46 protein-coding genes, 1 tRNA gene, 1 riboswitch and 1 other annotated feature (2 of these 49 running past the window's edge) are annotated in these 57,671 nt (G+C 37.3%); of the genes, 5 read left to right on the forward strand and 42 right to left on the reverse strand.

The features are described from left to right. The 26 genes from yihA to KHA94_RS15120 form a co-directional block, all read right to left on the reverse strand. Positions 1 to 162, reverse strand: the 5' end (the start) of a protein-coding gene (gene yihA / locus KHA94_RS14995; RefSeq protein ID WP_213102926.1) for a ribosome biogenesis GTP-binding protein YihA/YsxC. The gene continues 420 nt to the left of window position 1, outside the view; 162 of the gene's 582 nt are visible here — the first part of the coding sequence; it begins with the start codon at positions 160 to 162; the stop codon falls past the left edge of the window. Next, entirely contained in the window at positions 159 to 2,486 is a 2,328-nt protein-coding gene (gene lon, locus KHA94_RS15000) for an endopeptidase La (protein ID WP_213102927.1), read from the reverse strand. Before lon ends, yihA begins: the two co-directional genes overlap by 4 nt. A gap of 610 nt (positions 2,487 to 3,096) precedes the next feature. Next, the gene (gene lonB / locus KHA94_RS15005; protein ID WP_213102928.1) at positions 3,097 to 4,764 is read right to left on the reverse strand and encodes an ATP-dependent protease LonB; all 1,668 of its coding nucleotides are present in this window, start codon (positions 4,762 to 4,764) and stop codon (positions 3,097 to 3,099) included. A gap of 538 nt (positions 4,765 to 5,302) precedes the next feature. Next, positions 5,303 to 6,568: an ATP-dependent protease ATP-binding subunit ClpX gene (gene clpX, locus KHA94_RS15010; protein WP_213102929.1), complete on the reverse strand. Its 1,266-nt coding sequence runs from the start codon at positions 6,566 to 6,568 to the stop codon at positions 5,303 to 5,305. Between the two features lie 767 nt (positions 6,569 to 7,335). Next, on the reverse strand, positions 7,336 to 8,619 hold the full coding sequence (gene tig / locus KHA94_RS15015) for a trigger factor (protein WP_213102930.1): 1,284 nt from the start codon (positions 8,617 to 8,619) through the stop codon (positions 7,336 to 7,338). A 161-nt stretch (positions 8,620 to 8,780) separates the two neighbouring features. Next, on the reverse strand, positions 8,781 to 9,815 hold the full coding sequence (locus KHA94_RS15020; protein ID WP_213102931.1) for a tetratricopeptide repeat protein: 1,035 nt from the start codon (positions 9,813 to 9,815) through the stop codon (positions 8,781 to 8,783). A gap of 273 nt (positions 9,816 to 10,088) precedes the next feature. Further along, on the reverse strand, positions 10,089 to 10,682 hold the full coding sequence (gene leuD, locus KHA94_RS15025; protein ID WP_213102932.1) for a 3-isopropylmalate dehydratase small subunit: 594 nt from the start codon (positions 10,680 to 10,682) through the stop codon (positions 10,089 to 10,091). A gap of 48 nt (positions 10,683 to 10,730) precedes the next feature. Continuing rightward, positions 10,731 to 12,143 (reverse strand): 3-isopropylmalate dehydratase large subunit, encoded by a 1,413-nt coding sequence (leuC, locus tag KHA94_RS15030; RefSeq protein WP_213102933.1) that lies wholly within the window; start codon positions 12,141 to 12,143, stop codon positions 10,731 to 10,733. A gap of 654 nt (positions 12,144 to 12,797) precedes the next feature. Continuing rightward, a complete protein-coding gene (leuB, locus tag KHA94_RS15035; RefSeq protein WP_213102934.1) occupies positions 12,798 to 13,910 on the reverse strand; it encodes a 3-isopropylmalate dehydrogenase in 1,113 nt (370 codons plus the stop codon). Between the two features lie 75 nt (positions 13,911 to 13,985). After that, on the reverse strand, positions 13,986 to 15,527 hold the full coding sequence (locus KHA94_RS15040; protein WP_213102935.1) for a 2-isopropylmalate synthase: 1,542 nt from the start codon (positions 15,525 to 15,527) through the stop codon (positions 13,986 to 13,988). Then, positions 15,514 to 16,536: a ketol-acid reductoisomerase gene (ilvC, locus tag KHA94_RS15045; RefSeq protein WP_213102936.1), complete on the reverse strand. Its 1,023-nt coding sequence runs from the start codon at positions 16,534 to 16,536 to the stop codon at positions 15,514 to 15,516. The genes KHA94_RS15040 and ilvC overlap by 14 nt, the downstream gene beginning before the upstream one ends. Before the next feature lie 160 nt (positions 16,537 to 16,696). Then, positions 16,697 to 17,215 carry an acetolactate synthase small subunit gene (gene ilvN, locus KHA94_RS15050; protein ID WP_213102937.1) on the reverse strand — a complete coding sequence of 173 codons (519 nt, stop codon included), beginning with the start codon at positions 17,213 to 17,215 and terminating at the stop codon, positions 16,697 to 16,699. After that, the gene (ilvB, locus tag KHA94_RS15055; protein ID WP_213102938.1) at positions 17,212 to 18,933 is read right to left on the reverse strand and encodes an acetolactate synthase large subunit; all 1,722 of its coding nucleotides are present in this window, start codon (positions 18,931 to 18,933) and stop codon (positions 17,212 to 17,214) included. The genes ilvN and ilvB overlap by 4 nt, the downstream gene beginning before the upstream one ends. 82 nt (positions 18,934 to 19,015) lie before the next feature. Then, positions 19,016 to 19,272, reverse strand: a binding site (T-box leader). Positions 19,273 to 19,705: 433 nt separating this feature from the next. Further along, positions 19,706 to 19,782 (reverse strand) — tRNA-Arg (locus KHA94_RS15060). A 154-nt stretch (positions 19,783 to 19,936) separates the two neighbouring features. Next, positions 19,937 to 20,458, reverse strand: a complete 522-nt coding sequence (locus tag KHA94_RS15065) for a metallophosphoesterase family protein (RefSeq protein WP_213102939.1) — start codon at positions 20,456 to 20,458, stop codon at positions 19,937 to 19,939. A 2-nt stretch (positions 20,459 to 20,460) separates the two neighbouring features. After that, positions 20,461 to 21,066, reverse strand: a complete 606-nt coding sequence (locus KHA94_RS15070) for an XTP/dITP diphosphatase (RefSeq protein ID WP_213102940.1) — start codon at positions 21,064 to 21,066, stop codon at positions 20,461 to 20,463. A gap of 19 nt (positions 21,067 to 21,085) precedes the next feature. Then, complete coding sequence (rph, locus tag KHA94_RS15075; RefSeq protein WP_213102941.1) at positions 21,086 to 21,838, reverse strand: ribonuclease PH; 753 nt, start codon at positions 21,836 to 21,838, stop codon at positions 21,086 to 21,088. 378 nt (positions 21,839 to 22,216) lie between these two features. Then, positions 22,217 to 23,293: a GerMN domain-containing protein gene (locus tag KHA94_RS15080; protein ID WP_213102942.1), complete on the reverse strand. Its 1,077-nt coding sequence runs from the start codon at positions 23,291 to 23,293 to the stop codon at positions 22,217 to 22,219. Between the two features lie 139 nt (positions 23,294 to 23,432). Next, positions 23,433 to 25,568, reverse strand: a complete 2,136-nt coding sequence (gene recQ / locus KHA94_RS15085; protein WP_213102943.1) for a DNA helicase RecQ — start codon at positions 25,566 to 25,568, stop codon at positions 23,433 to 23,435. A 229-nt stretch (positions 25,569 to 25,797) separates the two neighbouring features. Further along, a complete protein-coding gene (racE, locus tag KHA94_RS15090) occupies positions 25,798 to 26,592 on the reverse strand; it encodes a glutamate racemase (protein WP_213102944.1) in 795 nt (264 codons plus the stop codon). 10 nt (positions 26,593 to 26,602) lie between these two features. Then, positions 26,603 to 27,061, reverse strand: coding sequence for a MarR family winged helix-turn-helix transcriptional regulator (locus tag KHA94_RS15095; protein WP_213102945.1), 459 nt, complete (start codon positions 27,059 to 27,061; stop codon positions 26,603 to 26,605). 218 nt (positions 27,062 to 27,279) lie between these two features. Continuing rightward, positions 27,280 to 27,504, reverse strand: a complete 225-nt coding sequence (locus KHA94_RS15100; protein ID WP_057771856.1) for a helix-turn-helix domain-containing protein — start codon at positions 27,502 to 27,504, stop codon at positions 27,280 to 27,282. Positions 27,505 to 27,652: 148 nt separating this feature from the next. Further along, on the reverse strand, positions 27,653 to 28,120 hold the full coding sequence (locus tag KHA94_RS15105) for an acyl-CoA thioesterase (protein WP_249365507.1): 468 nt from the start codon (positions 28,118 to 28,120) through the stop codon (positions 27,653 to 27,655). Between the two features lie 177 nt (positions 28,121 to 28,297). Beyond that, on the reverse strand, positions 28,298 to 29,059 hold the full coding sequence (gene sdhB / locus KHA94_RS15110; RefSeq protein ID WP_213103266.1) for a succinate dehydrogenase iron-sulfur subunit: 762 nt from the start codon (positions 29,057 to 29,059) through the stop codon (positions 28,298 to 28,300). A 19-nt stretch (positions 29,060 to 29,078) separates the two neighbouring features. Next, entirely contained in the window at positions 29,079 to 30,830 is a 1,752-nt protein-coding gene (sdhA, locus tag KHA94_RS15115) for a succinate dehydrogenase flavoprotein subunit (protein WP_213102947.1), read from the reverse strand. Positions 30,831 to 30,902: 72 nt separating this feature from the next. Further along, positions 30,903 to 31,511 (reverse strand): succinate dehydrogenase cytochrome b558 subunit, encoded by a 609-nt coding sequence (locus KHA94_RS15120; protein ID WP_213102948.1) that lies wholly within the window; start codon positions 31,509 to 31,511, stop codon positions 30,903 to 30,905. Between the two features lie 393 nt (positions 31,512 to 31,904). Here KHA94_RS15120 and KHA94_RS15125 point away from each other — a divergent pair, with 393 nt between their 5' ends. Then, positions 31,905 to 32,363 carry a YslB family protein gene (locus tag KHA94_RS15125; RefSeq protein ID WP_249365508.1) on the forward strand — a complete coding sequence of 153 codons (459 nt, stop codon included), beginning with the start codon at positions 31,905 to 31,907 and terminating at the stop codon, positions 32,361 to 32,363. Positions 32,364 to 32,421: 58 nt separating this feature from the next. On the opposite strand, the gene KHA94_RS15130 is transcribed toward KHA94_RS15125, so the two are convergent. The 13 genes from KHA94_RS15130 to zapA form a co-directional block, all read right to left on the reverse strand. Further along, complete coding sequence (locus KHA94_RS15130) at positions 32,422 to 33,651, reverse strand: aspartate kinase (RefSeq protein ID WP_213102950.1); 1,230 nt, start codon at positions 33,649 to 33,651, stop codon at positions 32,422 to 32,424. Between the two features lie 170 nt (positions 33,652 to 33,821). Next, positions 33,822 to 34,001: riboswitch (Lysine riboswitch) on the reverse strand. Between the two features lie 113 nt (positions 34,002 to 34,114). Further along, the gene (uvrC, locus tag KHA94_RS15135; protein WP_213102951.1) at positions 34,115 to 35,887 is read right to left on the reverse strand and encodes an excinuclease ABC subunit UvrC; all 1,773 of its coding nucleotides are present in this window, start codon (positions 35,885 to 35,887) and stop codon (positions 34,115 to 34,117) included. Positions 35,888 to 35,997: 110 nt separating this feature from the next. Continuing rightward, entirely contained in the window at positions 35,998 to 36,312 is a 315-nt protein-coding gene (gene trxA / locus KHA94_RS15140) for a thioredoxin (RefSeq protein ID WP_213102952.1), read from the reverse strand. A gap of 261 nt (positions 36,313 to 36,573) precedes the next feature. Continuing rightward, positions 36,574 to 37,551: an electron transfer flavoprotein subunit alpha/FixB family protein gene (locus KHA94_RS15145; protein ID WP_213102953.1), complete on the reverse strand. Its 978-nt coding sequence runs from the start codon at positions 37,549 to 37,551 to the stop codon at positions 36,574 to 36,576. Positions 37,552 to 37,699: 148 nt separating this feature from the next. Continuing rightward, positions 37,700 to 38,473, reverse strand: a complete 774-nt coding sequence (locus KHA94_RS15150) for an electron transfer flavoprotein subunit beta/FixA family protein (protein ID WP_213102954.1) — start codon at positions 38,471 to 38,473, stop codon at positions 37,700 to 37,702. A gap of 396 nt (positions 38,474 to 38,869) precedes the next feature. Next, positions 38,870 to 39,643 (reverse strand): enoyl-CoA hydratase, encoded by a 774-nt coding sequence (locus KHA94_RS15155; RefSeq protein WP_213102955.1) that lies wholly within the window; start codon positions 39,641 to 39,643, stop codon positions 38,870 to 38,872. A gap of 35 nt (positions 39,644 to 39,678) precedes the next feature. Further along, positions 39,679 to 40,263: a TetR/AcrR family transcriptional regulator gene (locus KHA94_RS15160; protein WP_213102956.1), complete on the reverse strand. Its 585-nt coding sequence runs from the start codon at positions 40,261 to 40,263 to the stop codon at positions 39,679 to 39,681. Positions 40,264 to 40,505: 242 nt separating this feature from the next. Then, positions 40,506 to 42,206: a long-chain-fatty-acid--CoA ligase gene (locus tag KHA94_RS15165; protein WP_213102957.1), complete on the reverse strand. Its 1,701-nt coding sequence runs from the start codon at positions 42,204 to 42,206 to the stop codon at positions 40,506 to 40,508. A 263-nt stretch (positions 42,207 to 42,469) separates the two neighbouring features. Further along, the gene (locus KHA94_RS15170) at positions 42,470 to 42,877 is read right to left on the reverse strand and encodes a DUF350 domain-containing protein (protein WP_213102958.1); all 408 of its coding nucleotides are present in this window, start codon (positions 42,875 to 42,877) and stop codon (positions 42,470 to 42,472) included. An 18-nt stretch (positions 42,878 to 42,895) separates the two neighbouring features. Next, positions 42,896 to 45,250 carry an endonuclease MutS2 gene (locus KHA94_RS15175; protein ID WP_213102959.1) on the reverse strand — a complete coding sequence of 785 codons (2,355 nt, stop codon included), beginning with the start codon at positions 45,248 to 45,250 and terminating at the stop codon, positions 42,896 to 42,898. 23 nt (positions 45,251 to 45,273) lie between these two features. After that, positions 45,274 to 46,995 (reverse strand): DNA polymerase/3'-5' exonuclease PolX, encoded by a 1,722-nt coding sequence (polX, locus tag KHA94_RS15180; protein ID WP_213102960.1) that lies wholly within the window; start codon positions 46,993 to 46,995, stop codon positions 45,274 to 45,276. Between the two features lie 155 nt (positions 46,996 to 47,150). Beyond that, complete coding sequence (locus tag KHA94_RS15185; RefSeq protein WP_213102961.1) at positions 47,151 to 47,693, reverse strand: CvpA family protein; 543 nt, start codon at positions 47,691 to 47,693, stop codon at positions 47,151 to 47,153. 7 nt (positions 47,694 to 47,700) lie between these two features. Then, positions 47,701 to 47,961, reverse strand: coding sequence for a cell division protein ZapA (gene zapA, locus KHA94_RS15190; RefSeq protein ID WP_213102962.1), 261 nt, complete (start codon positions 47,959 to 47,961; stop codon positions 47,701 to 47,703). Positions 47,962 to 48,086: 125 nt separating this feature from the next. On the opposite strand from zapA, the gene rnhC reads away from it, so the two are divergent. After that, on the forward strand, positions 48,087 to 49,025 hold the full coding sequence (gene rnhC / locus KHA94_RS15195; protein ID WP_213102963.1) for a ribonuclease HIII: 939 nt from the start codon (positions 48,087 to 48,089) through the stop codon (positions 49,023 to 49,025). A 37-nt stretch (positions 49,026 to 49,062) separates the two neighbouring features. Here the strand turns inward: rnhC and KHA94_RS15200 are convergent, their stop codons facing one another. From KHA94_RS15200 to KHA94_RS15210, 3 genes are read right to left on the reverse strand one after another with little or no spacing between them, the layout of a single operon-like run. Continuing rightward, positions 49,063 to 49,602, reverse strand: coding sequence for a 4Fe-4S dicluster domain-containing protein (locus KHA94_RS15200; protein WP_213102964.1), 540 nt, complete (start codon positions 49,600 to 49,602; stop codon positions 49,063 to 49,065). A 1-nt stretch (position 49,603) separates the two neighbouring features. Then, entirely contained in the window at positions 49,604 to 51,616 is a 2,013-nt protein-coding gene (locus KHA94_RS15205) for a molybdopterin-dependent oxidoreductase (protein WP_213102965.1), read from the reverse strand. Positions 51,617 to 51,643: 27 nt separating this feature from the next. Then, positions 51,644 to 52,855 carry a PucR family transcriptional regulator gene (locus KHA94_RS15210; protein ID WP_213102966.1) on the reverse strand — a complete coding sequence of 404 codons (1,212 nt, stop codon included), beginning with the start codon at positions 52,853 to 52,855 and terminating at the stop codon, positions 51,644 to 51,646. Positions 52,856 to 53,188: 333 nt separating this feature from the next. On the opposite strand from KHA94_RS15210, the gene KHA94_RS15215 reads away from it, so the two are divergent. The 3 genes in view from KHA94_RS15215 to KHA94_RS15225 are tightly spaced (at most 18 nt apart) and all read left to right on the forward strand, a layout consistent with a single transcriptional unit that may run on beyond the window. Then, positions 53,189 to 54,511, forward strand: a complete 1,323-nt coding sequence (locus tag KHA94_RS15215; RefSeq protein WP_213102967.1) for a radical SAM protein — start codon at positions 53,189 to 53,191, stop codon at positions 54,509 to 54,511. Between the two features lie 18 nt (positions 54,512 to 54,529). Then, positions 54,530 to 55,264 (forward strand): TorD/DmsD family molecular chaperone, encoded by a 735-nt coding sequence (locus tag KHA94_RS15220; protein ID WP_213102968.1) that lies wholly within the window; start codon positions 54,530 to 54,532, stop codon positions 55,262 to 55,264. After that, a protein-coding gene (locus tag KHA94_RS15225; RefSeq protein WP_213102969.1) for a molybdopterin-dependent oxidoreductase crosses the window boundary here: on the forward strand, positions 55,252 to 57,671 show its 5' portion. It continues 163 nt past the right edge of the window; only the first 2,420 of its 2,583 coding nucleotides appear in the window; it begins with the start codon at positions 55,252 to 55,254; its stop codon lies off the right edge, out of view. The genes KHA94_RS15220 and KHA94_RS15225 overlap by 13 nt, the downstream gene beginning before the upstream one ends.

The following is a 57,671-nucleotide window of genomic DNA, read 5'->3' on the forward strand; positions in this document are numbered from 1 at the left end:
CGATGAAGTTCTTGCCAAGCTCTTTCGATTTAACATTTTATTGATAAAAGAGGATTTTCCAACATTGGATCTTCCCGCTAATGCAAACTCAGGCAAAGTCTGATCAGGGTATTGATCAGGCTTTACCGCACTAATAACGATTTCCGCTGAATTCACTTTCACTCTTGGACACCACCTGACAGTGCATGCTTTAATACTTCATCTATATGCGAGACTAGGACAAAATCAAGATCGTCTCTTACACTTTCAGGAATATCATCAATATCCTTCTCATTATCTTTCGGAAGAATAATTTTTGTTAATCCTGCTCGATGAGCACTTAATGTTTTTTCCTTCACACCACCAATTGGCAGAACTCGTCCTCGCAATGTAATTTCTCCTGTCATTCCAACCTCTTTCCGAATCGGATTTCCTGAGAGTGCTGATACTAGTGCAGTAGCAATCGTAATACCTGCTGACGGACCATCTTTAGGTACTGCTCCTTCTGGCACATGAATATGGATATCATATTTTTCATGGAAACCTTCTTCAATTCCGAGTTCAACTGCTTTTGATCGTACATAGCTAAATGCAGCTTGAGCTGATTCTTTCATGACATCTCCAAGCTTCCCTGTGAGCACAAGCTTTCCTTTTCCTGGTGAAAGGGAAACTTCAATCTGAAGTGTATCTCCACCAACTGTCGTGTAAGCAAGACCAGTTGCAACACCAATTTGATCTTCAAACTCTGCTTGCCCATAACGAAACTTTGGCTTGCCTAAAAAATCTTCAATATTCTTCTCGGAAATGATGACTTTTTTCTTCTCGCCCGCAACAATTATTTTCGCTGTTTTACGGCAAATGGTTGCTAATTGGCGTTCTAGACCACGGACTCCCGCTTCCCTTGTATAAAATCGAACAACCTTTTGAAATGCCTCATCACGAATTTGAAGCTGAGATTTCGTCAAACCATGCTCTTTAATTTGCTTTGGTAATAGGTGGTCTTTAGCAATATGAACTTTTTCTAGCTCTGTGTACCCTGCGATCGTAATAATCTCCATCCGGTCACGAAGAGGTCCTGGGATTGTTGATAAGTCATTTGCTGTTGCAATAAACATTACTTTAGAAAGATCATAGGTTTCTTCAATATAATGATCGCTAAAGTTATGATTTTGTTCAGGGTCTAAGACTTCTAGCATCGCTGAAGATGGATCACCGCGAAAATCACTCGACATCTTATCAATTTCATCAAGCAAAAACACTGGATTTATCGTTCCAGCTTTCTTCATTCCTTGAATAATCCGGCCAGGCATTGCACCTACATATGTTCTTCTATGACCGCGAATTTCCGATTCATCACGAACACCGCCAAGGGAAATACGAACGAAATTTCTGTTAAGTGATGTAGCAATAGAACGCGCTAAGCTTGTTTTCCCTACGCCTGGCGGTCCTGCTAGACAGAGAATCGGTCCTTTTAGTGAATTAGTTAGCTTTTGAACGGCTAAATATTCAAGTACACGCTCTTTTACGTTTTCAAGACCATAATGATCATTGTTTAAAATACGCTCAGCTTTATGAATGTCTATATCATCTTCAGTCGCTTTAATCCACGGTAAGGAAATGAGCCACTCTATATAATTACGAATGACCCCGCTTTCTGCTGAACTTGAAGGAATTTTTTCGTATCTTTCAAGTTCCTTCAATGCAGTCAATTGAACATGTTCAGGCATACCAGCCTTTTCAATCTTTTCGGTAAGATCAGCAATTTCACCTGTCTTTCCTTCCTTGTCCCCAAGTTCTTTCTGAATAGCTTTCATTTGTTCGCGCAAATAATATTCCTTTTGCGTACGCTCCATGGATTTCTTAACACGCTGGCCAATTTTCTTTTCTAAATTTAATACTTCTCTTTCGTTATGAATGATTTCTATAACACGATTCATACGGTCTTTTACATTAAATGTTTCTAAAATATCCTGCTTTTCCTTAAGCTTCAAAGGTAAATGAGATGAAATAATATCGGCCATTCGGCCAGGTTCTTCAATATCTGCAACAGCTGAATATGTTTCTGCTGACACTTTTTTTGATACCTTTATGTATTGTTCAAAGTACTCGAGCATCGTGCGCATTAATGCTTGATCCTCGACATCCTTTGTTAGCTTTTCATCAAACACTTCTATACTTACAGCAAAGTGGTTTGCTTCATCTTTAAAATCAATAATTTGCGCTCTTTTTAGCCCTTCTACTAATACCCGAATGGTCCCATTCGGCAGCTTGAGCATTTGTTTAACACGCGTTAATGTTCCTATATTGTATAGATCCTCTTCTGCTGGTTCGTCTATAGATATTTCTTTCTGCGTAGTTAGGAAAATTAAATGGTCATCTACCATCGCTTTTTCGAGAGCCTCTACCGACTTTTCTCGGCCCACATCTAAGTGGAGTACCATTGTCGGATAAACAAGTAAACCCCGAAGCGGCAGGAGGGGGACGATGATTTCTTTCTTTTTCGCCAAACCAAAAGCACCTCCATATTACATATCTTTATTAGCATAATGTAAAACTTCCATCAGCGAGGGATCCCTAATCCACACTGATTATCAGTTGAACTTATCACATTCAGAACGCCACTTCATGTGGCATTCGCCTAACTAGGACATCCTCAAAAAAGCTATCGCTTTTCCTTCTTGCGATGCTAATGGAATTGAAGCCTTCTTTGTCCTGACTGTCGTTGGGCCTTTACAGTCAGCTGAGTCCCCTACTTTTAATTCTTAGTTTTACTTACATCTTGAAGTGGGGGATAACTGCCTGTTACTAAGTGATAATTTTGCTAATATTTTCTTTGTACAATTCTAACTTATTTATGTGACACTGTCTAATAAGAAAAGCAGAAACGCCATTGAATGGAACACCAACTAAAGACAGCCATCTCATGTGGCGAACCTCGTGGTCAGCACAATCTTGTGTTTGTTACTACGACAAACACAAGACGAGCCCTGCAGGAAAACGCACTTTGCCTTCAGTAAGGGCTTGGCTTGGCTAGACTTTATGAAAAGTGAAAACCTTTTTGTACATAAATAAAACTCCGGCTTAGAATACATATTTATAAGCCGAAGTTTAGCCACCCTAAATGCTTTCTTTTTTTGCCAATTCTATTGAAGCAGTGATGGATTGTTCCCGATTGAAGTTCTTAATTAATGCAAGGTCAAAAACTTCTTTTAAATGGCTTACAGGGATTATGTTAATTCCTGTTATATCTTTCAATATAGATTGCATATTTTCTTTTGGAATAATTACGGTTTTTGCTCCAGCTCTTTTCGCTGCCTTCACCTTAGGATAGATTCCACCAACCGGTTTGACATACCCATGGATACTAATTTCTCCAGTCATTGCAAATGTATGGTCAATAGGGTATTTATAGATGGCTGAGTATATCCCACTCGCCATTGCTATCCCTGCTGAAGGACCATCTATCGGAATCCCTCCTGGAAAATTAACATGAATATCATAGTCATCAGCTGGAACTCCCATTGAACGAAGAACTGTAATGACATTTTCAATCGATCCTCTTGCCATACTCTTTCTACGAATCGATTTACCTTGGCCTCCAATACTTTCTTCTTCTACGATTCCGGTAATATTAATACTGCCCTTTTCTCTCGCTGGAATAACGGTTACCTCTATTTCGAGGAGAGCACCTGTATTTGGACCGTAAACAGCTAGACCATTCACTAGCCCAACCTCTGAGTTTGAATTAATTTTTCTTTCCATTCTTGGTGTAAGCTGGCTAGATTGAATAACCCATTCAATCTCTTCATCTTTAATATAACTTCTGTCCTCGGTAATAGCTAGTCCTGCAGCAATTTGAATCATATTAACAGCTTCACGGCCATTTCGTGCATAGGAAGATAATATCATTAATCCATTATCACTAATCGAAAGATTAACCTTTTCAGCCGCTTTTCTTCCAACTTCCACTATTTCTTCTTCCATCAATTCCCTGAAAAAAACTTCCATACATCTAGAGCGAATAGCAGGAGGAATTTCATTCGGCGTTCTTGTAGTTGCCCCTATCAGTCTAAAATCAGCTGGGAGGCCATTTTTAAAAATATCATGTATATGACTAGGAATTTGCGTATTTTCTTCATTGTAATAAGCACTTTCAAGAAATACTTTCCGATCTTCTAATACTTTTAATAATTTGTTCATTTGTATTGGATGCAGCTCCCCAATCTCATCAATAAACAAAACACCACCATGGGCGTTTGTTACGGCCCCTTGTTTAGGCTGAGGGATTCCCGCTTGTCCCATTGCTCCAGCACCCTGGTATATCGGATCATGGACCGAACCTATTAATGGGTCGGCAATTCCTCTTTCATCAAAACGGGCAGTTGTTGCATCCAATTCGATAAACACCGATGACAGCTTAAATGGAGATTTTGCCGTTTTTTTCGCTTCTTCTAATACAAGTCTTGCCGCAGCTGTTTTTCCAACCCCTGGTGGACCATAAATGATAACATGCTGAGGGTTTGGACTACATAAGGCAGCTTTTAATGATTTAATCCCATCTTCCTGGCCGACTATGTCTGCAAAGCTAGATGGACGAACTTTTTCTGCTAATGGCTCAGTTAAAGAGATGGATCTCATTTTTTTCAATTGGTCCATTTCTTTTTTCGATTCCCGATCAATAGACACTTTTTGTGTTCGCTGATTTTTAAGCAAATTCCAGAAATATAGGCCTATCACAATACCAAAAAACAATTGAATAAATAAGGCGATCCCCGTCCAACTCATACGTTTCCCTCCTGCATAATAGTTCTCGCTGATATATGCTAGTATCTCCCTCACTGAGTTGGAATAATCAAGTTTTTAATGTAAAAAGATGGAGGTGGTTAGAAAAGAGGAAGCGACTCGATGATGTGAAGATAAGTACAATTGAGTAAGTAACTGATTTCAAAGGGCACCTATGCTGGGTACACCGCAAAAAACAAAAGCCAAACCGAAATTGGTTTGGCTTTGTTACACGTTAAGAAAGTATAAATTATCCAGCACAGAAGATGATTCGACACAGTTGCCAATTTTAGGAATTAAGTGCGACGGACAGGACAAGGAAGACTTCATTAGCATTCACATCGCACGAAGGAAAAGCGATAGCTTTTACGAGGATGTCCTAGTCGGGCGAATGCCACAGGATTAGAAAAGCTTCGTCAGAGATACATCGCACGACCAAAGAGAAGCTTTTGGGAGGACGTGGCATGTATGAGCGCGATAAGCGCAACTACGCCTCTGTCTTCGCCTTTTCAAGGCTCGCCAATCGGCGAGTTTTCTTTATTTATGCTGATGTTTTTCGTTCTTCGTTAACTATTGTCCCATCCTCTAGAATTAGCTTAGGAGACGTATTATCAATGACTGCTTCTTTTGTAATGATACATTTTTTAATATCATCACGAGATGGGAGCTCAAACATTACGTCAAGCATGATTCCTTCAATAATTGAACGTAAGCCACGCGCTCCAGTTTTACGTTCAATTGCTCTTTTCGCAATTTCTACTAAAGCAGCTTCGTCAAATTCAAGCTCAACGTCATCAAGTTCAAGCATCTTTTGATATTGCTTAACTAACGCATTTTTAGGTTTTGTAAGAATTTCGATTAATGCTTCTTCATCAAGCGGAGTTAGGCTGGAAATAACCGGCAAACGTCCGATGAATTCAGGTATTAATCCGAATTTTAATAAATCCTCAGGAAGTACCTTTGATAATAAATCTTTTTGTTCTACTTCATTTTGTTTTGGGTCAGAGCCGAAGCCAATTACTTTTTGACCAAGACGGCGTTTAATTATTTGCTCGATGCCATCAAAAGCACCACCGCAAATAAATAAAATATTAGTTGTATCAATTTGAATAAATTCTTGGTGTGGATGTTTACGTCCTCCTTGAGGTGGGACGCTGGCTACTGTGCCCTCTAAAATTTTTAACAAAGCTTGCTGAACCCCTTCACCTGACACATCTCTTGTGATAGAAGGATTTTCTGATTTACGAGCAACTTTATCGATTTCATCGATATAGATAATGCCTTTTTCCGCTTTTTCTACATCATAGTCAGCAGACTGAATAAGCTTTAAAAGTATATTCTCAACATCCTCACCAACGTATCCAGCTTCAGTTAATGAAGTTGCATCTGCTATCGCAAATGGTACATTTAATATACGTGCAAGTGTTTGTGCAAGTAATGTTTTCCCACTTCCTGTAGGTCCAATCATGGCGATATTACTTTTGGATAGCTCGACATCATCGATTTTACTATTAGAATTAATACGCTTGTAATGATTGTAGACAGCTACAGATAAAGATTTTTTAGCCTGTTCTTGGCCGATAACGTATTCATCAAGAATATCACGAATTTCTGATGGCTTCGGTACATCTTTGAATTCTACTTCTTCCTCAGTGCCAAGCTCCTCTTCTACAATTTCAGTGCATAATTCAATACATTCATCACATATATATACGCCAGGACCAGCAACTAGTTTGCGTACTTGATCCTGTGTTTTCCCACAGAAAGAACACTTTAATTGCCCTTTTTCATCATTAAATTTAAACAAATCCTTCACCCCTTGGAAAACTTCAAATCATTAAATATACTCTGTGCATCATATGCAAACTAAATTGGTTTTTTAGCTTTATTATGGTCAAGAAAATAATACTTTTCTCGAATTAGAGAACTGTCTATCTCATGTCTTCTTTTTTGTTATGTATTGCATTGTAACACATTTACACATTGGACAGGAAATGAAAGCTCTTATAAACATGATCGTTATGTAATACCTGCTTACATAGTGGATTCACAGCTAATGCGCAGCTAAAAATATTCCCAATAAGCTAAGCTTAACCATTATTAATCAAATTAAGTCGATTTAATTTATCCAAAAACTTCATATGTATTTTATATGTTAAAGATCGGTGATATTTGGCAATTAGAGATTAAAATTAATTCCTAATCAAATGAAAATTCTAAATATGTATTCCCTGCTATTAAAAACTTGAATATATGTATGTCTATTGTATAAAACAAGGCACGATCATATCGCGCCTTGTTCATTATGATTGTCTCTGTATCTGCTTTTCTTTGTCTAGCTACGCCTTCTTGCCACTCGAGGTCATAAGCCAATCCGTCAAGAAGGTTAAAGAACAACCTTCCTGCCGGCTCGACTTATGCTTGTCGTGGCAGAACAGTCGGCTCCGCTTTTCTTTGTCTAGCTACGCCTTCTTGCTACTCGAGGTCATAAGCCAATCCGTCAAGAAGGTAAAGAACAACCTTCCTGCCGGCTCGTCTTATGCTTGTCGTGGCAGAACAGTCGGCTCCGCTTTTCTATATAGTTTTGCTGTTTTCTACAAGGAATTCAACTGCTTTTTTAATTTGAAGGTCTGCTTTAACACCTTCTAAGCTGCCAAGCGCTTGTTGAATACTTTCAACTGTCATGTTATACATTTCTGACATTTTAGTAAGCTCAGCATTTACTTCTTCATCAGTTACTTCAATCTTTTCAGCTTTAGCGATTTCTTCTAATGTTAAGTTAACACGAACGCGTTTTTCAGCTTCTTCTTTCATTTGCTCGCGTAATGCATTTTGATCTTGACCTGAGAATTGGAAGTAAAGATCAAGGTTCATTCCTTGCATTTGAAGACGCTGTTCAAATTCTTTCACCATACGGTCAACTTCTGTATCAACCATGACTGAAGGTAGATCAATTTCTGCATTATTTGTAGCTTGTTCTACTACAGTATCTTGTACAAAATGCTCAGACTCATGCTTTTTGCTGTCAACTAAGCGCGTTTTTACTTTTTCTTTAAGCGCTTCTAAAGATTCAACTTCCTCGTCTACATCTTTTGCAAACTCGTCATCTAGTTCAGGAAGTTCTTTTGTTTTGATTTCATGTAGAGTCACTTTGAATACAGCAGGCTTACCAGCTAATTCAGCAGCATGATATTCTTCTGGGAATGCTACTTCCACATCTTTAGATTCGCCAGAAGCTGTACCTACTAATTGATCTTCAAATCCTGGGATGAATTGTCCAGAACCAAGTTCAAGCGAGAAGTTTTCAGCTTTGCCGCCTTCAAAAGCTTCTCCGTCAACAAATCCTTCAAAGTCAATTACAACTGTATCGCCATTTTCAGCTTTTCCTTCTTCTCTTACAACAAGTTCAGCCTGTTTTTCTTGCATAGACTTTAATTCATTATTAACATCTTCTTCAGTTACTTCTGTATTGAATTTTTCCACTTCAATACCTTTGTAATCGCCAAGTTTTACTTCAGGCTTTAATGTAACTTTTGCTGTAAAAATTAAGCTTTTGCCCTTTTCAATTTGCTCAACATCGATTTCAGGGCGATCTACTGGCTCAATTCTAGTTTCTTCAATTGCATCTGCGTATGCGTTAGGAAGTAGGAAATCAATTGCATCTTGGTAAAGTGACTCTACGCCGAAACGTTTTTCAAACATTCCACGAGGCATTTTTCCTTTACGGAATCCTGGTACATTAATTTGTTTTACCACTTTTTTAAATGCAGCGTCTAATCCTTCAGATACTTTCTCTGCATCTACTTCAATTGTAAGAACTCCAAGGTTCCCTTCAAGCTTTTCAAATTTTGCAGACATATGATTATTTCCCTCCAACAATCTATTAGCATTTCATTCGTAACGAATTGGTATTGATACAGCTTGATTTTCAAGCATTATCATTTTTTTACATAATAAATACCATTTACATATACAACCATTATATTATAACATATGAACCCGAGCTTTCAACAAAGAACCTATAAATTGGTGGATGAAATTTCTTCTATTTTCATTAAAATTAATCCTGCTCTTATCAATTCTTCTTCTTTGACTTGATAACGCTGTGAGAGCTCTTCCAGTGATTGCGATAAACCAAGATACTCTGACGCAAGAGAGTGGTAGGCTGCCCCCCAAACTTCATCCTTAAAAGGTTCTAGCTGAAATGGGTATATAATGAGATTATGTCGAGCTATTAAACTTTTTATATGTTCATATAGGATCGGGTCTTCATGTTCAAGTTGATTTCCTACAACCTGAAGCAGGCTTTTCATCTGTTTCTGTTCATGAACTCCTAGCAGATTGGCCGGTTTAATCGCCTGTTTTCTGTCAAGCTTTTCTACAATTATTTCCTTCTCATATTCATGTTCTGTTAAAACATTTAAAAGGATGGTTTTAAAGAATGGTTGCCCTTCTTTTAACTGAAGATATGATTTAATTTCATCGATAAAGGGTCTTATATTCCGTTCTGCTAGCTGGGCTGCGATCATGATCTGCTCTTGTTGATCCTTAATTGATATAAGGTTTAGCTCCAGATGATTAGGCTCAGGTTCATAAGCAGGATCTTCAACAAATCCTATCTCTTGATTTGATTCTATCATCTTTTTGCTGAATTCAAGCAATCGTGTAAAATGTTCAAGTTTGTCATGCGGAATTTCTTTTTCTTCTATTAATATTTCAATCGTAGCAACAATTTCATCATATTGATGTAATTGTACAAGAATCATTAAGTATAGATCAATAATTTGAATATAATCTCCTAGCCCCTCTTGGAGCATGCTATTTGCTAATTGTTTTGCTTCAGAAAGACGGCCGGCTTCAAAATAAGCAAGAACAAGACCAATATGGATATCATTATTATTTTGCTCTAATGCCATTGCCCCTTCAAGAAATTCAATAGCTTCCAGATATTTTTTTTGTTGTAGACATTCTAATCCTTTTTCCATAAGCCTTTTTTCTAGATCGGGAAAAAGAATAATTTTATCATTTAGTTTTTTCCGATCTCGTTTTTTCATAATCGTCACGCCTCTAATGTATTTTTTGGCTTTTTTGCAAACCTTTTTTACAGAATAATTTAAAACACTTTTTTATGTAGTTTAGCACGGGATTTTCGAAAAAACAAAAAGATTCACTGTGCAGTCCGCGAATCTTTTTGACTAATAGAAATGATAAAATTTTCAAACGTACAAATGTGAATTTGTATTTCGATATAGTATCTGGAAAAAAGATTTCATCAGAATAACTAGGCATTCGCCAAAAAGTCTTGGCAAACGGCAAGTTTATCTAATTTACGAAAAGACACCACCCGATTTTTCAAACTCCGAAATTTTTTCTTCTAGTTGAAGAGTGATCTCAATTTCATCCCAGCCATTCAATAGCATGCTCTTCCAATAACCATTAATTGGAAATGCCGTTAAAAAACCATTATTATCTGAAATTGTTTCATTTTCTAAATCAACTTTTAATTGATAAGGTTGTTCTTTTGCTTTTAAAAATAAATAATTTACCTCTTCGGTTTGTAATTTAATTGGGAGCATACCGTTCTTTAAACAGTTTTGATGAAAAATATCTGCAAAAGAAGGTGCTATTACCACTCTAAATCCATAATCCAACAAAGCCCATGGTGCATGTTCCCTTGAAGAACCGCATCCAAAATTCTCATTGGCGATTAATATAGAGGCATTTTGATTTTCAGGCTGATTTAATTCAAAGTCAGGATTAAGCTCTCCATTTTTCAAAAAACGCCAATCATAGAATAAATATTGACCAAAGCCTGTTTTTTCTATTCTTTTTAAAAATTGCTTAGGAATAATCTGATCAGTATCAACATTTGCCCTGTCAAGAGCTACTGCTTTCCCCTCAAAAACTTTAAAGCCACTCATATACAATTCCTCCTATTTCGATTAGCAACGATACCGCATTTACTTTTCTTAAACTGTTTCAGCAGCACTCATGGCACCCACATCTACGAATCGGCCATAAACGGCTGCTGCTGCTGCCATGGCAGGACTAACCAAGTGTGTTCTTGCACCAAACCCTTGACGGCCTTCAAAATTCCGGTTAGAGGTTGATGCACAATGTTCTCCACTTGGGACAATATCATTGTTCATACTTAAGCACATACTGCAGCCTGAATCACGCCATTCAAAGCCTGCCTGCTTAAAAATGACATCAAGCCCTTCTGATTCTGAGAGCTTCTTTACAGCTTGCGAACCAGGTACGACCAGCGCCCTCACAGTTGGATGAACCTTATTCCCTCTTGCAATACTTGCAGCCTGTCGTAAATCTTCAATTCTAGAATTTGTACATGATCCAATAAAAACATGCTGAATCCTAATATCCTCGATTTTTTGCCCTTCCTGCAGTCCCATATAGGCTAAAGCTCTTTCAAGGGATTTTTTTTCTAATTCAGAACTGCAATCATTGATGGTCGGAATTTTTTCATTTATTTTTCCTGTCATTGACGGGTTCGTTCCCCAGCTTACCATTGGGGCAATATCATTGGCATCTATACAAATTTCCCTATCATAGGAGGCATCATCATCTGATGCAAGCTCTTCCCATTTTTTTACTGTCAGAGAGAAATCCTCATCTTTTGGTGCGTATCTTCTTCCTTTTATATAGGAGAAAGTTGTTTCATCAGGACTAACTAGACCTGCACGAGCCCCTCCTTCAATAGACATATTGCAGATCGTCATTCTTTCTTCCATTGACATCCTTCTAATTGTATCACCACAGTATTCGACGACATGACCTGTACCAAAATCTATCCCATATTTCGCGAGTATATATAGTATGACATCTTTTGCTGTCACGCCTTTTCTAAGACTGCCGTTAATTTCAAGCTTTAATGTTTTAGGCTTTATTCTCCAAATGGTCTGGGTTGCTAATACATGTTCAACTTCGCTTGTCCCAATACCAAAAGCGATAGATCCAAAAGCACCATGGGTGGAAGTATGGCTATCTCCACAAACGATCGTCATGCCTGGCTGTGTCAAGCCTAGCTCAGGTCCAATGACATGGACAATTCCTTGATCGGGGCTGTCAATACCAGCTAATTGAATACCAAACTCTGAGCAATTCTTTTCTAAAGTTGTCATCTGATTTAATGCGACAGAATCATTAATCTCATATCGATTATCTGTTGGAATATTATGGTCGACTGTAGCAAAAGTTTTATCTGGCCTTCTCACCTTTCTATTTTTCATTCTTAAACCTGAAAATGCTTGTGGAGAAGTAACCTCATGGACTAAATGAAGATCGATATACAATAAATCCGGTTTCCCCTCCTCCTGATGAACAACATGCTTCTCCCATATTTTATCAATAATTGATTTTCCCATACTATTCCTCCTCCTTTTAAAAGAAACACGACCAAAAAGCTGGCCGTGTCACTTTCAGTTTTCTAATTATAAGCCTTAAGGCGATTACGCTTCTCTATTGTCTAGCTCCAGCGCCTAGGGGCTCGCCGATTAAGACGCCACGTCCTGTGGCAAAATCGGCACTAGGACTTCCTGTCCGTCGGAGGTCATAAGTCAATCCATCAAGAAGGTTAAAGAACAACCTTCTCGCTGGCTCGCCTTATGCTTGTCGCCCCTGAGCAAGGCGCTAACGCTTTTCTATTTGTCTAGCTCTAGCGCCTAGGGGCTCGAGGTCATAAGTCAATCCATCAAGAAGGTTAAAGAACAACCTTCTCGCTGGCTCGCCTTATGCTTGTCGCCCCTGAGCAAGGCGCTTACGCTTTTCTATTTGTCTAGCTCCAGCGCCTAGGGGCTCGAGGTCATAAGTCAATCCATCAAGAAGGTTAAAGAACAACCTTCTCGTTGGCTCGCCTTATGCTTGTCGCCCCTGAGCAAGGCGCTTACGCTTTTCTATTTGTCTAGCTCCAGCGCCTAGGGGCTCGAGGTCATAAGTCAATCCATCAAGAAGGTTAAAGAACAACCTTCTCGCTGGCTCGCCTTATGCTTGTCGCCCCTGAGCAAGGCGCTTACGCTTTTCTAGGCATAAGCACTCATGATGTTCAAAATTGCTTCATTGTCAAGTAGTGTTGCTTTAACTTCTTCTACCATTTCAGAGGTAGAGACTTTTTTCTTTCCAAATGACATAATGTCCGCCGTTCGATATCCTGCATCTAGAACTTGATTAACAGCCTGTTCAACCGCTTCAGCTTCTTCGTTCATTCCAAAAGATAGACGAAGCATCATTGCTGCAGAAAGAATCATCGCAATCGGATTCGCAACATTTTTACCTTCGATGTCTGGAGCAGAGCCATGAATTGGCTCGTATAAATATGGCCCTTTTTGTGAAAGGCTTGCTGAAGGCAGCATTCCTAATGATCCAGTAAGTACAGAAGCCTCATCACTTAAAATATCTCCAAACATATTTTCTGTGACAACAACATCGAATTGTTTCGGTTTTTTAATCATTTGCATCGCAGCATTATCCACTAACATATGCTCAAGAACGACTTCAGGATATTCCTTCCCTACCTCTTCTGCAACTTCTCTCCACATTCGACTAGATTCCAAAACATTAGCTTTATCAACAGAAGTTACTTTGCCTTTTCTTGTTTTTGCAAGCTCAAATGCAAGTTTAATGACTCTTTCCATTTCCTTTCTTTGATAATATAAAGTATCTACAACTGCATCTTCACCATTTTTCTTTGTTCGTTCACTTGGTTTCCCAAAGTATAAGCCACCTGTCAATTCCCTAACCATTACCATATCTACACCTTCAATTACTTCATTTCTAAGAGGTGAAGATTCAGCTAAACTTGGATAGTAATTAGTTGGCCTTAAATTAGCAAAGAGATTTAAGTCTTTACGAATTTTTAATAGACCACGCTCAGGACGGAGGTGGACAGGCTGACGATCCCATTTATATCCGCCAACTGCACCTAGTAAAACCGCATCGCTTTGTTTACATAGCTCAACAGTTTCATCGGGCAGCGGGGTGCCAACCGCATCAATTGCTTCTCCACCGATTTTTCCGTATTGAAAATAAAACTGGTGACCGAAACGTTCTGCAACAGCCTGTAAAACTTCAATCGCTCCTTTTACAACCTCTTTGCCGATTCCATCTCCTGGTAATACTGCGATACGCTTTTTCATCGTTATCCCTCCGTTGTATGATAGTGACCGCTTATGATTTTTTAGATTACTATTTCTATTAATATAGGATAAGTTTTACAGAGTTACACTTAACTCTGGATTTTTATCCTTCAAATAAATAACTCTATTCACTGCATTTAAATATGCTTTCGCTGATGCCTCCAGCACATCTTGCGCCAAGCCGCGTCCACTCGTTTCAAAATCCAAATACTTAAGTTTTACATAAACCTGTGCAAGAGCGTCCCTGCCAGCACCAACTGACTGAATTCGGTAATCTAATAGATTAATTGGGCCAGCCATGCACTTTTCAAGCGTATTATATAGTGCCTCGATACTTCCTGCACCAGTTCCCGCTTCTTGGATAACTTCTTTCTGCGCACCAGATAATGTGACAGTAGCAGTTGGTACTTGGTTTGTTCCGTATTGAATTTGAATTTGGATTAATTCATAGAAACGCTCTTCTTTCGATAGCTTTTCTTCCAATACGAGCGCTACTAAATCATCATCTGTCATTTCTTTTTTACGGTCGGCTAAATCTTTAAAAGCTGTAAACAACTCCTTAATATCCTCGTCAGTTATATTCAGTCCAAGTTCATTTAAGCGGTTCTTAAAAGCATGTCTTCCCGAATGTTTACCTAATACTAAAGAATTGGATTGGAATCCTACTAATTCTGGAGAAATAATTTCATAGGTTGTTTTCTCCTTTAAAACACCGTCCTGATGGATACCAGATTCATGTGCATAAGCATTTCTGCCAACAACTGCCTTATTGGCTGGGACGATCATTCCTGTAAGCTTACTGACAAGACTGCTTGTTCGGCTAACTTCTTGCAGATTTAGTCGAGTAGAAGCCTCATAAAAATCTTTTCTAATATGCAAGGCAACAGCAATTTCCTCAAGAGCGGCATTCCCTGCTCTCTCGCCAATTCCATTTATTGTTCCCTCAACTTGAGTAGCCCCATACTCCACTGCCGCTAATGAATTTGCAATCGCCATTCCTAGATCATCATGACAATGTGTAGATAATGACACTTTATCAATAGAAGAAACATGTTCTCTTAAATACTTAAAAATCTTTCCGTATTCTTCTGGTGTTCCGTATCCCACCGTATCCGGTATATTAATGACTCTAGCTCCTGCTTGAATCACTTTCTCTACTATTTCAGCTAAATATGGAAGCTCTGTTCTTGATGCATCCTCTGCAGACCATTGAACAATCGGAAATTTACTGGCTGCGTATTTTACAGTTTGAACTGCGGTTTCAATTACTTCCTCTTTCGACATTTTCAATTTATATTGACGGTGTATCGGTGATGTAGCAATGAACGTATGAAGCCTAGGTTCTGCTCCATTTTTTAGCGCTTCCCATGCGGCATCAATATCGGAAATTACCGCGCGGGCAAGACCTGTCACTGAACAATTTTTAACCATTTGTGCAATTTTTTGAACGGATGTAAAGTCTCCTTTAGATGCTGCCGGAAATCCCGCTTCAATGATATCCACATTCAATCTTTCCAGCTGTCTTGCAATTTCTATTTTTTCTGAAAGATTAAGATTGACACCGGCTGATTGCTCTCCATCTCTCAAGGTAGTATCGAATATTTTAATGTTTGGCACTTGCAACAACTTCTTTCTTCTTATCTTTATTGACAAATGGCATCATTTTTCTTAAATCTCTTCCTACTTGCTCAATAAGATGTTCCTTTTCACGTGCATTTATAGCATTAAAGACTGGGCGATTGGCCTGATTCTCTAAGATCCATCCCTTGGCAAATTTTCCATCTTGAATATCTTTTAGAATGGCTTTCATTTCATCTTTTACTCTTTCATCAACTACACGTGGGCCACTGACAAAATCTCCCCACTGAGCAGTATCAGAAATCGAATAGCGCATGCCTTCCAATCCGCCTTCATACATTAAATCTACAATCAGTTTTAATTCATGCAATGTTTCGAAATAGGCTAATTCCGGCTGATACCCTGCCTCGACTAATGTTTCAAATCCAGCTTTGACAAGAGATGTTAAACCTCCACACAGAACTGCTTGCTCTCCGAATAAATCTGTTTCTGTTTCCTCTTTAAAAGTTGTTTCTAACGCACCTGCTCTAAGTGCACCAATTGCTTTTGCATAAGCTAAAGCAAGCTCTTTTGCCTCACCTGTTACATCCTGATAGATGGCGAATAGTGCTGGAACACCAGCATCCTGCTCATATGTTCTTCTAACAAGGTGACCTGGCCCTTTTGGAGCAACAAGAAGCACATCACTTTCCTTTGGTGGTACAATTTGATTAAAGTGAACATTAAAACCGTGAGCAAACATTAGCGCTTGATTTGTTAAATTTGGTTCAATTTCTTCTTTATAAACTTTTGTCTGCAGCTCATCTGGCAAGAGAATCATCACGACATCTGCTTGAGCTGTCGCTTCCCCAACAGAGTATACTTGGAATCCATCTTCTACTGCCTTATCCCATGATTTACCCTTCCTGAGCCCAATGACAACCTCTACACCACTATCCCTCATATTTAGTGCGTGTGCATGACCTTGTGATCCATAGCCGATTACTGCTACTTTCTTTCCGTTTAAATATGCTGCGTTTGCATCTCCGTTATAATACATTTTTGCCATTTTTCTTCTCCCTCTCTTTGTTAAATAGTTTTTTTATTGGGTATGTTAAACTCCCATGTTGATTTCCGCGCAGGCGCTCCGATCAACTACAAATTAGCAATATCAACACTAAGCTGTAACACAGCCTTTTTTTAATAACTATATCGACGATTTAAGTTAGTTAAACAATCGAATATGCTTTAGTTTGGCTTACTGAAGGCTGTGTTCCTCGAGGGAAAGCTGTCGTTCCTGTTCTGGCAAGTTCTTTTATTCCGTATGGCTTAATTAGCTCAATGAATGCCTCGATCTTTTCTGATTCTCCAGTAATTTGAATAACAAGGCTATCCCTCCCCACATCAATGACATTTGCTCGAAATGGTTCAATTAAAGCATAAATTTCATTTCTTATTTGTGGAGTTGAAAGAACTTTAATTAAAGCTAATTCTCTTGCAACAATTGCTTGGTCACTAATATCAGTTACTTTTAAAACATCAATTTGCTTATTCAGCTGTTTCGTAATTTGTTCTGTTTCTCGTTCACTATCTACATGTATAACACAAGTAATTCTAGAAACGCCTTCATGTTCAGTAAGCCCCACAGAAATACTTTCAATATTATAATTTCGCTTGGAAAATAAATTTGTAATTCTATTTAATACCCCAGGGCGATTCAATACTGTCATACTAATCGTTCTTTTCAAGGCTTAGCACCTACCATTTCATGCAATCCTTTTCCTGGTGCGATCATTGGATATACATTTTCATTTGGATCAATTCTAAAATCTAGCAGAACTGGCTCACGATTATTTAAAACATCGTTTAATATTTCCTCTGCGTGATCCACTGAACTGATTACATAACCTTTGATATCATAGGCTTCAGCTAGTTTCACAAAGGAAGGCTGCACGGAGATTTTACTATGAGAAAAACGTGATTCATAAAAAAACTCTTGCCACTGACGAACCATTCCTAAAGAGTGATTGTTGAATATGCAAATCTTAATTGGAAGATTAAACTCCCTGATAACTGCAAGCTCTTGAGTCGACATTTGGAAACCAGCATCTCCAAGAACGGCAACTACACATGCATCAGGATCAGCAAACTGAGCTCCAATACTGGCTGGGAGGCCAAATCCCATCGTTCCTAATCCTCCTGAAGTTACCCACCTATCTGCTTGATTGAAACGATAATATTGTGCAGCCCACATTTGGTGCTGACCAACATCTGTTACAACAATAGCTTTACCTTCTGTTTTCTCGAAAAGCATTTCCATTGTCTTTTGAGGTTTTATAGAACCTTCGCTTGACTTGCCATAATAATAGGGGTATTCTTCCTGCCATTTTTGAATTTGTTCATGCCATTCCTTATTGGCAGGCGGCTTACCATCTTGCTGAATTAACTGCTTTAATGCTTCTTTTGCATCTGCTACAATCGGGATGGATGTTGGTACATTTTTACCAATTTCTGCTGGATCAATATCAATATGGGCAACAGTTGCATTTGGAGCGAAATGCTGTAAATTGCCTGTCAGTCGATCATCAAATCGTGCCCCTATATTAATTAATAAATCACATTCACTTAATCCCATATTTGATGCGTAACAACCATGCATCCCTGCTAACCCAACAAATAGTTTGTGATTTGCTGGAAATCCTCCTAAGCCTAGCAATGTATGAATAACCGGAATTTGTTGCTGCTCTGCATATCTCTTTAATTCATCTGATGCTTTTGCATGTAGGATACCTGCTCCAGCTAGTATTACTGGCTTTTTAGCCCCGCTAACCGCTTCTGTTAATTTACGAATTTGTAAATAGTTAGGATGAAGTGTCGGCTGATATCCAGGTAAGTTTATTTCTTGCTCTATCGGAGGTTTTGATACAAAAGCTGCAATGTCTTTTGGTATATCGATCAGTACTGGTCCAGGTCTTCCGCTTGATGCTATATAAAATGCCTCTTTAACAATCCTTGGAATGTCTTCTATGTTTCGTACTTGATAGTTATATTTTGTTATTGGGGTTGTAATCCCAAGAATATCTGCTTCTTGAAAAGCATCTGATCCGATGACACTTGTTGCCACCTGACCAGTGAAAACAACAAGTGGTAAGGAGTCCATCATGGCATCCGTTAGTCCTGTAACAATATTAGTAGCTCCTGGGCCTGATGTAGCGATGACAACTCCAGGCTTTCCTGAAATCCTTGCGTACCCCTCAGCTGCGTGAATTCCCCCCTGTTCATGTCTGGGTAATACGTGGAGAATTTTTGAATGATATAATTTGTCATAAATCGGTAAGACTGCTCCTCCTGGATATCCAAAAATCACTTCAACCTTTTCCTTCTCCAAGGCTTCTAATAACAGATCAGCACCTGTGACCAATTCTGTCTCAGCCTTTGTTTCTGTAAAGGCAGCATCCTGCAACATTCTAATTTAACCTCCTCTTTGTTCATTACTTAAATTCAATATAAAAAGCCCTTTCATCCCTCATACACCTACTTATACTAGGTAAAGGGATGAAAAGGCTTTAAAACCTGTTCCACGGTACCACCCTAAATTCACGCTATTAACGTGCACTTATGAACAGCTGAAATGCTGTTCGTTTTGATAACGGGTGGTAACACCCGACCAACTCTACTAAAAAGAATCTTTCAAGCTGATGCTCTGAGGCGAGTTCACTTTATGCAAGAATTACCGGCTTTCAGCAGCCGCCGGCTCTCTGTAAATTCCTATGCATAAGCTACTTATCCTCTTCTTTGCTTTTTTCAATATTCTTTATTTTTTTACCGCTTTAAACCATTGAATTTTTAGGTTAAAAAAAACTACTTGTTATAAAAGTTTGATAACCCAAAGGACTGTTTGTTATATTTTTGAATTATTTGTTTTCTTATATTGAGGACTATCTTACGCCCATTTTACTAAACCGTCAACACCTTATTTGTGAATTATTTGATAATTTTAATAAATCAGTTTTGTTGTATCCGCTTTCATTGTTGATATATATAAGATCAGATGCCTTTAAATTTTTTATATATTATTTTGTGAACAAAGGAAATTTTGAATTAAACTCCACCATTAGAGTCTTATTTTTGGGGAATGGCTATGTTAAACAATAGTCATTAACAAAGCCTTGAAAACAAAAAAACTCACCATAAAGGTGAGTAGATGTCGGTAGATATGTAACAATTTGATGTATAAATGGCGTCCCAGGAGAGATTCGAACTCCCGACCGACGGCTTAGAAGGCCGTTGCTCTATCCAGCTGAGCTACTGGGACATTAATAAATTTTTTAATTTTACATACTTTAAAAAATGTAATGTCACTTTCAAGGACAAGTTTTATTATATTAGACTAATAATCAAAAGTCAACATAAAATATAAAATATTTTATGAGGGAAGCTTTTTTCTTCCCTCAATAAGTATATGCCGTTTACTCTTTTTTTGGAAGTGAAAATTTCTGAGCTAATTCACTAATTTCTCCTTTCTCTAATTCAAATACACGGAGATTGATCTCAGCACTTTCTATTTCCAAAATAACATATGTCTTTTCTGTTCTCCCTCTAGGCTGTTTAATGCTCCCAGGATTGATGAATAGTATGTTATCGATCATTTCTGCACCAAGATAATGTGAATGGCCGAAACAAACAATACTGGCATCGAGTTCCTTTGCCCGATAGCATAGGTTCATTAATGTCGATTTTACAGAATAGCGGTGACCATGAGTAACTAATACTCTATGATCCCCAATATTTTCTACAAGATCCTCTGGAAAATTATTATCAAAATCACAATTTCCACGAACAACTGCAAATCCATTTAGGCACAGATCATTAGCGGCTAGCTCTGAATCGCCACAATGGATCATGAGATCAACTTCCATAGCATGCTTATCCTTAATCGAAGTTAAATCTTCGCTTAGTCTATGACTATCGCTTACAATTAAGAATTTCATATCTATTTTCCCTCTGAAAAGAGGATCGGAAGCTGACTTTCTAACTTTCGAAGAGCATGAGCGCGGTGACTAATTTGTGCTTTTTCTTCAGGATTTAGCTCAGCCATCGCTTTATCTTTTTCGATAACATAAAAAACGGGATCATAGCCAAATCCAAATGCACCTCTTTTTTCCCGTAAAATCATCCCTTCGCATGTCCCGGTGACAGTGAAGGTTTCTTGCCCAGGAGCTGCAACCGCTAATGCACAGTAAAATCTTGCCTGGCGTTCGTGATCGTCAACATTTTGCAATTCTCCCAACGCCTTGTCCATATTGGCTTCGTCATTTTTTTCTTCTCCTGCATACCTTGCTGAAAAAATTCCTGGCCTTCCATTAAGCGCATCGATTGCTAATCCAGAATCATCGGCAATGACCATTTTATTCAAAGCCCTCGAGATCGTTTCTGCTTTTAATATGGCATTTTCCTCAAACGTATTCCCTGTCTCTTCGACATCATGTAATTCTGGGAAATCTAATAGTGTTTTTACTTTATAGCCTAATGGTTGGAACATGTTTTCAAACTCTTTTGCTTTCCCAGCATTTTTTGTGGCAATGATTACTTCCTGCATTCTAAGCCTTCCTCTCCGCTTAATCTTTTCTAGCATTTATTTTGTTTGTGATCTCTTCGCCAAGAGCTTCTTTTTGCAATTCGAATATGGACGTAAGTCCGTCTTGTGCAGATTTTAATAATTCTTGAAGCTCATTGTAGGAAAAAGTCGCTTCTTCCCCTGTTCCCTGTAATTCGACAAATTCCCCATCGCCTATCATGACAACATTCATGTCTACTAATGCTTTAGAGTCCTCGATATAATTTAAATCAACAACTACTTGCTTATTTTCTAAAATCCCTACACTTGTTGCTGCTAAAAAATCCTTGATGGGATAGCTTGATAGCTTTTTACTTTTGCTGAGATTATCTAATGCAAGTGCCATAGCAACAAATGCTCCTGTTATTGACGCTGTTCTCGTGCCCCCGTCAGCTTGGATAACATCGCAATCAAGCCAGATTGTCCTTTCACCAATTGCTTCAAGATCAACGACTGCACGTAGAGCACGGCCAATTAAACGCTGAATTTCCATTGTCCTTCCTGATATTTTTCCTCTCGCTGCTTCTCGAATATTTCTTTGCTCTGTTGCTCTAGGCAGCATGGAATATTCTGCAGTAATCCATCCCTTCCCTTCTCCACGCATAAAAGGCGGCACTCGTTCATCTATACTCGCCGTACAAATCACCTTTGTATCTCCAACGCTTATTAATACGGAGCCTTCAGGATGCTTTAAATAATTGGTTTCAATATGTATAGGTCTTAATTGTAATTGCCCTCTTCCATCTACACGCATAAAAAGATTCCTCCTTAACTTCATAGAAAAGCGGAAGCGCTATGATCACCCTAAGGCAAGCATAAGACAGGCCGGCGAGAAGGTTGTTTTTAACCTTCTTGACGGACTGACTTATGACCTCGAGGTCGACAATACCGCGACATCCTCCCCAAGCTCCCCTTTTGGTCGTGCGAGGTGTCGCTGACGAAGCTTTCCTTGTCCTGTCGCATTGTCGACACTAGTACATCCTGTACGTCGGGGGTGGCTGCTTACGCTAGACATTTCTCTAACTCAAAAAAAGCTATACTTATTCTTTAAAAAGCCAATGACAACGGAAAGAGGCGACATGAATTGCCTCCTCTTTCCATTGTCACTATATAGTATATCAAAAAACTTTTTTTAAAAACTACCTGTGTTTACTTTTTCAGGTCGTGTAACTGGTTCCGTCAGATTTTTACCCGATTCGTCTACAAGCTCTGCCTTGCCATCGACTGTTATAGCGACACTTTCAATTCCTTTTTGCTCAGTAATTGAGAGTACAAGAGCATTTATTAGATGTTTAGAAATAACCTTCTCTTCAGAGCTGCTGCTAAAAATTGCTTCATTAAAGTTTAAAGTAACTTTGCCATTTTCATCGATCTTTGGATCTTCCAAAAGCTTTACATCCGCTAAGAAATCGCTATCTAGATTTGTATCATAACTTGGCCCCTTCACAAGCTCGTTAACTGCTGCACGCAAATTATTAGATTCTTTATTAGAAACACGCTTCGTCACAGGAACATAGTAATAGGCATCTTTATTGCCACCAATATAGTAGACCGTTACTGGTTTCGTATTACGAATATCAGCCACGTCTGTTGTATCAAGGTTTATTCCATTCGCCCTGCTGTAGCCTTCGCCAATAGGAGATCCCTTAACAGGCATTGCCTTAAGATCATGACCGTTCATTTGAAATTTCACTTTATCTACCGAATCAAATTGTGTTAAAGTCCAAGTCACAGATTGTAGAATTTTCATTTCTTCTTCTGCTTGATAATCCTTAAATTCTTTTGAAAAATTAACCGTTGCAACTTTGTCTCTAATATTTACAGATAATGTCGTATCTGCTGGAAGGACAGCCTCAAAATCATTTGGCAGCATTCCTGTGACGGGACCATCCTTAACAAGATATTCTAGCGCCTGCTTGGCCACTGATTCAGTTTTCGGAAGAGCTAATGTTTGAGGAACTACTATTCCATCTTTATTAACTAAATAAAGCTCTGTTTGAACCGTACCAGTAACCTCTGCTTCCTCAGTTCCAGTTGTTTCGGTTTCTGTTGATTCCTCTTTAACAGATTTTCCATCTTCTGTATAGGATACTGTTTGAGGCGGATCCATTTTTTCCTTTCCGCCAGAGCTAAACAATCCGCATCCAGATAATAATACTGATGAAACAAGGACGGCAGACACAATGGTTGTTTTCTTATTTATAGACATATAATCCCTCCAAGACAGTTTTACTACATGTATACGAGCCTGTTTGCAATTTAGACCGTCTCGGAGAAAAAAAATTAGTTTTTTTAATAGGATAGGTTACATAAAAATTTGGCTATTATCATCGGTATTCAGCCTACTTCTAAACTAGCTCTTTTTTTGCTAGCACTGCCTTAATCGTAAAATAATCTATCTCTGGATCAATCTCATCCTTAATAAGCTTCAACTTTTCTTTTCCCACTCTGTTTACAGCTTCTAAAATGATCTTTTCTGTTTGCTCATCAAAAATTTCTTCCCATTGAATTTTATTTCCTTCCCTAACAGCACGGATAATATGATCCTGAATGGTAACGGGTGAAAAATTACGTTTCTTTGCAATTTCATTCAATGATTGACCGTCTAAATAATAATTATATGATACTAGATAGCTAGGAATATCATTTGTTTTTTCATTCTCTTCCGGTACAGATATTTCCGGCATAGATTTTATTTGGATATTATGATCGCTAATAAACTTCTTTATTACCTCTATAAAAAACTCACCGTATTTATCATATTTTACTTGACCTACTCCTTTAATTCTTAGCATTGATGATTGATCAATTGGATAGTACCTGCTCATTTCTTTCAATGCTGTATCAGCAAAGACAACATATGGTGGTACTTTATCTTCATCTGCTAATTTTTTTCTTAGTGAACGAAGAACAGTAAATAGATCGCTATTTTCTTCCCTTTCAAATGCAGGTGCATGTATGGTCATTTTCATATAAATTTGCTCTTGTTTCTTTAAGACTGGTAAAGCATTTTCAGTCAATTTAACAATTGGATATTTACTATCTGTTAATGATAAATATCCTTCCGCTAGCAAATAATTCATTATATCTATAATCTCTTTTTCTTTATATCGTTTAAGTAGACCGTACGTCGACAGCTTATCAAATTGAAATTCACGTATCCTTTTATTTTGAGATCCTTTTAATACCTGTGCAGTTAACGTGATCCCAAATCTTTCACCCATTCTTTTTATACAAGAAAAAACCATAAGTGATTCTTCTGTAATCTCGATTTGCTCACGCTTGTCCATGCAATTACCGCATTTTCCACAGTCATCCTGTACACCGTCAGCATCAAAATATTCAATAATATACGATTGTAGACATTTTTCAGTATGGCAGTAGTGAATCATTTGCTTTAATTTATTGTATTCTTGCTCCCTTTTTTGAAAATCGAGATTTGTTTCCTCAATTAAAAATTTTTGAAGCTGGATATCCTGTGGGGAAAATAATAAGTAGCATGAGCTTTCCTCCCCGTCTCTGCCTGCACGGCCTGCCTCTTGATAATAGGCTTCAATATTGCGCGGAAGATTGTAATGAATGACAAAGCGGACATTCGACTTATCAATTCCCATCCCAAATGCATTTGTTGCAATCATAATATCTGCTTCATCATAGACAAATTGGTTTTGAGCATTTTTCCTTGCTTCCTCACCCATACCAGCATGATATTTGGCAACAGATAGTTGATTCGCATTTAAATAATTGTATAGCTGGTCTGCTTCTTTCCTACTTGAGGTATAAATAATTCCTGATTCTTGTGGGTGATTTTTAATATATTGCATGATAAAGTCTCTCTTATTCACACCCTTCATCACATGAAAAGCAAGATTCTCTCTTGCAAAACCGGTAATAAAGCTATCTGAAAGTTGAATGTTTAAGAGGTTTCTTATATCCTCTGCAACATCCTTTGTAGCTGTTGCGGTTAGTGCGGCTAACACAGGACGAGAATGCAGCTTACTAAGATTTTGAATAATTGAACGATAGCTTGGTCTGAAATCATGTCCCCATTGTGATATACAATGGGCTTCATCGAACACGATCATAGCTATCGACAAAGAATTCAACATTTCTAAAAAGCCTTCCGATTCAAATCGTTCTGGAGCAGCATAAACAAGCTTATATTTACCAGAGCGGATTCCCATCATCCTTTCCTTATATTCTTGCTGATTAAGGGAACTGTTAATATAAGTTGCTGGTATTTCAGCAGTAAGTAATGCATCAACTTGATCTTTCATGAGAGAAATTAAAGGGGATATTATGATTGTTGTTCCAGGGAGCATTAGTGCGGGAATCTGAAAACAGAGGGATTTTCCGCCACCGGTTGGAAGGATACCAAGAGTGTTTTTATTTTTTAACAGATTTTGGATAATTTCCTTTTGACCAGAACGAAATGAAGGATAACCAAAATATTGCTTTAAATATTTTTCTGCTTCTAATAACAAAATACATCACCTAATTCAATAAAGTTTCCTTTATTTTAACATGTATGCAATGATTATGGTATCTAGGACAATATTACTTGTATATATGACTTTGTTAATGTCTATGGTTGAAATTATTAACGACGCAATATATTATACTACGCATTCCGAGGCGGAAACGTACCTCTTAAAAGCTACCGATATTTCTGTGATACATTTAAAAAGAAAAACCTTCGAAATTCGAAGGTTTTTAAATAGTTATTTTCTCCACATTATCAATTGGGATATTTAGCCATTTTGTAGCGATAGTTGAGAAAATATCCTTTGATCCAGTAGAAAAAAATTGATGGTTTGGTATTGAATGGCTACTATTCAATATACCCTGATGATAGAGAATAGCACTTGCCTCCCGTGCTGTTTCATCTCCAGAGCTTATGATATTTACACCATCTCCTACCACCTTTTTGACGAGTGGCTCTAAAAGAGGATAATGCGTACAGCCTAAAATAAGTGTATCCATTCCATTATTTTTTAAAGGGTTTAATGTTTTTTTTACAATTCTTGCAGCTAATGATCCCTCATACTCTCCGCTTTCAACAAGTGGGACAAATCTAGGGCAAGCAAGACTATGGACTTTGACATGGCTATTAATTTGCTTAAGGGCTTTCTCATAGGCTCCACTTTTTATAGTCCCTACTGTTCCGATAACACCGATTGTTTGATTATTTGTTTTTTTAATCGCTGCTCTAGCACCAGGAGTGATCACTCCAAGAACTGGAATAGAGAGATGGCTTCGGATTTCATCCAAAGCAACGGCTGTTGCAGTATTACAAGCAATAATGAGCATTTTTATTTCTTTGGTTAATAGAAAATTAGATATTTCCCAGGTAAATTCTTTTACCTCATCTCCGGGCCTTGGACCGTATGGACACCGTGCCGTGTCTCCTAAATAAATGATTTCTTCATTTGGCAGTTGACGCATAACTTCTTTTACTACAGTCAAACCACCGACACCAGAATCAATAATACCGATTGGTTTATCCAAACATACCGCCTCATTCTTTACGCATATCTTGATGCAATCTTGTCAAATTATTTTTGAGTAACTCTACATCCTCATCTGAAAAATGAATGAGTACTTCTTTTAAATATAATTGCCGCTTTTTAATGCACTCCTCAATTATTCGCTCTCCTTCTTCTAAAAGATGGATACGAACAACCCTACGATCATTTGGATCCTTCACCCGTTTAACAAGATTATTTTTCTCCATTCGATCAACCAAATCGGTCGTAGTACTAAAGGCAAGATACATTTTATTGGACAATTCCCCGATTGTCATATCCCCCTCTTCAAATAGCCATTGAAGGGCAATGAATTGTGGAGGGGTAATCTTATAATTGCTTAATATTTCACGACCCTTTTGCTTAATAATACCTGATATATAACGCAATTCTTTTTCTATTACTGCTACATAGTCGATATCTTCATTTATTTTCACTTCACCAAGATCCATTCAAGACAACTCCCATATTACATTTTTGCAGATATTATGTATCATCCCTATAGCATTTATTTTCACCTTTTTTCGACTAAATTTCAAGATAGAATTATGGAGGGAGGGATCTTGGCATTATTTGTGCTATTAAACATAAGATACGTTTGTATTCATTTTCTTTTCGTACTATCCTAAAATAATTTAAACCGGCATCCAATAATGGATGCCGGTCTTAATTACAGTTCTAGCTCTCCCATTCGAAGGAGCTCTACAACAGCTTGTGATCGCCCCTTAACACCAAGCTTTTGCATGGCATTCGAAATATGATTCCGAACCGTTTTTTCGCTTATAAACAATTCACCAGCGATTTCTCTTGTTGTTTTATCTTGTACTAACAGTTCGAATACTTCTCTTTCTCGTTTGGTGAGTAACGGCTTGTGAGTAAATTCGTTCTCCTTCAAGTATTGTAACCCTCCTTGCCTTTCGCCAGCTATGAACCGCGGGATGGGTATATATTTAGTCACCATATAATATGTCAACTCAACACTTGAAGTGACAGCATTTCCATCAAGGAGAACATTATTTTTATTATTCGATTCGATTCACTTATCATTTAGCACAAGCATTTTCATTATTTTGAAGGAGAGCTTTCATTTCATCAGACCAAATTACCCCTTTTCCGGTTTTTTTAGAAATTTGTACAATCGTTCCTCTGCCTGTAAAACAGATCGTTCCGTCTTCTTTTTTCCCCATGTAGTGTAAATCAACAGACGATCTCCCAATTGAATTGGCTTTCACATAAACAGCAATATTTTCATCAAAAAAAACTTGCTGCAAAAAATCGCATTGAAGATCAGCAACAACAGGTATGGTTTCGTTTTCCGGCTTAACCCAGTCCTGCATAAATCCTAAATGCTTAAAATACTCAATTCTAGCTAACTCAAAATATGTAAAAGGGACAGTATTATTTACATGTCCAAACATATCGGTTTCAGAAAAACGAACCTTTATAGGATGATAAAACTGAAATTCTTTCTCCCATGCTGCAACATCCGGAATATAACTAATTTTCGACATTTTCCCTTCCTCCATACTATTCACATAGTCAAAAATGAATGAACATTCACTCTTTATATTATATTTTATTTTGAATAATTTGAAAGTAATCCGTTTTATTATCATTTTTACCAATCCATTTTGACGGATATTTTCAAAAAAAATCCCCTTTTCTTTGAAGGAAAAGGGGGGAAATGATTATACGTTGTCACTTCCAAAGAAGTTTTTAAAGGACTGTAATGTTGCTGCACGGTTTACTGCAGCAATTGAAGTTGTAATCGGAATTCCTTTTGGACATGATTGAACACAGTTTTGTGAGTTACCACAGCCTGTCATTCCCCCATCTTCCATAAAAGCATTTAAGCGCTCAGCTTTATTCATTTCACCAGTAGGATGCGCATTAAATAATCGCACTTGGTTAAAGACAGCTGGTCCCATAAAGTTCGTTTTGCTATTAACATTTGGACATGCTTCTAAGCAAACACCACATGTCATACATTTTGATAATTCATAAGCCCATTGACGCTTCGGTTCTGGCATACGTGGACCTGGTCCAAGATCATATGTCCCATCAATTGGAATCCAGGCTTTTACCTTTTTCAAGGAATCAAACATACGACTTCTATCAACCTGTAAGTCGCGTACTACAGGGAAAGTACGCATAGCATCTAAGCGAATTGGCTGCTCTAGCTGATCAACAAGTGCCGAACAAGACTGTCTTGGCTTGCCATTAATAATCATTGAGCATGCACCACAAACTTCCTCAAGACAGTTCATATCCCACGCAACTGGAGTTGTTTTTTCACCTTTAACATTCACTGGGTTACGGCGAATTTCCATTAACGCCGAGATCACATTCATGTTCGGACGATAAGCAATCTCGAACTCTTCCTGATAAGGGTCAGAATCAGGATTGTCTTGACGAGTTATTATAAAGCGAACTGATTTTTTGTCACTCATCATTTACTCTCCCTTTCTATTAGTGTTTTTTTGTATAGTCACGTTTACGTGGTTTAATTAATGATACATCGACATCCTCATAATGGAATGCTGGCGCTGAATTGGAATCCACAAACTTAGCCATTGTTGTTTTTAAGAATTCCTCGTCATTACGATCTGGGAAGTCCGGCTTGTAGTGTGCACCACGGCTTTCATTACGGTTGTATGCACCAATGGTGATAACACGTGCTAATTGAAGCATATTTTGTAATTGACGAGTAAATGTCGCACCCTGGTTGCTCCATTTTGCCGTATCATTAATATTAATGTTTTTATAGCGTTCTAAAAGTTCAACAATTTTTTCATCTGTCTTTAATAGTCTGTCATTATGTCGAACAACTGTTACATTATCTGTCATCCATTCACCAAGCTCTTTATGGATGACATATGCATTCTCTGTTCCATCCAAGGACATGATGTTTTTCCATTTTTCTTCTTCTTGTTTCACATAGCCTTCAAATAAGGAAGAAGATACATCATCCGAACGCTTTTTAAGGCCCTCAATATATTCAAGAACCTTAGGACCTGCAACCATCCCGCCATAAATAGCAGATAATAATGAGTTAGCACCAAGGCGATTTGCACCATGCTGAGAATAATCACACTCTCCTGCTGCAAATAAACCTGGAATATTAGTCATTTGATCATAATCAACCCAAAGCCCGCCCATTGAATAGTGAACTGCAGGGAAGATTTTCATAGGAACTTTCCGTGGATCATCACCCATGAACTTCTCATATATTTCAATGATTCCACCAAGCTTAACATCTAGCTCATGTGGATCTTTATGAGAAAGATCAAGGTATACCATGTTTTCTCCGTTAATTCCTAATTTTTGATTTACACACACATCAAAAATTTCCCGAGTAGCAATATCCCTTGGAACAAGATTTCCATATGCAGGATATTTCTCCTCTAAGAAATACCAAGGCTTACCATCTTTATATGTCCAAACACGACCACCTTCACCACGTGCTGATTCACTCATAAGACGAAGCTTATCATCCCCTGGTATAGCTGTCGGGTGAATTTGGATAAATTCTCCGTTTGCATAATATGCACCTTGCTGATAAACAATGGAAGCTGCTGAACCAGTATTAATAACTGAGTTTGTTGATTTTCCAAAAATAATCCCAGGTCCGCCAGTTGCCATAATAACAGCATCAGCAGAGAAGGATTTAATTTCAGAAGAGGTTAGGTTTTGCGTTACTACTCCACGACAAATCCCCTCATCATCGATCACAGCACCCAAAAATTCCCATCCCTCATATTTTGTCACTAAGCCAGCAACCTCGAAACGACGAACCTGCTCATCCAAAGCATAAAGAAGCTGCTGACCAGTAGTTGCACCAGCAAATGCTGTTCTATGATGCTGAGTTCCTCCAAAGCGTCGGAAATCTAACAATCCTTCAGGTGTACGATTGAACATAACCCCCATACGGTCTAATAAATGAATGATCCCTGGTGCAGCCTCAGCCATCGCTTTAACAGGAGGCTGGTTTGCTAAAAAGTCTCCACCATAAATGGAATCGTCGAAATGGATATATGGAGAATCCCCTTCTCCTTTTGTATTTACAGCTCCGTTAATACCACCTTGAGCACAAACAGAGTGAGAACGTTTAACCGGAACTAAAGAGAATAACTCAACCGGAGTCCCAGATTCTGCAACTTTAATTGTTGCCATTAAGCCGGCTAAACCGCCACCGACAATAATCACCTTACCTTTAGCCATTGTGATTCACTCCCTAATACTTAGTAAACCTAAAGTTCAACTCATAAATCCGAACAAATTTTTACTATAATATTAAATAAATGCTGTAATTGCACGAATACCTACAATAGATAGAGCAATAAAGATAACGATCGTTACATATGTTGATATTACCTGTGAACGAGGTGAGAGTGTAATTCCCCAGCTGACACAGAAAGACCATAAACCATTTGAGAAGTGGAAAATGGTAGAAATAACACCAATTATATAAAACCAGAGCATAAACGGATTTGAAAGAATGCTCGCCATCATGTCGAAGTTAACTTCCTGACCGAGTGCAGCTTGTATTCGAGTTTGCCATACATGCCATGAAACAAATATAAGCGTGATAACACCAGTAAAACGTTGGAGCATAAACATCCAATTTCGGAAAAATCCAAATCTACTTACATTGTTTTTAGCTGTAAAGGCAATATAAAGTCCATAGATAGCATGAAATAATAAAGGCAAGAAAATAATAAAAGTTTCTAAGAAAATTCTGAATGGCAGATTTTCCATAAAACCTGCAGCCTTATTAAATGACTCCTCTCCCCTTGTTGCAAAATGATTAATTACAAGGTGCTGTATTAAAAACAAACCTACAGGTATTACACCAAGTAATGAATGCAATCTGCGATTAAAAAACTCTCGATTACCCGCCATGATTTACCCCCCTAAATTTTTACAAGATGCTCAAGGTCTCACTTTAAACATTTCTCAATATGTATAAAAGACGTGTTTTTCCTTAAACATCAACTCGAAAATGTCATATCATTTTCTTACAATTATGTGACATGTCCATTTTACTCTCAACATCTTAGAGCGTCAAGGAAACGATTTCATAAAATGTTCAAATGAAAAAATTTTTGAAATATATTGATATTATAAAAATGGCATGAATGAACTTGTTTTTTTCTATAATTAATTCCTAATCTCTCTATATTTCAAAATAGGATTTTTTTCTAGTCATAAAAATAGCCTTTTTTCATGTTTACATGTCTAAATTACTTCCACATTGTATATAATAGAAGAATAATAGAAAGAGAGGAATCTAGCTTGAGTGAAACAGCTGCAGAATTAAGACAAAACGAAAAAAAATCCGAAACCATTCCTGTATTTGGTTATGAACTTATTCGAGAAGTTCTACTTTACGAAATATTAGGTAATGATGCACCTGACATTTTGTATTGGGCAGGAAAAAGACTTGCCCGCCACTATCCCATGGAATCTATATCCCAAATGATCGAATTTTTTCAACAGGCCGCCTGGGGAAACCTTACCATAATAAAAGAATCAAAAGACGAAATGGAATTTATGCTATTCAGTTCCTTAATAAGTGACAGGCTGCAAAAAAATGATCAATGCACATTTCAGCTTGAAGCTGGGTTTATTGCACAACAATTAGAAATACAGAAAGAAGTAATTTGCGAAGCATATGAACAACCTCACAAAAAAAGAGGAAAAGTGCACTTCACGGTAAAATGGGATAAAAAAGACACCCTGAATCGATCATAAGAATACATGAAAAAGGCTTTCTAAGTAAAATTATTTAGAAAGCCTTTTTTGTTCAAAACTAGGATTCTACAGGAATACCAGATAAATTGAAAGACTTGTGCAGCATCTGAACAGCCTGAAGCATTTTTTCTTCCTCAATGACAGTTGAAACCTTAATTTCAGAAGTACTAACCATTTTAATTGGAATATTTCCTGTTGATAGTACTTCAAACATTTTAGCTGCCACCCCTGGGTTGGAGATCATCCCTGAACCAACAATGGAGACTTTCGCTAGCCCCTGCTCAGATTCAATTTGATGATAGTTTAGTCTTTGTTTACAATTTTCTAAGACCTTAAGCGTCTCAATAAGATCTTCATTTTTAATTGAGAATGAAAGATTTGTTGATTGATCAGCTACCGTACTTTGAATAATAATATCGACATTTATATGATTCTTGGCTAATTCAGAGAATATAACAGATAGCGCTGACAAGGAATTAGACAAACCTAAAACGGTTAATCTCGTTATTTCATTTTCAAATGCAATTCCACGTACAACTAAATTTTGCTCCATGTTGACTTCCTCCTCGATGACCGTTCCTGCTTCCCTCTCACTGCTAGAACGGACCTCTAATGGGATTTTATAATTTTTTGCAAACTCTACCGCTCTTGGATGCAAAACACTTGCACCTAAATGAGCAAGCTCCAGCATTTCATCGAATGATACGGATAATAGCTTCCTAGCATCTGTTATATAGCGTGGATCTGTTGTAAATACTCCTGTTACATCTGTATAAATATCACATTTATCTGCTCTAAGAGCTGCAGCTAGTGCAACGGCTGTTGTATCAGATCCTCCACGTCCTAATGTAGAAATTGCCCCTTCCTTTGTAAGCCCTTGAAAACCAGCGACAATGACAATCGAGCCTTTGCCAAGTTCACTTTCTAACCTTGCTGTATCAATATCTATAATTCTAGCATTTCCATGAACAGATTCAGTTTTTATTCCTGCTTGCCAACCTGTTAAGGAAACCGCTGGATAGCCCTGCTCAGATAGAGCCATGGCCAATAATGCAATCGTAATCTGTTCACCCGTAGTTAAGAGCATGTCCATTTCTCTTTTATTTGGGTTAGGGGAAATTTCCTTTGCTAAGCTAACTAGCTCATCAGTTGATTTTCCCATCGCAGAAACAACAACAATACAATCATTTCCTCTATTCTTTTCTTCAATTATTCTATCAGCTACATTTCTTATTTTCTCCACATTCCCAACAGATGTTCCACCAAACTTCAATACAATTAGTCCCACGGTTTCCCCTCTTTCTAATAATTCGAGTAGTTTGTATTGACCGTCTTGACTACAATTGCTTTATAAAATATGCCTGCATCCTTAGTTTGTTTGGATTATGGCATAAAAAAAAGCAATGAGATTCTATCCCATTGCTGTGATCATAAGCGTATAAAAAATACGATTATTCACAGTGTGATAGCTCTCCAAGACGAATTTGTCTTGACAATCTTGCATTTATTCAATACAAAACCAGCAAAGAAAGTGATGAGACTTTCTCCACTTCGGCAAACATTCCCTTTCAAAGCTTTTCATTGAAGCCCATTCTTCTCCAAGCATTTACTATTGAAGTTCGCACCTCTATCTTCACTTTAAGAGACATTTCAAAAATTAAGAGTTAACTCTCTTTTTGAGGTCGCTTTAATGTGATAAAGTAATATTCAATTTTCAGTTATTATAGCACATTCAATTTTTTTAAACAATATTATTCCTGCAATTTTTTAATTAAATCCTCTGCTACATTAGCTGGAAGACCAATTTCTCTTAATTCCTCTATTGATGCAGCTTTCATTTTCTTTATGGATCCAAAGGTTTTTAACAACTGCTTCTTCCTCTTTTCACCGATTCCATGAATATCATCAAGTACAGATTGAAAGGCATTTTTTCCTCTTAGCTGTCTATGAAATGTAATCGCAAAACGGTGAACCTCATCTTGAATTCTCTGCAGCAAATAAAACTCTTGGCTATTTCTGCCAAGGGGGACAATTTCTAATGGATTTCCATGCAAAAGCTGGGAAGTTCTATGTTTATCATCCTTTACAAGACCGGAAATAGGTATATCAAGACCTAGTTCATTTTCCAGTACATCCCTAACCGCCTCTACATGACCTTTTCCTCCATCAATAATAATTAAGTCTGGCAGAGGAAGATTTTCCTTTAAAACCCGAGAATATCTTCGGCGAACAACCTCACGCATTGAATCATAATCATCTGGGCCTTGAACAGATTTTATTTTATACTTACGGTACTCTCTCTTCTCTGGCTTGCCGTCAATAAAGACAACCATTGCAGATACCGGGTCTGTTCCTTGAATATTGGAGTTGTCGAAAGCCTCGATTCGGTGAGGGGTATAAATCCCTAACTGATTACCTAAATTTTCAACCGCTTTAATAGTTCTTTCCTCGTCTCTTTCAATGAGAGAAAATTTTTCTTGGAGGGCCATTTTTGCATTTTTGCATGCAAGTTTGACTAAGTCTTTTTTCTGTCCACGCTGTGGTTTAAAAACTTTAACCCCTAAGAGCTCTTCAGCCATTTCAGCATTCACTGTATCAGGCAGCAATATTTCATTAGGTTTAAAGTGATTTGCTTTTAAATAAAATTGCCCTAGATAAGTTAATATTTCTTCTTCAGGTTCCTGATAAAGCGGAAACATCGAAACATCTCGCTCGATTAACTTTCCTTGTCTAATAAAGAATACTTGTACACACATCCAGCCTTTGTCCACTGCGAAACCAAATACATCACGATCAGTAAAGTCTGTCGTAGTTATTTTTTGTTTTTCCATTGTGGCTTCAATATGAGCAATTTTGTCTCTGAACTCCTTTGCCCGTTCAAAATCTAGCTCGTCAGCTGCAGCTATCATTTTCTCTGTGAGATCCTTTTTTATTTCTTTATAGCCGCCATTTAAAAAACGGATAATTTCATCTGTCATTTTCTTATATTCTTGCTCGCCCACTTCCTTTACACAAGGTGCAAGACATTGTCCTAGATGATAATAAAGGCAAACCCGGTCTGGAAGCGTTGTACATTTTCTTAATGGATAAATTTTATCCAGGAGTTTCTTCGTTTCATTAGCAGCTGATACGTTCGGATATGGACCAAAATACTTTCCCTTATCTTTTTTTACCTTTCTTGTTGTAATGAGGCGGGGGTGTTTCTCAGCAGTTAATTTAATAAATGGATAGGTCTTATCATCCTTGAGCATTACATTGTATTTCGGATCATACTTTTTGATTAAGTTCATTTCAAGGATTAATGCTTCCATATTAGAGGATGTTACAATATATTCGAGGTCTTCGATCTCATTTACAAGCCTTTGGGTTTTCCCGTCATGCGAGCCAGTAAAATACGATCTAACACGATTTTTTAATATTTTTGCTTTCCCTACATAAATAATTGTTCCTTGGCGATCCTTCATTAAATAACAGCCAGGCTGATCAGGCAAAAGCATTAGTTTGTTTTTAATCATTTCATTCATAATATCACTTCCAAATTTATATGCAAAAAACAGCTATCTGTGTTCTTTCCCTTAGCAAAACCCCCGGACTTCAATGGAGAAGCCGGGGGTTTAATTTAGATTTAATCTAATTATGCATGTTTAGAAAGAAGTTCTGCAAGAGCTTCTTTCGGTTGGAAGCCAACAACTTTATCTACAACTTCACCGTCTTTGAAAACGAGTAAAGTTGGGATACTCATTACACCAAACTTACCTGCTGTTTCTTGGTTTTCATCAACATCAATCTTTACGATTTTCACTTTATCACCAATTTCAGAGTCAAGCTCTTCTAAAACTGGAGCGATCATTTTACATGGTCCGCACCATGGAGCCCAAAAGTCTGCAAGAACAACTCCTGAACCAGTTTCAGTAGCGAAGGTTTGATCTGTAACGTTTGTAATTGCCATAATATATGCCTCCTAATATTCAACTTATATACTACCGACAGTATAACATTGATTATTTACTGATGCTATTAATTTGCTTCGATACGTAATTTTCCCTTATTCCGTATTACTATTCGTATATGTAAGAAAGATATGTATGAGCATAAAAACGAGCGGCATCAATACCGCCCGTAATTTATACAAAATAATTTTTTTCTCGAGTTAGCTGTCTAGCTCCTACGCAGTGGACGTATTAATAATCAATCAGAGCCTTCTGCTTTTCTATGCATTAACTAATAATTTTCTAAACTCTTCCGTAAGTATTGGGACAACTTCAAACAAGTCTCCAACGATACCGTAATCTGCCACTTTAAAGATATTTGCTTCAGGATCCTTATTAATAGCGACAATTACTTTGGAGTTTGACATTCCTGCAAGGTGTTGAATCGCACCTGAAATACCGCAAGCAATATATAGATCAGGTGTAACTACCTTACCTGTCTGACCGATTTGTAATGAGTAATCACAATAGTCTGCATCACAAGCGCCTCGTGAAGCTCCGACTGCACCGTTAAGAACTTTTGCAAGTTCCTGTAATGGAGTAAAGCCTTCTTCACTCTTAACTCCGCGTCCTCCAGCTACAATAACCTTCGCTTCAGATAGATCCACACCCTCACTTGCCTTGCGAACTACTTCTTTAATAATCGTACGAAGATCTTTAATATCAACTGATAATGAAGAAACCTCACCAGTTCTTGATTCATCCTTTTCTAAAGGACTAATATTATTCGGGCGAATGGTTGCAAAAATTAATCCATCGGTAACAATTTTCTTTTCGAATGCTTTTCCAGAATAAATTGGACGTGTGAATACTAAGTTTCCTCCTGCTACTTCTAAAGCGGTCACGTCTGAAATTAATCCAGAGTCTAATTTAGCTGCAATTTTAGGGGCTAGGTCCTTTCCTAATGCTGTATGACCAAAGATAAGACCTTCAGGTTTTTCAGCATCAATTACAGCCATGATTGCTTGAGAGTAACCATCTGGAGTATATTGTTTTAATTTTTCATCCTCAATTGTAACTACTCGGTCAGCACCAAATTGGATCAATTCTCCGCTTAAAGCGTTTACAGAATTACCGATTAAAACTCCGACAACTTCTCCGCCTTCAGCAGTTGTTTTTGCTGCGGCAATTGCTTCGAAGGAAACATTACGCAATGATCCATCACGGACTTCACCTAACACTAACACTTTTCTAGTCATTATGATTTACCTCCTGCGTTTTTCTAGAGGTTAGACGCCAAAAGTTGAATTAGGAGTAATAGAGAAAAACAAAATTACCTATTCCAACAATAGCTCTACCTAATCTAAATTATTGTTTTAGCACTAATTTTTATTTAAAAAGTTATGATCAGACTACTTTAGCTTCGTTGTGCAGTAGATTTACAAGCTCTTTTACTTGATCAGATAATTCACCTTCAAGAACTTTACCCGCTTCTTTTTTAGGTGGCAGATATATTTCAATCGTTTTTGTTTTTGCCTCTACATCGTCTTCATCAAGATCAAGATCGTCTAACTCAAGCTCATCAAGAGGTTTTTTCTTTGCCTTCATGATTCCTGGTAAAGAAGGGTATCGTGGTTCGTTCAATCCTTGCTGAGCAGTTACTAAAAGAGGAAGGGACGTTTCAATTACTTCAGAATCTCCTTCAACGTCACGAACTACCGTTACATTGCTTCCTGCAATGTCAAGCTTAGTAATCGTTGTTACATATGGAATATTAAGCAATTCCGCAACGCGTGGTCCAACTTGACCTGAACCGCCATCAATGGCAACATTTCCTGCAATAATCAAATCAGCTTCTTTATCCTTTAAATATTCAGATAATATTTTTGCTGTTGTAAATTGGTCCCCATAGTCTAAATCATCTTCTGTATTGATCAAAACAGCTTTATCTGCTCCCATAGCTAAAGCTGTACGCAGCTGTTTTTCAGTTTCTTCATTTCCAACAGAGATAACAACAACCTCTCCGCCATTTTCATCACGAACTTGAATTGCTTCTTCGATCGCATATTCATCATAAGGATTAATGATAAACTCTGCCCCATCCTCGTTTATTTGGCCACCAGAAATAGTAATTTTTTCTTCCGTATCAAAGGTTCTTTTCATTAAAACATAGATGTTCATGATTTCCCTCCTAATAATAAAAGCCTATGTGCCTTACTCAGGGGCGACAAGCATAAGACGAGCCGGCGAAAAGGTTGCTCTTTAACCTTCTTGACGGATTGGCTTATGACCTCTGACGTACACGACGTACAAGTGCCGACGTTGCCACAGGACAAGGAAAGCTTCGTCAGCGCCACATCGCACGACCAAAAGGGAAGCTTTTGGGAGGACGTGGTGTCTTTAGTCGGCGAGCCCCTAGGCACTGTAGCTAGATAATAAAAGCGTAATTACAAACAAAACATTTCATCACTTCGAAAGATTAAGATAATTTTTGCTATACAAGGCTAAAGAGCAGCCTCGTATAATTCTATTATAATTGATTGCTAGTTTAATTGTTATCTAAAAATAATGACATTTCTACTTTCCTGTAAAATTTGGCTCTCTCTTCTCTATAAATGCTGTAATTCCTTCTTTACCATCTTCAGAAACAAAAACATCACCGAATAGCGTAGCTTCCCTTTTAACCCCATCATAATACTTGTCGGTTTTTGCATATTTCAATAGCTCGATAGCAGCTTTAATAGAAACTGGGCTCTTCTTTGCTATTTTTTTCGCCATATGATAAGCATTTTCCAATAGCTCATTCTCAGGGTATGCCTTGTTTGCAAGCCCAAATTGAACGGCTTCTAATCCTGTAATAGGATCACTCGTAAATAACATCTCAGCAGCTTTTGCCGAACCTACAAAACGAGGAAGACGCTGCGTTCCGGCAAACCCAGGAATTAAGCCAAGCTGAAGCTCAGGTAAACCGAGCTTAGCATTATCAGCTACTAATCTGATATGACATCCCATTGCAAGCTCCAAGCCTCCACCAAGTGCAGCACCATGAATGGCAGCAATAATTGGCTTAGGGAATGTCTCCATTCTTTCAAAAAGCTCTTGACCAAATGATGATAGTTTAGAAAAGTCTTCTCTATTATCTATTGTCGTGAATTCTTTAATGTCGGCACCTGCTGAAAAAAATCTGCCTTCTCCATGGATTAAGATGACTCTTATATCATCATTGGATTGAATTTCATCTAATACCGAAGAAAGCTCTTTTAATAATCCTGATGAGAGAGCATTTGCCGGTGGACGCTCAATCGTGATGGTAGCTACCATATCTTGGAATGACCATTTTAAATAATCCATACTCCATCCCCTTCTCTAAAAACAAATACACATTATCATCGACCTGTACAGCCATTTAGAAGTAATTGATGTACAGAGTCTGCTAATGCGGTTAAATCATATTTCTGATCGTTCATAACCCATGTTGTAACTGTCTCATCCATCGTACCAAAAATCATTTGTCTAGCCAATCGAATATCGAGAGTAAGTGAAAACTCTCCACTTTCTTTTCCGTCCTTTAAAATCTTTTCCACTAATGATAAATATCCCTTTAGGACTTCATTAATTTTTTGGCGAAGATCTTTATTTGACTGTCTCAACTCTAACTGTGTTACAATGGCCAGATGTCTATCTTCTGAAAGCATATTAAAATGCGTTTCAATCATCATTAATAATTTCTCCGCTGCTGTTTCTTTTCCTTTAATTTTTTCTTCTATTTTTTCAACAAAGCTGCCCATTTTTTCTTGAAAGAGAGAGATGAGTATATCTTCTTTATTCTTAAAATATAAATAAATAGTACCATCAGCAACTCCAGCCTGTTTTGCAATTTTTGCCACTTGCGCTTGGTGGTAGCCATTTTCTGCAATGGCAATAACGGCCGCATCAATTATTTGACGGTATTTAGGTCTGTTCTTTTTCAATTTTTCCCTCCTCTCAAGAAATTCCTGCAATCTTTTTTTGAAATTTTTATACTTTTATAAATGTCAAATATTTTATGAAACCAAATAATGAATGAATGATCATTCATATTTTTATAATAGTATTACAATTTCATTGTGTCAACAAATTGCTTATCTTTTTTATTCTTTATTATGACATTTCCGAAAAGAATAGACAAGCTTAAATATTCAAAAATAAAGAACCGAATGAGCTCGGTCTATAATTAAGCCTGCTTTTCTATATGATCATTCGTCTTCTTTTTTTCTTCATCTATTAGAGCTCTTCTCAAAATCTTTCCTACAGCTGTCTTCGGAAGTTCATCGCGGAATTCATAAAGTCTTGGAACTTTGTAGGAAGCTAGGTGCTTCCGTGCAAATTCATTTAATTCTTCTTGAGTTGTTGTTGCACCTTCTTTTAATACTATATAGGCTTTAACCGTTTCACCACGATATGGATCAGGAATTCCAGCTGCTACAACTTCTTGTACATTTGGATGTTCATAAAGCACTTCTTCAATTTCACGTGGGTAAATATTATATCCGCCTGCAATGATCATATCCTTCTTCCGATCGACTACATAGAAGTAACCTTTTTCATCCATATAACCAAGATCGCCTGTTAATAGCCAGCCATCTATAAATGTTTCAGCAGTTTCCTCAGGACGGTTCCAATATCCCTTCATTACTTGTGGACCTTTTACAACAATTTCCCCGACCTCACCAGGTGGAAGATGCTCACCAGTTTCCAATGAAAGAATAGCTGAATCGGTATCTGGCCATGGTACACCAATGCTTCCTTTTACACGTGGACGATCCCAAAGGAAGTTCGCATGAGTCACAGGTGATGATTCAGTTAATCCATATCCTTCCACTAGTTTTCCACCTGTTACTTCCTCGAACTTTTGCTGAACTTCGACAGGAAGCGCTGCAGAACCACTTATACATGAATCTATCGAAGAGAGGTCGTAGTTCTTTAAATCCGGATGGTTTAATAATCCAATATAAATTGTTGGAGCTCCTGGGAATAATGTCGGCCTCTGTTTTTGTATGGTCTTTAGTGTTGTTTCTACATCGAACTTGGGTAGAAGTACCATTTTATGTGCTTCCATAACTGATAAAATTAATACAGTTGTCATCCCATACACATGGAAGAATGGCAATATGCCTAGTACGACCTCTTGACCTGCCTTACATTTATATAACCATGCCTTGCACATGGACGCATTTGCAACGAGGTTCCGATGTGTTAACATAACCCCTTTCGGGAAGCCTGTTGTTCCGCCTGTATACTGCAATAATGCTAAATCTTCTTCAAAATCGAATTCATATTCCTTTAAAGATCGAGTTGGCTGCTTTAATATTTCAGTCAGCAAATGGTTGTGGCCTTCATGCTTAACATTGACAACAATGCCATATTGCTTCTTTTGGATAAAAGGGTAAACGAGATTTTTCGGAAAAGGAAGAAAGTCTTTGATAGCGGTTACAATTACATGCTGTAAATCCGTCTTTGGCATCACCTTTGTTACCCTTGGAAATAATATATCCATTGTAATGATCGCTATTGCTCCGGAATCCTTCATCTGATATTCAAGTTCTCGTTCCATATACAATGGATTTGTTTGTACAACGATCCCTCCCGCCATTAAAATCCCATAATAACTAATAACAGCCTGAGGGATGTTAGGCAGCATTATGGCGACTCTGTCACCTTTTTTTATTCCTAGTTCCTGAAGATATCCTGCCAGTTTGATTGATGATTCATAAATTTGTTGATAAGTAAATTCCTTACCCATAAAATGAATAGAAATTCGATTAGGATTTTCGTTTGCTGCCATCTTTAGGTAATCTTGTACCGGCTGGTTAGTATATGTCAAAGTTGAGGGGATTTCATCCGGATATGTTTGAAGCCAAGGCTTATTATTCAATCTTTATTCCCTCCTTCTAAAAATTAATTTTTTAGAACATTCAAACTGTTCATTCCTATTATAATATAATGAAGTTTACGTGACAATTAGAATAAGACTTTTCACACTGAACCAAAAAAATCGCCATTGTGTCATGGCGATTTTTCCGAAACTATATTGATAAAACATTAAACTATGAATAATAGATATATGGTGCCTATTAAGATAAATAAACCACAGAGAACAAATAATATTTTTGCTAATTTATCCACTTTTTTCGCTCCTTAAGATAGCCCTGCCCCAATAATAAATGACAAACCAATTGAAATAATCATGGATATTAAACCAACTGCTTTATTATTATTTTCAATTTCTTCATCTATTTTGAATTTTGGCGTAAGAAATTCAAAAATAAAGTAGCCAATAAGTAATAGGATGAAGCCAAAAACGCCCCAGCTTATCATCGTTAACAATGTATCATTATGCATAATGGAATGTCTGAAAATATTAGCAATCCCAAAAATCTTTCCCCCTGTTGCCATAGCAACCGCTACATTTCCATTTTTGATTTCTTCCCAGTTCCTATATTTCGTGACAAGCTCAAAAACGGCTAGAAAAACAATCATACAAAGGACTACCACACTGTAATACCCAGCAGTTCTCACAAATTCATTTTCCCAAAATTGATTCATGTCATTTCTCCCCGCACGTTATTTAAACTCAACGATTGTAACGCCTGATCCACCTTCACCCGCTTCTCCAAAACGGATTTTTTTCACAGACCGATGATTACGTAAATATTCTTGAACACCTTGTCTTAATGCACCTGTTCCTTTACCGTGAATTATGGATACACGTGGATATGCTGCAAGCAACGCATCATCGATGTATTTTTCAACGCGAAGCAAGGCGTTTTCATATCGTTCCCCGCGCAGATCCAACTCTAGATTCACATGGAAGTCCTTGCCTTTCAGAGTTGCCATTGATCTTGTTTCAACTGGCTTTGGACTTTTGATAAATTCCAGATCCTTTTCCGATACTTTCATCTTCAAGATACCAATTTGAACATTCCATTCATTATCAGAGGTTTTTTCGATCAGATGACCCTTTTGATCAAAGCTTAACACCTTGACTTCATCACCAGGTTTTAGTACACGCTCTTCCTTCCTTGTGATCGTTTTCTTTGACTTTTTAATTTTAGGGACCGCTTCCTCTAATCTCTTTTTCGCTTCAATTAATTCATGCTCTTTTATTTCTGCTGCCTTTTCTATTCGCATTTGTCTTAAATCACGGATGATTTTTTCCGCATCTTCCTTAGCTTGCTCAACAATAGCTTCTGCCTTTTCTGCAGCTTTTTCATGAAGTGCGTCTTTTTGCTCGTAAAATTCAACCATTTGCTTTTGTAAATCTTTATGAAGTTTTTCAGCACCTCTTAATAATTCATTTGCTTCTTCCCGTTCAGCCTCTGCCAATCTTTTACTCTCTTCCAATGAGGCAATCATATTCTCAACTTGATTACTGTCCGCACTAATATAGGAACGAGCAGTATTGATAACATCTTCTTGTAGACCAAGCCTTTTTGATATTTCAAATGCATTGCTTCGACCTGGAACCCCTATGAGGAGTTTATATGTTGGGCTCAATGTATCAATATCAAATTCTACACTTGCATTAATGACTCCTTCTCTATCATATCCGTAAGCCTTTAGTTCTGGATAATGAGTAGTGGCAATGACTCTTGCTCCTCGTTTATAAACTTCATCTAAAATTGAAATCGCAAGTGCAGCCCCTTCTTGGGGATCTGTCCCTGCACCCAGCTCATCAAAAAGAACAAGGCTATTGTAATCAACTTTATTTAAGATATCTACTATATTCACCATATGAGATGAAAAAGTACTAAGGCTTTGTTCAATCGATTGTTCATCACCGATATCCGCATAAACCGCCCCAAAAACAGCGACTTCTGATCCATCCAATGCTGGGATTTGCAGCCCAGCCTGGGCCATTAGTGTACATAAACCGACCGTTTTTAATGTTACTGTTTTTCCTCCAGTATTAGGACCCGTAATAACAATCGTAGAATAGTCTTTTCCTAAAGTAATATCATTGGCCACCACAATATCCTCATGAATAAGCGGGTGGCGTGCCTTAAATAAAGCGATTCTGCCTTCATTATTCACTTCTGGCTTCGTAGCTTTAATCCTCTTACTATAACGTGCTTTAGCAAACATAAAGTCAACTTCTGCAAGTACTTCTACTATTACTTCTAACGCTCCATATTCCTCTGCAACTTTGCTTGAAAGTTCGATCAAGATTCGTTCAACTTCCTGTATTTCTTTCACTCGAATTTCTTGGAGTTCATTATTTAATTGTACAATCGATTGAGGTTCAATAAATAATGTTTGACCTGAAGAGCTTTGATCATGAATAATCCCGCCGTAATGCCCTTTATATTCCTGTTTTACTGGGATGACGAAGCGATCATTTCGAATGGTAATAATGGCATCTGACAGCATTTTCTGGGCGTTTGATGAACGAATCATGCTTTCAAGTCGTTCTCTAACCCGTGACTCTTTTGTCCGCAATTGATTTCTAAGCGACCGGAGTGCATCGCTCGCACTATCAAGGACTTCTCCATTATCATCAATCGCATTTTTAATGGACGTTTCTAAATCTGCTAAAACGATAATCCGATCAACATAGCTTATTAAACTAGGTAATTCATCTCTCTCATCTACAAATTCCTCGATGAATCTTTTTATTTGTCTACTCGCATGTATTGTGCTTGCTACTTGAATTAGCTCCTGAGGGCTTAGCATTCCACCAATGACTGATCTTTTAACATGGGGACGAATATCATAAATGCCGCCAAGTGGAACAATCCCTTTTATTCTGAGAACTTTAACCGCTTCGTCCGTTTCTTCCTGCCATTGCAAAACCTCTTCAACATTCACAGAAGGCATTAAATTTTCCGCTTTCCTTTTTCCTAAAGTAGAAGAAACATGCTCGAGTAATTGCTCTTTCACTTTATTAAATTCTAATATTTTTAGTATTCGTTCCTGCATGAGGGTATGACCTCCAATTTTGCTCATTTTTGCTTATTGCACAAAAATGTTATCAGTTCATCTGTATTGAAAGCATTAAGGACAGTGCTTTTCTTTATCCATCCTTTTCTGGCTGTTGAAACACCAATAGACATATGACTAAGTGTATCAATTTTATGAGCATCTGTGTTAATGACAATTTTCACACCTGCATCCTGTGCTTGGCGAATATACTGTGGAGCTAGATCAAGTCGATTCGGATTTGCATTTAGCTCAAGGACAGTGTTCGTTTCTTTTGCCAGCTCAATTAACATATCCATGTCTACTTCATAGCCATCCCTACGGCCAATTAGTCTTCCCGTAGGGTGAGCGATAATGTCAACATGAGGATTATTCAAGGCTGTTTTCAACCGCTCCATGATCTTCTCTTTTGGCTGTGTAAATGATGAATGAATAGAGGCAATGACTATGTCCATTTCAGCAAGCAATTCATCATCATAATCCAATGTACCATCTGGAAGTATATCCATTTCAACCCCTGAAAGTATTGTAATATCATTGTAGCGTTCATTTAAACGCTTTATTTCTACTTTTTGCTGCCTTAATCTTTCAGCGGTAAGGCCATTCGCTACTTTCAAATATTGGGAGTGGTCGGTTATGGCTAAATATTTATAACCGCGTTCACGACAGGCTTCAATCATTTCTTCTATTGAGAAGGCTCCATCGCTCCATGACGTATGCATATGTAAATCGCCCTTAATATCTGCAAGAGAGATTAGCTCCATATCAGTTGTATATTCATCTACTTCCTTCCCATCCTCCCTTATTTCCGGCGGGAACAACGGAAGTCCAAAATAAGCATAAAATTCTTCTTCACTCGTAAAAGTGGTAATCTCACCCGTTTTGTTATTTTCCACTCCATATTCACTAATTTTTTCCCCGCGTTCTTTAGCAAGCTGGCGCATTCTTACATTATGATCCTTCGATCCAGTAAAATGGTGTAGAGTAGTTGCAAATTCATGGGGCTTTACAAGACGAAAATCGACGGATATATCATAGCTGAATTCAAGAATAACGGAAACTTTTGTGTCGCCAGCAGCGATGATCTCCTTTATTCCTGGGAATGCGAGTAGTTTTTCTTTTACTAAAGAAAGCTCTTCAGTCGCAATGATAAAATCTAAATCCTTAATCGTTTCGCGCATCCTTCTTAAGCTTCCAGCTCTTGAAAACCTATTGATTTCAATGATCTTGCTTAAATAAGATTCAATGCTTTCGGCAATAGGCAGCATATAAGCAAGCGGAAGACGTTCTGGCCTTGAACCTGCATTTTTTAGTGCTTCTAGGATTTTTTCTTCTGTTTTTTTTCCGAATCCAGGAAGTGATTGAACTTTACTATTCCGACAGGCTTCTTCTAAATCAGCAGCATTTTCAATCCCTAGCTCTTTATAAAGCTTGGCAATTTTTTTGCCGCCAAGGCCAGGTAATTGTAGAAGCGGGATTAATCCTTTCGGGACTTCTGCTTTCAGTTCATTTAATACTGTTGAACTTCTTGCCTTTATATACTCCTCAATGACGCTTGAGGTTCCCTTTCCAATACCAGGGAGCTTAGTGAAATCATCTATTTCTGATAAGCTAAGATCAATCGATTCAAGGGCTGCTGCCGCTTTTCGAAATGCTGCTATTTTAAAGGTGTTTTCCCCTTTTAACTCCATATAGATTGCAATCGTTTCTAGTAGCCGAACTACATCTTTTTTATTTACAGACATCTGAACACCTGCTTTTTTGGTCAAGTTAATGATCTAGTTATTGTTTCCTTTAAAGCCAAATAATATCTTTCGGGAATGTTGTTATGGGCATATCCCTGTTAATATTTTTCTTCACTGCTGCCTATTAAAAAGAAAACTTCTCTAACTTAGAGAAGTTACGATGCCATATATTCGATCCACATCTCTTTTATTTGCTGTGAGAATATTGGAGTATTTTTCACAATACCTTTTGCCATAAAGGAATCATTCAAGGCATTTTGAATGGAATCCACTGGTACTAAGGCAGCTATGTATAATAAAATAAACATGATAAGATATATTTCTACAAATCCTAATATTCCACCTGCCCAAATATTCAACGCCCTTAAAATTGGCAGATTCGAAACAAAATCAAGCATGCTTCCAATTAGATGAAGAACGATTTTGACAGCAAAAAAAATCACGACAAAAGCAATGGCGCGATAATAGGCATCTTCCAAATTGGCATTATCAAAAAACATTTGAATTGTTGAATCGCCGCCAAAGCTTGGGTAAGGTACCCATAATGTTAGCTTAGGTGCAAGTTTTTCATAATACATATTCGCTATAATAAATGCAATGATGAAGCCTGTTAAATGGATTAATTGAAGAATAAAGCCTCTTTTTAAACCAACGATAAAACCTATAATTAAAATGATGACTATTGCGAGATCTAGCATGACTTATTCAGTCCTTTTCCCTTTTTAATTCATTTTCAAGCTGTTCTAAGCGGTCTTTCACCTTAATATAGTCATTAACGGCATTGACTGCAGTTAATACAGCTAACTTACTGCTGTCAAGATAAGGATTCTTAGAACTGATTTCTCGCATTTTATCATCAACCATAGAGGCTACAAGGCGTGTATGACTACTGCTCTCAGTACCAATAATTATATATTGCTGACCATATATATCTACACTTGTACGGCTTTTCTGTAAATCTGACAATATGAATGCCTCCATCCTTTTGAATCCTATTCCATATCATAACACGAAATATAAAATCGTGGGAAGTAGAAGCATGTCAGAAACGCACAGTATATGTATTCATTTAACATTAAGGAGAAAATTCAATGAGTAATGTTGTAATTATAAAGAAAATGAAAGAAATAGATGAAATGAAAATATATTATCAATCCTTTTTATCTGATAAAGCTCCGTCTGGTAGTATATTTACTGCAAAAACGCCTACTTGTACAATTACCGCTTATAAATCTGGAAAAGTGTTATTTCAGGGAAATGGCAGCACAGAGGAATCTGCAAAATGGAACCAAAATAGCCAGATTACTTCTTCCCAAAAGGAGAGCTTTAACCAAGGAAATTTGCCTGAAAATATTCGTCATCTTTCAGTTATAGGTTCAGATGAAGTCGGGACTGGTGATTATTTCGGACCAATCACGGTTGTGGCAGCATATGTAAAGAAGGAACAAATCCCATTATTAAAGGAATTAGGTGTTAAAGATTCGAAAGATTTAAATGATGAAAAAATCATAAGTATTGCCAAACAAATTAAGGATATTGTCCCATATAGCCTACTAACATTACACAACGAGAAATATAATATGCTGCAAAAATCAGGGATGTCGCAGGGGAAAATGAAAGCTCTTCTACATAATAAAGCAATTGGACATGTACTTAATAAAATTGCTCCTGAGCTCCCAGAAGCGATATTAATTGATCAATTTGCAAAAGAGGAAGTTTATTATCAATATTTAAAAAATGAAAAAAATGTTGTTAAAAAGAATGTTTTTTTCAGTACGAAAGCTGAAGGCATCCACCTAGCTGTTGCAGCAGCCTCAATTCTTGCAAGATATGCCTTCGTTAGCCGTTTTGATCAATTAAGCAAGGAAGCCGGATTTACCATTACGAAAGGGGCGGGGCCAAAAGTCGATGAAAACGCAGCCCGTCTCATTCATGAAAAAGGAATAGATGTCCTTCCTGCATTTACGAAGCTGCATTTTGCTAATACAGAAAAGGCAAAACAAATTTATATGAAAAAATATCAAAAATAAAACTAATCTAAAAAAATGCGACAAATGGTCGCATTTTTTAATTCAAGAAATATCTTTTTCTCTTTTTCGCAGGATAAAAGACAATTGAAGGGTCTGTTAATCGGGAATTTGGAAAACCAGGTATCGTACTTACAGCTTCTCTGCTGCAGAAGCTATCTAAATTTTCCATATCTATCGCTCCTGTTGAACAGGCCTCTATACAAGCTGGAAGGAAGCCTTTATCTTGACGAGGATAACACATTTGACATTTGCTAACCTTGTGCAATTCTGGATCGTACTGTGGTGCACTAAATGGACAAGCCGAAATACATAAACCACAGCCTGTACATAAGTTGGAATTTATTTGTACAATCCCATCTCCTCTTTTCGTAAATGCATTCTCCGGACAAACCCTAAAGCATTCCGGGCTGCTGCAATGATTACACGAAATGGAAAGATAAGTGTCGTCTGTTAACTTTGAAACTTTGCGCCATTTAACTGCACTGACAGTTTGATTTTCATTTCTACAAGCGATTTCACAAGCTTTACATCCAATACAAAGATCAATATTAAAAACAAAACCCATCTGTTTAACCATTTCAGTCACGCCATTTCCGAATATTTACGCTGCTATCATAAAAATTTGCACTTGATTTTCCTATATTTGAATTCTCTTCATGCACAATAACCTGATTGATTGGATTTTTTCCAACTTGATTAACTAAAATAACCTTTTTCGGTAGATACCGGTTTATTCTCGCAGTAGCAGCTATACTTCCATTTAGATTATAAACTTCAACCTTTTCTCCTTCTGATATCCAATATTTTGCTGCAGCATACTCTGACAGTTCTACAATCGCTTCATCATTTTCTGATGAAAGCCAAGATAATGTTTCATATTGTGAATGAATTCTTAATAATGACTGTGGTGTTATCAACTTGAAAGGATAACTATCATAATCCTCAATTACATTAGTAGAAGCTTCAGAGCCCAAAGCATCTTTCTTTGGAAATACAAAATGAAAATTCATTGACGTTGATCCTTCGCTATACTTCTCGTCATTTCTTAAATGCGGTCCATCAAGAAGCTGTTTATAGCTTTTTAAAGAATAAAGCTCCTTTACTGATGGAGTTATCTCTCGTTCAATCCAATCAATTGGTTCCAATTCATAGGGGAAATTTGAAAAATTCGGCGAAAGCTCATTTAATTTTTTTGTTAAATCCCTTGCAATTTGCAAATCACTCTTCGATTCAAAATATGCAGGAATTGCTTGTTCATTATAAGAAAGCCACTGATGCCAATAGCTAATATTTAAATCTGGGTCTTCAAAATGGGTCGTTGCTGGTAAAACAAGATCAGATAATTCTGCAGTCCTCGTCATAAACAAATCAACCGTCACGATTAATTCAAGCTCATGGAAAAGTAACTCCCATGTTTTAAAATCATGATCCTGTGAAAGTGGATTTCTTGAAGCAATCCATAAAAACTTAAGCGGTGGTTCAGATAGTTTTAATGCTTCTTCAGCAAAATTATTAATATTAATTTCCCTTGAAGTGTTTATATAAGAATGTTTTGGACCTTGATGATTCAATAAGTTAGCAGGAAAATCCCCTAAACCATTATGTGCATAATATACGCCGCCTTTTCCCCTTTGAAGCGTACCTGCTAATGCTGCCAATGTATTTATAGCACTAATATTTTCCCTGCCATTTTTATTCCGCTGAATACCAAAGCCAATCCATGTAACACAAGGTTTGGAAAATGAATATAAATTAGCAAGCTCATTTATTACTTCAATGGATACGCCAGTTTCTTGACTAACTTCAGTTATATTTACTTCGGTACTTACGTATTGACGAAATTCTATCCAGTTTGTCGTTTGATTATCTATAAATTCCTGATCATATAAAGATGAATCTATTAAAATTTTAGCAATCGCATGTGCGAGCAGACCATCGGTGCCTGGGTTTACTTGAATATAAATATCTGCTTTAGCGGCAGTTTGAGTAAAAATTGGATCAATAACGACAAGCTTTGCACCTTTTTGCCGAGCTTTGAATATAAATTTCATTTGATGAACATTCGTTACAGCTGGATTTGCTCCCCAAATAACGATTAAATTAGCATCTGCCATTTTTTCAGGCATTAAGCTAACAGTTTGTCCGAATGAAGATCTTATAGCTTGCTCACCAGAGATTAAACAAGGGTTCCCAACAGGTTTCGTATGAGGTCCAAAACTATTAAACATTCCTTCGACGGCATAATGAAGAAGTCCGAGATTCCCAGAAAATTTATTATAGCCACAAGCTAGGTTTGAACCGTATCTTACATTCAATTCCAAAATTTTATCGATTATTATTGAATATGCCTCATCCCAAGTAATCCTTTTCCAATTTCCAGATCCCCTTGGTGACTGCATAATAGGATATTTTAATCGATATGGACTATATACATATTGGGTAAATGCATAGCCTTTTGCACATAACCTCCCCTGATTAAACCCATGCTTCGGATCTCCAGAAACCTTAATAATCTCCCCATTATGTACATATGACAGCATGCTGCATGATGCGAAGCAATTTCGGGGACATGCATTACGATAGATTTCCATTTCTATCACCTACATTTGCATAATTCCTTAAAACTTCCTAAGTTGTCTAATCTTTAATGCTGCAGTGATATTTAGTTTTACATTCATATCATCTAGCTTTTTATCTAATATCTCTTCAATTTTTTTTATACGATAGCGTAAAGTATTACGATGGAGAAACATGGCATCAGCTGTTTTTGTTAAGTCATATTGATTTGCAGAAAAGTTTTCCAGCGTGCGCATGAGCTCTCCGCCATGAAGGGAGTCGTTCTCCTCAATATCACCGAGAATATGAAAATAAAATTCCTTCAGATCTTGGAGATCATGTTTAAATAAAATTCGTTCAAGACCTAAATCATTAAAAAACGGAGTAGTGATATCTAATAATTGGCCAAGCTCAAATGCTACCTTAGCTTCTTGGTAGCTTCGAAAAATCATTTCTGGATTTGCACATGCCCTGCCAACACCAGTAATAATTCTTGATGATAAATTAGCTTTGTCAACTTGATTTATTATATGTTGAACAAATGTATTTACTTCTGCTCGCTTCTTTACTTGCTCACTTTCATGTAAAGGAAAAACCACAATTACTTCACCGCGCTTTTTCATTGCTATCGGCTTCAAATTTCTTTCAATCAACGATTTTTCAATTGCATAAAATAAAATTCCGATAAAATGCTGATCCTCAGAATAGTATTCAAAATCCCTCAACGAAAAGACAATCACGGTATGTGGGAGGTTAAAATCCCAGCCCCAAAACTGACCGTAAGAGATAATTTCATCTTTCTTCTTTATATTTCCATATAGCAGATCATATATAAATGCTTCTTTAAAATGCTGGCGTTCTTGTTTTATTTGGAATTTCTTTCGAAGCTCTAATGAGCATAGTAATGAAGCATATGAAATAATTGAGTTTAATTGTAATAACTTATCATCTGATATTTCACCGCATGAAATAATTAAGTAACCACGTAATTTTCCATCCACTATTATTGCTGAACCTATTCCTTGTAACGAATCGTTGTTAAATGTCAAATGGCATTTGTATATATTAGATTCCTCTATCTTTATATCATCTAAGTATTCAACTAATATATTATTTTCAGGATTGGAAGATGATAGAAGATTATATAATGGATCAATCGCAATGACAGGGAATGATAGTAAATTAGCTAATTTATCACAAATTCCTTGCAGTCCTTTTTCCAACCCCTCAAGCAAATGATGTAGATAATCTGGGACATAGAGGCATCTCTCCACTTATCTCCATTCCTTTCTATACCTTTGTAAAAAAAATACCTTCCTATTAAATACTATATTATTCTCTTACTAGCTTCAATGGATGTCACAAGACCGTAAAAACTCGTTGTTCTTCTGTACAAAAAAAGACGATCATTTTTGTACATCAGGAATATATCATCTCTTTAATAGTTTTTCTATAATAAAGATAACAACATATTGTGAATTAATTCACAAATAAAACAAGTGCCTTGTCTTCATTTCAATGTACTTGTTCATCCTTCTAAAATAAGTTGTAACTTTATAAGGAATAGTTTTCAACAACTATTATTTTTCACAAAAGGAAGTGAGGAAATGATAAAGAAAATCACAAAGGATAGTTTATACGTTATTAGGAATCAATTATTTTTAAGATATGCTCAGCTATTCACAAATATTGAGAGCAACACATTAGTAAATATTAAGGCATTTGGGCTTCCCTTGGAGCATGCACAAAGCAGCATTGAAAAAACAAAGCTGCTGACTAAATTAAAGAATAGCGGAGCTCATTTTCGTAACAACAATAAAAGCATCTATATAAATCGTTTTTCAAGTGCTTGTGAAGCATGTCAAACAGGTTCAGATAGCTATACTACCTTTCTCTCAATGAAATGCCATCGAAATTGCTATTTTTGCTTCAATGAAAATCAAGATAACTATACGCATTATTTAGAGAATCAAAGAGAAGCAACGGAAGAACTAGCCTCATTAATCAATAACGGTTACCAGCTAAAGCATATTGCCTTAACTGGTGGTGAGCCTCTTTTATTTCCAAATGAGACGATACATTTCTTCCAATTTGCTAAAAAAAATTCACCAGAATCATTCACTCGTCTATATACTGCTGGTGATCTATTAACTGATGATATTCTGAAAAAATTAATGGAGGCAGGATTAAAGGAAATTCGATTCAGTATAAAGATGGAAGATTCTACACAAAAGCGTAAGCACATTTTAAGAAAAATTAAACTAGCAAAAAGCTATATTCCAAATGTTCTTGTAGAGATGCCAGTCATTCCTGGGACATTAGAGAGAATGAAAGAACTTCTCATTGAGTTAGATAAATTAGATATTTTCGGGATTAATTTATTGGAATTCTGTTTTCCATTAAAAAATCCCAAACCCTTTATTGAACGGGGATTTGAACTAAAAAATCCACCTTATGAAATGTATTACAACTATTGGTACGCTGGCGGTTTAGCTATCGCTAAAAGTGAGGAGGATTGCCTGAAGCTAATAGAGTTTGCTATCGAGCAAAACTTAAAGCTTGGTGTTCATTACTGCTCACTAGAAAATAAGTTCACAGGCCAGATCTATCAACAAAACTATGACCAGAAACTGGAGAAAACATACTCTTTTTCTAATCGAGATTATTTCTTTAAAACTGCCAAAATTTTTGGAAAGGAAAAGCGAAAAGCCCTTTTCAAGCTTGAGGAAAACAACATTCCATACGAAATAAATCAACAATATGATTTCATTCAATTTCCAGTTGAAGCCATAAAGCTATTACACGATATGAATGTCGAAATTGCTGTTGTATCTTGCATTGTTGAATTTGAGAACATGGAAAGATTGATTAAGGAAGTGAGTATTGATTGGACTACACCAGCATTATTTCAGTTAGAAGATGTTAGTTAATTAGAAGGAGGGATATCCATGAATGAGAAATTGACTTTATCTGAATTAGGTCACCTATTTTATGCCAGACAATATGCTTACGACATTCTCCGAAGATTTTTTGTAGAAGAGCCTTCAAAGGAATATTTAAAGCAATTTGTTCAGAAAAACATGATTGATTTTTTTCCATTTAAAGAGGATTCTGCTGGGATCCAAGAAGGAATTGAAGACATCAAAGCCTATCTAGCTACTCACGATGTCGTTCATATTGGACATCATTTTGATGAATTACATTGGGACTACACAAGAATGTTCATCGGTCCCTTTACACTAAAAGCACCACCATGGGAATCGTCTTATGTGAGAAAAGACAAGCTTCTATTTCAAGGAACAACGATGAATGTTCGAAGATTTTACGATAAATACGGAATGGCAGTTTCTGATTTTAATATTGAAGCAGATGACCATATAGGGTTAGAGCTCGATTTTATATTTAACCTTAATGAACTATGTATTCAAGAAATAGAAGGAATAGAGCAAAACGATTTTAAGCTCTTAAAACAATTACTGCAGGATCAGCAAGCTTTTTTGAATGATCATTTGCTTAAGTTCACACCGGAATTTTGCAAATCAGTTAAAAAAGATGCAAATACACAGTTCTTTTCCGGTTTAGCTAAGCTTCTTCATTACTACTTATTTATTGATTCAATGGTACTAAAAAAACTATTAAATATAGAATTTATAAAGAGGGGGCAAGTAGAATGTTTGATTTAATAAAGAAAATAAACGACTTTAAAATATCTCGTAGATCATTTATTGGCTGGACATCTGCCATTGCGGCAACAACTGCGATTCCAGTTGGACGCGGACTAATTGCTAAAGCCGAAACCAATATTGGAACAGAAGCAGCAGGTGGTGAAGGCATTTGGAAAACGGCAGCCTGCTGGCATAACTGTGGAAGCCGGTGTCTTAATAAAGTACTTGTTAAAGACGGTGTTGTCATTCGTCAAAAAACAGATGACACACATGAAGACAGCCCTGACTTTCCTCAACAGCGCGGTTGCTTACGGGGACGTTCCCAACGTCATCAAGTTTTTAATGCTGACCGTTTGAAATATCCAATGAAAAGAAAGCATTGGGAGCCTGGTGGAGGAAACAAAGAGCTACGTGGGAAAGATGAATGGGTTCGCATTTCATGGGATGAGGCACTCGATCATATTGCTTCAGAAACGAAGAGAATTAAAAACAAATACGGAAATGAATCCATCTATGTATCAAGTGATGACAGTGATGATATCAGAACTGTCATGGCGACTCAAGGTGGCTACACCACAAGTGATGGAACGATTTCTTGGGGTGCATGGCTTTACACATATGACATGCTTGGTGTTGGCGAGGGCTTATATGTAAACGGAATTAATGACCGCTTAGATTTAAGAAACTCACAATTAATCGTACTTTGGGGAGCGAATCCTGCATGGAGCACAATGGGCAGTGTCACTTATAACTATTTACAAGCAAAAAAAGCTGGAGCTCGCTTTATTACGATTGACCCACTTTATACTGATTCAGCTAGCGTATTTGATGCTGATTGGGTGCCTATTCGTCCTGGCACAGACGATGCGCTTGCTTTAGGAATCATGTATACACTGCTTGATGAAGACAACCCAGTTACAAACCCATTAGTAAAATGGGATTTCTTAAATAAATATACGATTGGCTTTGATAAAGATCATATGCCTGAAGGTGCAGATCCAAAAGATAACTTTAAAGATTACTTATTAGGTACGTATGATGGACAGCCTAAAACACCAGAATGGGCTTCGGAAATTTGTGGTATAGAACCGAGCAAAATCCGATCTCTTGCACGCGAAATCGGTGGTACAGAAAGAGTAGCACTATTAACCGGCTGGGCTCCTGCTCGGATTAATCACGGTGAAGGCTGGGTTCAAGCATTCTCTACGCTTGGAATGATGACAGGTCATATGGGAAGCTCTGGAAATATGACAGGTGTGAGCTGTTGGGAATATGCTGGGAACATGGGTCCAAAGCTATTAAAAGGTGGCGGCAGTGGACTCCCTTCAATAGAAAATCCTGTGACGAACGTCATTAATGAAAATGAAATTTGGGACGCCATTTCGAATGGGAAATTTCTCCAAAAGGGTGAAAGGGAAAGAAAGGTGAATATTCAATTCATTTATCATAACTATAGTGCTCATCTCCAAACTCGGAGTAATATCCCAAGAGGGATTGAAGCTCACCGTAAAGTAGAATTTGTCGTGACAAATGCTTACGCTTTAACGACAAATGCGAAATACTCCGATATCGTACTCCCTGTTGCTACTCAGTGGGAAACTGAAGGATCAGTTAAGGGTGGAAACAGAGAAATATTAATTAATTGGTCAAAAATTGTTGACCCTTTATACGAATCAAAATCAGACCAGCAAATTGGGATAGAACTATTGAAGAAACTTGGTGAAGACCCTGAAAAGTATTACCCGATTTCTGAGAAACAGCAATATTTTAATAAATTGGCTGGCAGTACGGTTATAAAAGAAAATGGGGTTGATTATGAACCTTTATGTACAATTACGGCGAAAGATATTGAGGAATGGGGTGTTGATGGAACTCCACAACAAGGACGAATTCCTCTTAAAGAATTTGTCGATAAAGGAATTTATCAAGTGCCTAGAAAGAAAGGCGATAATTTCAGCTTCATTGCCTATAAAGATTTTATCGATAATCCAGAAGCAAATCCGGTATCAAGTGAAAGTGGGAAATTCGAAATTTATTGTAAAGCACTGAACGAAGCATCAAAAACTGCTTTTACTGAAATACCGCCAATTCCAAAATATGTTCCAAAAGCAGAAGGCTATGAGTCTACTTTCGAAGACTGGAATACAAAGAAAAAAGGAAAATACCCATTCCAAGTCTTTAATCCACATTATTTAAGACGCTCCCATAGTACATTTGATAATGTACCTCAATTACGTGAAGCGTGGCCTAATCCTGTATTTATAAGCGGGAAAGATGCAAAGGAACTAGGAATTAAAGATGGCGATACAGTGTTAATGTCGAATGAACATGGAAAGGCATTACGCCCTGCTAAAGTTGTTGAAACCATTATGCCAGGAACGATCGGCCTTCCTCATGGAGCATGGGTAGATATTGATGAGAAGAC

The sequence above is a fragment of the Cytobacillus citreus genome, from assembly GCF_018343665.1.
Lineage (GTDB): Bacteria > Bacillota > Bacilli > Bacillales > Cytobacillaceae > Cytobacillus > Cytobacillus citreus.

What these genes read in the sequence shown, in the direction of transcription:
- KHA94_RS15185 (WP_213102961.1), bottom strand. Translation starts at nt 47,693, where the DNA reads ATGCTAGATCTCGCAATAGTCATCATTTTAATTATAGGTTTTATCGTT.
- leuB (WP_213102934.1), bottom strand. Translation starts at nt 13,910, where the DNA reads ATGAAAAAGCGTATCGCAGTATTACCAGGAGATGGAATCGGCAAAGAG.
- KHA94_RS15155 (WP_213102955.1), bottom strand. Translation starts at nt 39,643, where the DNA reads ATGGATTATTTAAAATGGTCATTCCAAGATATGGTAGCTACCATCACG.
- KHA94_RS15065 (WP_213102939.1), bottom strand. Translation starts at nt 20,458, where the DNA reads ATGAAATTCTTAATTGTAAGCGATAGTCATAGACTAAGCGAAGATTTA.
- tig (WP_213102930.1), bottom strand. Translation starts at nt 8,619, where the DNA reads ATGTCTGCAAAATTTGAAAAGCTTGAAGGGAACCTTGGAGTTCTTACA.
- KHA94_RS15080 (WP_213102942.1), bottom strand. Translation starts at nt 23,293, where the DNA reads ATGTCTATAAATAAGAAAACAACCATTGTGTCTGCCGTCCTTGTTTCA.
- polX (WP_213102960.1), bottom strand. Translation starts at nt 46,995, where the DNA reads ATGTCTGTAAATAAAAAAGATGTAGTTCGGCTACTAGAAACGATTGCA.
- KHA94_RS15175 (WP_213102959.1), bottom strand. Translation starts at nt 45,250, where the DNA reads ATGCAGGAACGAATACTAAAAATATTAGAATTTAATAAAGTGAAAGAG.
- KHA94_RS15205 (WP_213102965.1), bottom strand. Translation starts at nt 51,616, where the DNA reads ATGGAAATCTATCGTAATGCATGTCCCCGAAATTGCTTCGCATCATGC.
- sdhA (WP_213102947.1), bottom strand. Translation starts at nt 30,830, where the DNA reads ATGGCTAAAGGTAAGGTGATTATTGTCGGTGGCGGTTTAGCCGGCTTA.
- leuC (WP_213102933.1), bottom strand. Translation starts at nt 12,143, where the DNA reads ATGGGAAAATCAATTATTGATAAAATATGGGAGAAGCATGTTGTTCAT.
- KHA94_RS15170 (WP_213102958.1), bottom strand. Translation starts at nt 42,877, where the DNA reads ATGAATCAATTTTGGGAAAATGAATTTGTGAGAACTGCTGGGTATTAC.
- KHA94_RS15120 (WP_213102948.1), bottom strand. Translation starts at nt 31,511, where the DNA reads ATGGCGGGTAATCGAGAGTTTTTTAATCGCAGATTGCATTCATTACTT.
- ilvC (WP_213102936.1), bottom strand. Translation starts at nt 16,536, where the DNA reads ATGGCAAAAATGTATTATAACGGAGATGCAAACGCAGCATATTTAAAC.
- rnhC (WP_213102963.1), top strand. Translation starts at nt 48,087, where the DNA reads ATGAGTAATGTTGTAATTATAAAGAAAATGAAAGAAATAGATGAAATG.
- KHA94_RS15095 (WP_213102945.1), bottom strand. Translation starts at nt 27,061, where the DNA reads ATGGATCTTGGTGAAGTGAAAATAAATGAAGATATCGACTATGTAGCA.
- KHA94_RS15070 (WP_213102940.1), bottom strand. Translation starts at nt 21,066, where the DNA reads ATGCAGGAAGTAATCATTGCCACAAAAAATGCTGGGAAAGCAAAAGAG.
- KHA94_RS15200 (WP_213102964.1), bottom strand. Translation starts at nt 49,602, where the DNA reads ATGGTTAAACAGATGGGTTTTGTTTTTAATATTGATCTTTGTATTGGA.
- KHA94_RS15150 (WP_213102954.1), bottom strand. Translation starts at nt 38,473, where the DNA reads ATGAACATCTATGTTTTAATGAAAAGAACCTTTGATACGGAAGAAAAA.
- KHA94_RS15105 (WP_249365507.1), bottom strand. Translation starts at nt 28,120, where the DNA reads ATGTCGAAAATTAGTTATATTCCGGATGTTGCAGCATGGGAGAAAGAA.
- KHA94_RS15145 (WP_213102953.1), bottom strand. Translation starts at nt 37,551, where the DNA reads ATGACTAGAAAAGTGTTAGTGTTAGGTGAAGTCCGTGATGGATCATTG.
- sdhB (WP_213103266.1), bottom strand. Translation starts at nt 29,059, where the DNA reads ATGAGTGACAAAAAATCAGTTCGCTTTATAATAACTCGTCAAGACAAT.
- KHA94_RS15220 (WP_213102968.1), top strand. Translation starts at nt 54,530, where the DNA reads ATGAATGAGAAATTGACTTTATCTGAATTAGGTCACCTATTTTATGCC.
- uvrC (WP_213102951.1), bottom strand. Translation starts at nt 35,887, where the DNA reads ATGAATGAAATGATTAAAAACAAACTAATGCTTTTGCCTGATCAGCCT.
- trxA (WP_213102952.1), bottom strand. Translation starts at nt 36,312, where the DNA reads ATGGCAATTACAAACGTTACAGATCAAACCTTCGCTACTGAAACTGGT.
- ilvB (WP_213102938.1), bottom strand. Translation starts at nt 18,933, where the DNA reads ATGTTGCAGGATGCTGCCTTTACAGAAACAAAGGCTGAGACAGAATTG.
- KHA94_RS15215 (WP_213102967.1), top strand. Translation starts at nt 53,189, where the DNA reads ATGATAAAGAAAATCACAAAGGATAGTTTATACGTTATTAGGAATCAA.
- rph (WP_213102941.1), bottom strand. Translation starts at nt 21,838, where the DNA reads ATGCGTGTAGATGGAAGAGGGCAATTACAATTAAGACCTATACATATT.
- leuD (WP_213102932.1), bottom strand. Translation starts at nt 10,682, where the DNA reads ATGAGTGGCTTTAAAGTTTTTGAGGGGAAAGCAGTAGCTCTTGACAGG.
- lonB (WP_213102928.1), bottom strand. Translation starts at nt 4,764, where the DNA reads ATGAGTTGGACGGGGATCGCCTTATTTATTCAATTGTTTTTTGGTATT.
- KHA94_RS15020 (WP_213102931.1), bottom strand. Translation starts at nt 9,815, where the DNA reads ATGAAAAAACGAGATCGGAAAAAACTAAATGATAAAATTATTCTTTTT.